54 protein-coding genes and 3 pseudogenes (1 of these 57 cut by a window edge) are annotated in these 55,492 nt (G+C 65.1%); 31 read left to right on the forward strand and 26 right to left on the reverse strand.

What is annotated here, in order from left to right:
* On the forward strand, positions 1-380 hold a 380-nt coding region (locus H3V53_RS21470), incomplete at its 5' end, for a phosphorylase family protein (protein WP_473766661.1).
* Between the two features lie 143 nt (positions 381-523).
* Positions 524-1,006, forward strand: coding sequence for an acyl-CoA thioesterase (locus H3V53_RS21475; RefSeq protein WP_336599672.1), 483 nt, complete (start codon positions 524-526; stop codon positions 1,004-1,006).
* 107 nt (positions 1,007-1,113) lie between these two features.
* Here H3V53_RS21475 and H3V53_RS21480 read toward each other — a convergent pair whose 3' ends face one another.
* Entirely contained in the window at positions 1,114-2,121 is a 1,008-nt protein-coding gene (locus H3V53_RS21480; protein WP_336599673.1) for an MlaA family lipoprotein, read from the reverse strand.
* A 10-nt stretch (positions 2,122-2,131) separates the two neighbouring features.
* Positions 2,132-4,747, reverse strand: a complete 2,616-nt coding sequence (gene hpnN, locus H3V53_RS21485; protein ID WP_336599674.1) for a hopanoid transporter HpnN — start codon at positions 4,745-4,747, stop codon at positions 2,132-2,134.
* Positions 4,748-4,933: 186 nt separating this feature from the next.
* Here hpnN and H3V53_RS21490 point away from each other — a divergent pair, with 186 nt between their 5' ends.
* Positions 4,934-5,539, forward strand: a complete 606-nt coding sequence (locus tag H3V53_RS21490; RefSeq protein ID WP_054923839.1) for an ABC transporter substrate-binding protein — start codon at positions 4,934-4,936, stop codon at positions 5,537-5,539.
* Positions 5,540-5,695: 156 nt separating this feature from the next.
* Here the strand turns inward: H3V53_RS21490 and hpnH are convergent, their stop codons facing one another.
* Both hpnH and ispH read right to left on the reverse strand, forming a co-directional pair.
* Entirely contained in the window at positions 5,696-6,853 is a 1,158-nt protein-coding gene (hpnH, locus tag H3V53_RS21495; protein ID WP_054923840.1) for an adenosyl-hopene transferase HpnH, read from the reverse strand.
* A 10-nt stretch (positions 6,854-6,863) separates the two neighbouring features.
* Entirely contained in the window at positions 6,864-7,808 is a 945-nt protein-coding gene (gene ispH / locus H3V53_RS21500; RefSeq protein ID WP_054923841.1) for a 4-hydroxy-3-methylbut-2-enyl diphosphate reductase, read from the reverse strand.
* Positions 7,809-8,288: 480 nt separating this feature from the next.
* Here ispH and H3V53_RS21505 point away from each other — a divergent pair, with 480 nt between their 5' ends.
* Positions 8,289-9,467, forward strand: a complete 1,179-nt coding sequence (locus H3V53_RS21505) for a glycosyltransferase (RefSeq protein WP_336599675.1) — start codon at positions 8,289-8,291, stop codon at positions 9,465-9,467.
* On the forward strand, positions 9,464-10,153 hold the full coding sequence (locus H3V53_RS21510) for a transglycosylase SLT domain-containing protein (RefSeq protein WP_054923893.1): 690 nt from the start codon (positions 9,464-9,466) through the stop codon (positions 10,151-10,153). Before H3V53_RS21505 ends, H3V53_RS21510 begins: the two co-directional genes overlap by 4 nt.
* A gap of 61 nt (positions 10,154-10,214) precedes the next feature.
* On the opposite strand, the gene H3V53_RS21515 is transcribed toward H3V53_RS21510, so the two are convergent.
* Both H3V53_RS21515 and hpnA read right to left on the reverse strand, forming a co-directional pair.
* Entirely contained in the window at positions 10,215-10,730 is a 516-nt protein-coding gene (locus H3V53_RS21515; RefSeq protein WP_336599676.1) for a hypothetical protein, read from the reverse strand.
* Between the two features lie 115 nt (positions 10,731-10,845).
* The gene (gene hpnA, locus H3V53_RS21520) at positions 10,846-11,850 is read right to left on the reverse strand and encodes a hopanoid-associated sugar epimerase (RefSeq protein ID WP_336599677.1); all 1,005 of its coding nucleotides are present in this window, start codon (positions 11,848-11,850) and stop codon (positions 10,846-10,848) included.
* A 245-nt stretch (positions 11,851-12,095) separates the two neighbouring features.
* Between hpnA and H3V53_RS21525 the strand changes: the two genes are divergently transcribed.
* Entirely contained in the window at positions 12,096-12,392 is a 297-nt protein-coding gene (locus H3V53_RS21525) for an acylphosphatase (protein ID WP_336599678.1), read from the forward strand.
* A 76-nt stretch (positions 12,393-12,468) separates the two neighbouring features.
* Here H3V53_RS21525 and egtD read toward each other — a convergent pair whose 3' ends face one another.
* Positions 12,469-13,449, reverse strand: a complete 981-nt coding sequence (gene egtD / locus H3V53_RS21530) for an L-histidine N(alpha)-methyltransferase (RefSeq protein ID WP_336599679.1) — start codon at positions 13,447-13,449, stop codon at positions 12,469-12,471.
* A 510-nt stretch (positions 13,450-13,959) separates the two neighbouring features.
* Here egtD and rarD point away from each other — a divergent pair.
* A complete protein-coding gene (rarD, locus tag H3V53_RS21535) occupies positions 13,960-14,850 on the forward strand; it encodes an EamA family transporter RarD (protein WP_336599680.1) in 891 nt (296 codons plus the stop codon).
* Positions 14,851-14,944: 94 nt separating this feature from the next.
* Here rarD and H3V53_RS21540 read toward each other — a convergent pair whose 3' ends face one another.
* Entirely contained in the window at positions 14,945-15,502 is a 558-nt protein-coding gene (locus H3V53_RS21540; protein ID WP_336599681.1) for an Mpo1 family 2-hydroxy fatty acid dioxygenase, read from the reverse strand.
* Between the two features lie 264 nt (positions 15,503-15,766).
* On the opposite strand from H3V53_RS21540, the gene H3V53_RS21545 reads away from it, so the two are divergent.
* Positions 15,767-17,485: a tetratricopeptide repeat protein gene (locus tag H3V53_RS21545; RefSeq protein WP_336599682.1), complete on the forward strand. Its 1,719-nt coding sequence runs from the start codon at positions 15,767-15,769 to the stop codon at positions 17,483-17,485.
* Positions 17,486-17,527: 42 nt separating this feature from the next.
* Here H3V53_RS21545 and H3V53_RS21550 read toward each other — a convergent pair whose 3' ends face one another.
* The 3 genes from H3V53_RS21550 to H3V53_RS21560 all read right to left on the reverse strand — a co-directional run bounded on the left by H3V53_RS21550 (position 17,528) and on the right by H3V53_RS21560 (position 19,137).
* Entirely contained in the window at positions 17,528-17,782 is a 255-nt protein-coding gene (locus H3V53_RS21550; RefSeq protein ID WP_054923849.1) for a hypothetical protein, read from the reverse strand.
* Positions 17,775-18,542 carry a DNA/RNA non-specific endonuclease gene (locus H3V53_RS21555; RefSeq protein ID WP_054923850.1) on the reverse strand — a complete coding sequence of 256 codons (768 nt, stop codon included), beginning with the start codon at positions 18,540-18,542 and terminating at the stop codon, positions 17,775-17,777. The genes H3V53_RS21550 and H3V53_RS21555 overlap by 8 nt, the downstream gene beginning before the upstream one ends.
* A 235-nt stretch (positions 18,543-18,777) precedes the next feature.
* Entirely contained in the window at positions 18,778-19,137 is a 360-nt protein-coding gene (locus tag H3V53_RS21560) for a DUF3564 family protein (RefSeq protein ID WP_054923851.1), read from the reverse strand.
* Positions 19,138-19,356: 219 nt separating this feature from the next.
* Between H3V53_RS21560 and H3V53_RS21565 the strand changes: the two genes are divergently transcribed.
* The 3 genes from H3V53_RS21565 to H3V53_RS21575 all read left to right on the forward strand — a co-directional run bounded on the left by H3V53_RS21565 (position 19,357) and on the right by H3V53_RS21575 (position 21,901).
* Positions 19,357-19,779 carry a rubrerythrin family protein gene (locus H3V53_RS21565; protein ID WP_028363840.1) on the forward strand — a complete coding sequence of 141 codons (423 nt, stop codon included), beginning with the start codon at positions 19,357-19,359 and terminating at the stop codon, positions 19,777-19,779.
* A gap of 169 nt (positions 19,780-19,948) precedes the next feature.
* A complete protein-coding gene (locus H3V53_RS21570) occupies positions 19,949-21,286 on the forward strand; it encodes a heterodisulfide reductase-related iron-sulfur binding cluster (RefSeq protein WP_336599683.1) in 1,338 nt (445 codons plus the stop codon).
* 33 nt (positions 21,287-21,319) lie between these two features.
* A complete protein-coding gene (locus H3V53_RS21575) occupies positions 21,320-21,901 on the forward strand; it encodes a DUF3501 family protein (protein ID WP_054923853.1) in 582 nt (193 codons plus the stop codon).
* Here H3V53_RS21575 and H3V53_RS21580 read toward each other — a convergent pair.
* On the reverse strand, positions 21,898-22,362 hold the full coding sequence (locus H3V53_RS21580; RefSeq protein ID WP_336599684.1) for a GNAT family N-acetyltransferase: 465 nt from the start codon (positions 22,360-22,362) through the stop codon (positions 21,898-21,900). The two genes, H3V53_RS21575 and H3V53_RS21580, sit on opposite strands and share 4 nt — an antisense overlap.
* A gap of 101 nt (positions 22,363-22,463) precedes the next feature.
* On the opposite strand from H3V53_RS21580, the gene pdxR reads away from it, so the two are divergent.
* From pdxR to H3V53_RS21600, 4 genes are all read left to right on the forward strand, one after another.
* Complete coding sequence (gene pdxR, locus H3V53_RS21585) at positions 22,464-23,936, forward strand: MocR-like pyridoxine biosynthesis transcription factor PdxR (protein WP_336599685.1); 1,473 nt, start codon at positions 22,464-22,466, stop codon at positions 23,934-23,936.
* Positions 23,937-23,969: 33 nt separating this feature from the next.
* Positions 23,970-24,506 carry an SRPBCC family protein gene (locus H3V53_RS21590; RefSeq protein WP_336599686.1) on the forward strand — a complete coding sequence of 179 codons (537 nt, stop codon included), beginning with the start codon at positions 23,970-23,972 and terminating at the stop codon, positions 24,504-24,506.
* 259 nt (positions 24,507-24,765) lie between these two features.
* Positions 24,766-25,890 carry a 3-deoxy-7-phosphoheptulonate synthase gene (locus H3V53_RS21595; RefSeq protein WP_336599687.1) on the forward strand — a complete coding sequence of 375 codons (1,125 nt, stop codon included), beginning with the start codon at positions 24,766-24,768 and terminating at the stop codon, positions 25,888-25,890.
* Positions 25,891-25,933: 43 nt separating this feature from the next.
* Positions 25,934-26,257: a thioredoxin domain-containing protein gene (locus tag H3V53_RS21600; RefSeq protein WP_054923858.1), complete on the forward strand. Its 324-nt coding sequence runs from the start codon at positions 25,934-25,936 to the stop codon at positions 26,255-26,257.
* A gap of 135 nt (positions 26,258-26,392) precedes the next feature.
* On the opposite strand, the gene H3V53_RS21605 is transcribed toward H3V53_RS21600, so the two are convergent.
* Positions 26,393-26,680 carry a hypothetical protein gene (locus tag H3V53_RS21605; RefSeq protein ID WP_054923859.1) on the reverse strand — a complete coding sequence of 96 codons (288 nt, stop codon included), beginning with the start codon at positions 26,678-26,680 and terminating at the stop codon, positions 26,393-26,395.
* Positions 26,681-26,731: 51 nt separating this feature from the next.
* Positions 26,732-27,712, reverse strand: a complete 981-nt coding sequence (locus H3V53_RS21610; RefSeq protein ID WP_054923860.1) for a glutathione S-transferase C-terminal domain-containing protein — start codon at positions 27,710-27,712, stop codon at positions 26,732-26,734.
* Positions 27,713-27,871: 159 nt separating this feature from the next.
* Here H3V53_RS21610 and H3V53_RS21615 point away from each other — a divergent pair, with 159 nt between their 5' ends.
* From H3V53_RS21615 to H3V53_RS21635, 5 genes are all read left to right on the forward strand, one after another.
* Positions 27,872-28,786 (forward strand): LysR family transcriptional regulator, encoded by a 915-nt coding sequence (locus tag H3V53_RS21615; protein WP_336599688.1) that lies wholly within the window; start codon positions 27,872-27,874, stop codon positions 28,784-28,786.
* Between the two features lie 246 nt (positions 28,787-29,032).
* Entirely contained in the window at positions 29,033-29,653 is a 621-nt protein-coding gene (locus tag H3V53_RS21620) for a cytochrome b (protein ID WP_336599689.1), read from the forward strand.
* Complete coding sequence (locus tag H3V53_RS21625) at positions 29,653-31,221, forward strand: glycosyltransferase family 2 protein (protein ID WP_336599724.1); 1,569 nt, start codon at positions 29,653-29,655, stop codon at positions 31,219-31,221. Before H3V53_RS21620 ends, H3V53_RS21625 begins: the two co-directional genes overlap by 1 nt.
* A gap of 233 nt (positions 31,222-31,454) precedes the next feature.
* Positions 31,455-32,579, forward strand: a complete 1,125-nt coding sequence (locus tag H3V53_RS21630; RefSeq protein ID WP_336599690.1) for an aromatic ring-hydroxylating dioxygenase subunit alpha — start codon at positions 31,455-31,457, stop codon at positions 32,577-32,579.
* Positions 32,580-32,771: 192 nt separating this feature from the next.
* On the forward strand, positions 32,772-33,236 hold the full coding sequence (locus H3V53_RS21635) for an SRPBCC domain-containing protein (RefSeq protein ID WP_054923895.1): 465 nt from the start codon (positions 32,772-32,774) through the stop codon (positions 33,234-33,236).
* A gap of 171 nt (positions 33,237-33,407) precedes the next feature.
* Here the strand turns inward: H3V53_RS21635 and H3V53_RS21640 are convergent, their stop codons facing one another.
* A complete protein-coding gene (locus H3V53_RS21640; RefSeq protein WP_336599691.1) occupies positions 33,408-34,526 on the reverse strand; it encodes a porin in 1,119 nt (372 codons plus the stop codon).
* Between the two features lie 935 nt (positions 34,527-35,461).
* Here H3V53_RS21640 and H3V53_RS21645 point away from each other — a divergent pair.
* From H3V53_RS21645 to H3V53_RS21655, 3 genes and pseudogenes are all read left to right on the forward strand, one after another.
* Positions 35,462-35,818: a YciI family protein gene (locus tag H3V53_RS21645; protein WP_054923896.1), complete on the forward strand. Its 357-nt coding sequence runs from the start codon at positions 35,462-35,464 to the stop codon at positions 35,816-35,818.
* Positions 35,819-35,955: 137 nt separating this feature from the next.
* Positions 35,956-36,369: a YciI family protein gene (locus H3V53_RS21650; protein ID WP_336599692.1), complete on the forward strand. Its 414-nt coding sequence runs from the start codon at positions 35,956-35,958 to the stop codon at positions 36,367-36,369.
* Positions 36,370-36,468: 99 nt separating this feature from the next.
* A pseudogene (locus tag H3V53_RS21655) lies at positions 36,469-37,776 on the forward strand (RNA polymerase sigma factor).
* A gap of 15 nt (positions 37,777-37,791) precedes the next feature.
* Here H3V53_RS21655 and H3V53_RS21660 read toward each other — a convergent pair.
* The gene (locus H3V53_RS21660) at positions 37,792-37,968 is read right to left on the reverse strand and encodes a DUF1427 family protein (protein ID WP_336599693.1); all 177 of its coding nucleotides are present in this window, start codon (positions 37,966-37,968) and stop codon (positions 37,792-37,794) included.
* 32 nt (positions 37,969-38,000) lie between these two features.
* Positions 38,001-38,954: a zinc-binding dehydrogenase gene (locus tag H3V53_RS21665; RefSeq protein ID WP_054923868.1), complete on the reverse strand. Its 954-nt coding sequence runs from the start codon at positions 38,952-38,954 to the stop codon at positions 38,001-38,003.
* A 190-nt stretch (positions 38,955-39,144) separates the two neighbouring features.
* On the opposite strand from H3V53_RS21665, the gene H3V53_RS21670 reads away from it, so the two are divergent.
* On the forward strand, positions 39,145-39,876 hold the full coding sequence (locus H3V53_RS21670) for a DUF429 domain-containing protein (RefSeq protein ID WP_336599694.1): 732 nt from the start codon (positions 39,145-39,147) through the stop codon (positions 39,874-39,876).
* A 40-nt stretch (positions 39,877-39,916) separates the two neighbouring features.
* Here H3V53_RS21670 and H3V53_RS21675 read toward each other — a convergent pair whose 3' ends face one another.
* The 3 genes and pseudogenes from H3V53_RS21675 to H3V53_RS21685 all read right to left on the reverse strand — a co-directional run bounded on the left by H3V53_RS21675 (position 39,917) and on the right by H3V53_RS21685 (position 41,663).
* On the reverse strand, positions 39,917-40,210 hold the full coding sequence (locus tag H3V53_RS21675; RefSeq protein ID WP_054923870.1) for a DUF1330 domain-containing protein: 294 nt from the start codon (positions 40,208-40,210) through the stop codon (positions 39,917-39,919).
* 124 nt (positions 40,211-40,334) lie between these two features.
* Positions 40,335-41,237, reverse strand: coding sequence for an AraC family transcriptional regulator (locus H3V53_RS21680; protein WP_336599695.1), 903 nt, complete (start codon positions 41,235-41,237; stop codon positions 40,335-40,337).
* Positions 41,143-41,663: pseudogene (locus H3V53_RS21685) on the reverse strand (low affinity iron permease family protein). The gene H3V53_RS21680 and the pseudogene H3V53_RS21685 overlap by 95 nt, the downstream one beginning before the upstream one ends.
* A 320-nt stretch (positions 41,664-41,983) precedes the next feature.
* Between H3V53_RS21685 and H3V53_RS21690 the strand changes: the two are divergent.
* From H3V53_RS21690 to H3V53_RS21705, 4 genes and pseudogenes are all read left to right on the forward strand, one after another.
* Positions 41,984-43,554, forward strand: a pseudogene (locus H3V53_RS21690) (DUF1800 domain-containing protein).
* 2 nt (positions 43,555-43,556) lie between these two features.
* Positions 43,557-44,750, forward strand: a complete 1,194-nt coding sequence (locus H3V53_RS21695; protein WP_336599696.1) for a DUF1501 domain-containing protein — start codon at positions 43,557-43,559, stop codon at positions 44,748-44,750.
* Positions 44,751-44,925: 175 nt separating this feature from the next.
* Entirely contained in the window at positions 44,926-45,411 is a 486-nt protein-coding gene (locus H3V53_RS21700) for a VOC family protein (protein WP_054923874.1), read from the forward strand.
* Positions 45,412-45,594: 183 nt separating this feature from the next.
* Entirely contained in the window at positions 45,595-46,122 is a 528-nt protein-coding gene (locus H3V53_RS21705; RefSeq protein ID WP_336599697.1) for a GNAT family N-acetyltransferase, read from the forward strand.
* Positions 46,123-46,332: 210 nt separating this feature from the next.
* Here the strand turns inward: H3V53_RS21705 and H3V53_RS21710 are convergent, their stop codons facing one another.
* Complete coding sequence (locus H3V53_RS21710; RefSeq protein ID WP_336599698.1) at positions 46,333-47,052, reverse strand: GNAT family N-acetyltransferase; 720 nt, start codon at positions 47,050-47,052, stop codon at positions 46,333-46,335.
* 264 nt (positions 47,053-47,316) lie between these two features.
* On the opposite strand from H3V53_RS21710, the gene H3V53_RS21715 reads away from it, so the two are divergent.
* The 3 genes from H3V53_RS21715 to H3V53_RS21725 all read left to right on the forward strand — a co-directional run bounded on the left by H3V53_RS21715 (position 47,317) and on the right by H3V53_RS21725 (position 49,913).
* The gene (locus H3V53_RS21715) at positions 47,317-48,531 is read left to right on the forward strand and encodes a DUF2252 domain-containing protein (RefSeq protein ID WP_336599699.1); all 1,215 of its coding nucleotides are present in this window, start codon (positions 47,317-47,319) and stop codon (positions 48,529-48,531) included.
* A 292-nt stretch (positions 48,532-48,823) separates the two neighbouring features.
* The gene (locus H3V53_RS21720) at positions 48,824-49,150 is read left to right on the forward strand and encodes a hypothetical protein (protein WP_054923877.1); all 327 of its coding nucleotides are present in this window, start codon (positions 48,824-48,826) and stop codon (positions 49,148-49,150) included.
* Positions 49,151-49,328: 178 nt separating this feature from the next.
* A complete protein-coding gene (locus H3V53_RS21725) occupies positions 49,329-49,913 on the forward strand; it encodes a flavin reductase family protein (protein ID WP_336599700.1) in 585 nt (194 codons plus the stop codon).
* A gap of 19 nt (positions 49,914-49,932) precedes the next feature.
* On the opposite strand, the gene H3V53_RS21730 is transcribed toward H3V53_RS21725, so the two are convergent.
* From H3V53_RS21730 to H3V53_RS21750, 5 genes are all read right to left on the reverse strand, one after another.
* Positions 49,933-50,778 carry an AraC family transcriptional regulator gene (locus tag H3V53_RS21730; RefSeq protein WP_336599701.1) on the reverse strand — a complete coding sequence of 282 codons (846 nt, stop codon included), beginning with the start codon at positions 50,776-50,778 and terminating at the stop codon, positions 49,933-49,935.
* Between the two features lie 81 nt (positions 50,779-50,859).
* Positions 50,860-51,219 (reverse strand): nuclear transport factor 2 family protein, encoded by a 360-nt coding sequence (locus H3V53_RS21735; RefSeq protein WP_336599702.1) that lies wholly within the window; start codon positions 51,217-51,219, stop codon positions 50,860-50,862.
* The gene (locus tag H3V53_RS21740) at positions 51,216-52,685 is read right to left on the reverse strand and encodes a DHA2 family efflux MFS transporter permease subunit (protein ID WP_336599703.1); all 1,470 of its coding nucleotides are present in this window, start codon (positions 52,683-52,685) and stop codon (positions 51,216-51,218) included. Before H3V53_RS21740 ends, H3V53_RS21735 begins: the two co-directional genes overlap by 4 nt.
* A 344-nt stretch (positions 52,686-53,029) precedes the next feature.
* Positions 53,030-54,253: a dienelactone hydrolase family protein gene (locus tag H3V53_RS21745; protein WP_336599704.1), complete on the reverse strand. Its 1,224-nt coding sequence runs from the start codon at positions 54,251-54,253 to the stop codon at positions 53,030-53,032.
* 75 nt (positions 54,254-54,328) lie between these two features.
* On the reverse strand, positions 54,329-55,492 hold the 3' portion of the coding sequence (locus tag H3V53_RS21750; RefSeq protein WP_336599725.1) for an AMP-binding protein. It continues 474 nt past the right edge of the window; 1,164 of the gene's 1,638 nt are visible here — the last part of the coding sequence; the start codon falls outside the window, past its right edge; it ends in the stop codon at positions 54,329-54,331.

The following is a 55,492-nucleotide window of genomic DNA, read 5'->3' on the forward strand; positions in this document are numbered from 1 at the left end:
TGCGGCGCGGCCCGATGGCGGGCGTCGGCGCGCCGCTCGTGGGCGCGGCCGACAAGGCGGCGCTGCACGCATCGACCGGTGCGCTCGCCGTCGACATGGAATCTCACCTCGCCGCCGCGATCGCCGAGGCGAACGGCTTGCCGTTCGCCGTCTGCCGCGCGATCGTCGATCCCGCGTGGCGCACGCTGCCGTCCGCCGCGACGGCGGGCCTGCGCGACGACGGCACGACGGCCATCGTCCCGATCCTGCGCGAACTCGCGCGCCAGCCGTCGCAACTGGGCGGCCTGCTTCAGGTTGCCGCCGATGCCCGCGCGGCGCGCGCTTCCCTCGTCGCTGGCCGCGAGGCGCTGGAACGCGCGGGGGCGCTGCGGGCGCTCTGACGCATCCAGGCAGTTGGCGCGCAAAACGAATAGTATGTTGGGCTTGCTAACCTAGGGAAAACCCTTATCTCTGATATAGTGTCAGGTGTTAACCCTAGGTCGCGTCACGAGCGCGTCCACGCTATTTCCGAAGAGGGACCGCAATGAATTTCCACACACGCAAATGGGTCAAGCCCGAAGACCTGAATCCGAACGGCACGTTGTTCGGCGGCAGTCTGCTGCGCTGGATCGATGAAGAGGCCGCGATTTACGCCATCTGCCAGCTCGACAATCAGCGCGTCGTGACCAAGTTCATGTCGGAGATCAATTTCGTCAGTTCGGCGCGTCAGGGCGACATTATCGAACTGGGCATGACGGCGACGCACTTCGGCACAACGTCCCTCACGCTGCGCTGCGAAGTGCGCAACAAGATCACGCGCAAGAGCATCCTGACTGTCGAAAAAATGGTGTTCGTGAATCTGGACGAAAACGGCAACCCGGCGCCCCACGGCCGCACGAAAATCCGTTACTCGGACGAAGCGTTCGAGCGCTACAGCGAGCAGCTCCGCGCGATGCAGCAGCATCCGGCGCTGCTGGCTTCCGACGATACGGAAGACGTGGACCAGAGCGCGGACGCGGCCCACTGACCGGCACTGGCGGCGACTGACCACAAGCGCGCTGCAAAAACCAAAGCCCCGGCGGATCGGATGATCGATCCGCCGGGGCTTTTCGTTTTTGCGCCGACGTAGAAGGCTTACTGCGAGGCCGGTTTGTCCGACGACGGTGCCGGTGTGGCGGGCGCCGGTTTGTCGGTTGTGGGCGCGGCCCCCGACGCAGGCGACGGCGCCGCGCCTTCGCCCGGATCATCGTAGTGAGGGACGCTGTTGTCGTCGGCGGGAGGACGCTTCGCGCCGCCCGCGCCCGATGCGCCTTCCGCCGGTGCGGCCTGGCCCGGGTCGCTGTAGTTCGGCAGGCTGAGGGGCGCTGCGCCCGGAACCGTGGCGGGCGCCGTGCCCGATGCGCCGCCGGGCGCTTGCGCGCCTGAATCTTCGTCGTCGCCGTAATCAGGCAACGCGGACGCGGGAGCATTGGCGCCGCGCAGCAACGACCGGCGCTGCTGCGTGTAGGCGTCGCGCACGAACGAGTATTTGTCGAGGGCGGCCTGTTCCAGCAGCGTCGTCGCGCCGAGCAGGTCGGAACGCACGCTGACGAACTGCACGAAGAACAGCGGGTACTTGTACTCCGCGCTCATATACGAGATCGGATTGGCGCGGAAGTCGACCAGATAGCCGAGACCGTCGCGGAACGAGCTCGGGCCGAACAGCGGCAGCACCAGATACGGACCGGACGGCACGCCCCAGCGGCCAAGCGTCAGGCCGAAGTCCTGCTTGTGCTTGGGCAGGCCGGCGGGCGTCGCAAAGTCGAGCAGGCCGCCAAGGCCGAACGTCGAGTTCATTGCGAAACGCATCAGGCTTTCCGTTGCGTCCTTGATGTGCAACTGCAGCAGGCTGTTCGCGAAGTTGTCGAGATCGCCCAGGTTCGAGAAGAAGTTGCTGATGGCCTGGCGCAGCGGCTGCGGCGTCACCTTCTGGTAACCCTTCGCGATCGGCACGGCGACCGTGCGGTCGAGCGCGTCGTTGAAGCTGAAAATGGCGCGGTTCATTGGCTCGAGCGGGTCGCCGGGCTTCCGGTCCGGGCCCGTCGCACACCCCGTTGCAAGACTCGCGGCGGCCAGTGCCAGCGCGGCTGTACGCATCTTCATGCGGTGTTCCTTATTGTTTCTTCGATGCGCGGCGAGCGCGCGGTTTGCCCATCAATACCGGCTGGAATACCACAGCGCCAATCAACGTGCAGACAAGGGACAGCGCCAGCAGGCGCCCCATGCTCGACGTTCCGGGGTGGTGCGACAGCCACAGGCTGCCGAAAGCCGTTGCCGTGGTGGCGGCGCTGAACAGCACGGCGTGCGTGAGACTGGATTGCAGCAGACCCGTCTGTCCCCGCCGCCACGCCATCACGAAGTAGATCTTGAACGCCACGCCGACGCCCAGCATCAACGGCAACGCGATGATATTCGCGAAATTAAGTGGCATGTTGAAGACCACACACAACTCCAGCGTGACGATCGCCGACACCAGCAGCGGCACGAGCGTGCGCAGCACATCGCCGAAGCGGCGCAGCGTGAGCCAGAGCAGCGCGCTGATCGACAGGATGGCCCACGCGCCCGCCTGGACGAACGACTTGATGATCACGTTGGCCGAATGCAGGATCGAGATCGGCCCGCCGATCGCGCCCGGTTCCGCCGCCTTCACCGACTTGGCGAAGTTGCGCAGCATCACGTCGTCGCCGGGATCGGTGCCGGGCGGTACCTTCGGCGAAATTTCGACCAGCGCCTGGCCCGTTGTTTTGGATACCCAGCCGTCGGCGATGTCTTGCGGCACGTTCTGACGCGTGATCTCCGACGGCTGCAGCAGTGTGGCCAGCTGCTTCAGCGAAATCTTCAGCGGCACCGACATCGCGCGCTCGGCGCGGTCGCGCGTCGAGACGTCCGCGGCGGCGAGCTTGGTCAGCGTGTCGGACAGATGTTTCGCTTCGGCGGCGCCCGGTCCGGGATGATCTTCGGCCGCGAGCGACAGCGAATTCGCGGTGCGCTTGAGCGCCGCGACGCGCACGGCGTCGGTGGCGGGCGGCGCGGGTGTTTGCGTGAGCGCGGGCAGCAGCTGTTCGGCAGCGGCTGAAATCAGCGCGAGCTTTTGCGGCTGGTCGGGCGGAATGTAGGTGGACAGGGTCGTCGTGCGGCCCACTTCCGGCAGCTTTGCGAGACGCGCGGCGATCCGGTCCGCATCGGCCAGCGTGGGCGCCAGCACGCGCACGTTGTTGACGGCTGCTTCGGGCGCGTCGTTCAGCGAGATCAGCGTCGCCATCGACTCCGTATTCGGGTCCTTCAGATGCAGCGGATTGAAGTCGAAGCGCAGATGCAGCAGCAGCGGCGACGCGCCGATGATCAGCACGGCCGTCGCGATCAGCACGGGCGTGCGGTTGCGATCGAGAAAGTCGTCGACGGGGGCGAGGATCGTGAAGCCTGGCGACTCCGCCTCGCCCGGCGGATTGAGAATCTTGATGAGGGCGGGCAGCAGCGTCATGTTGGTCAGATACGCGACGAACATGCCGACGCCCGCGATCTTGCCCAGCTCCGACACGCCGCGATAGGCGGTCGGCAGAAACGAGAAGAAGCTCTCGGCGACGGCGACGGCGGCGAGCGTCAACGGCACGCCGATGCTGTACGCGGTGTGGATCAGTGCGGCTGCGAGCCGGTCGTCGCGATTGCGCTCTTCGCGGTACTTGACGCCGAACTGCACGCCGAAGTCGACGCCGAGCCCGACGAACAGGACCATGAACGCGACGGAAATCATGTTCAGCGCATCGACCAGCATCAGGCCGAGCGCGGCCGTGATCACGAGGCCGACGAACAGCGTGACGAACACGGCGAAGATCAGACGTCCCGAACGCAGCGCGAGCCACAGGATGCCCAGCACGACAAAGAACGTGATGATGCCGTTGAGCTCCGCACCGTCCTGCACGGACGCGAACTCGTCGTCGGCGAGCGGCTGTTCGCCCGTCAGGCGGATGCGCGCGCCGTAGAGCGAATCCAGGTCGAGCGCCGCCGCCGTCTTGCGGATTTCCTCCGATGCGCCCGCGCCGGCCTGCAGCGCCGCGTAGTTCAGCTTCGGCTGCACGACGATGAATGCGCGCGCGGGCACTTTGGCGGCATCCTTGTCGACGAGCGCGCGCCACGAGAACACGGCGGGTTCGTTGGCGAGCACGTGATCGAGCACGGTCGCACTGCGCGAGAGCAGGTTGCTCATGTCGGCGAGCTTCACCTGGCCGATCTGCAGCGGCAGCAGCAGCGTCGTATTGAGCGTGCCCGCGAGTCCCGTCAGGCTCGGATCATGAGCGAGCGAATTGATGAGAGGCCGCGCCTTGACCAGTTGCGAAGTCGTCGATTGCACCTCGGCGACGGACGGAAACAGCAAGCCGTTCTTTTCGAAGAACGGGCCGCTGCCCGGTTGCGTGACGGAGCTGAACTCCGTGGTGTTCTTCTGCAACTCGGCGGCCAGCATGTTCGCGGCGGCATCCGCGTATTCGGGCGCCCCCGCCTCGACGACCACCAGCAGCGTCTGCCCGCGATCGGGAAAGGCCTTGTCGATCTGCTCGCCCAGTGCGGTCCATTTCGCATCGTTCTCGACGAGACGGCTGATGTCGGTGTTGATCTTGAAGTGATGAACGACATAGATGGCGCTTAGCACGGCAAGCACGAGCGACAGCACGATGACGTGCAACGGGCGGCGCACCGACCAGACGACGAGGCGGACGATTGAGGACTTCAGCATGTACGCGAGCGGGCCCTTGTCATGATTGGCATTATGGGTTGAGGGCACAAGTATACCGACGACGCCGCACGGTCGCGTAAGTGAACCCTGTGCAGCCCGTCAAAGTCTTAAGTCGGTATACTGGCCCCAATCGCGCGGGATGCCGCCTGTCCGCGCGCGTTCACTCCTAACTGTCCCGACGAGCGTATGAAACGTTATCTCTCTGCTTTTCTGGCAGCCGCCGTGGTTTCCACCGCGGCTTTCGCACAAAGCGCGCCTGACGCGATCGTGAAGAGCGCGGTCGAGGGCACGGTCAACGCGATGAAGGCCGACCCGCAGGCTCGCGGCGGCGACATGAAGAAGATCACCCAGGTGGTCGAAACGCATTTCGTGCCCGCCACGAATTTCCAGCGCACCACGCGTATCGCCGTGGGCAAGGCGTGGGCCACGGCTACGCCGGAGCAGCAGAAACAACTGTATGAGCAATTCACGAAGTTGCTTGTCGGCACCTATGCCGCCTCGCTGTCGCAACTGCGCGATCAGGACGTGAAGTTCCGCTTCGCGCCGTCGAATGCAGCCGCCGATGCGAAAGATACCGTCGTCCAGTCGCATGTGCTGAGCAACGGCGGCGACGACTCCATCGACTATCGGCTGGAAAAAACGGCGAACGGCTGGAAGATTTACGACATCAACATGATGGGCGCGTGGCTGATCCAGGTGTATCAGACGCAGTTTCAGGATCAGCTGAACAAGGGCGGCGTCGACGGCCTGATCAAGTTCCTCACCGAACACAACGCGCGCAGCGCGGGCTGACGCGACAAACCTTGCACTTGCCGCGCATCTTTGCGCGGCAAGTGCAAGGCCGCGCAAACCCGGCCACACAAAAGTCACGGCACAAACAGAAAGAGCGCAACGGTTTGACCCATTGCGCTCTTTTTTATCCGAAGCGGACGAACGTCAGTCCAACGGTCAGTTCAACGCCGCCGCCGACGTCTGCACCTTCTTCCCCGTGCCCTTGACCTTGATCTCTTCGAGCTTGATCTCGACGTGGCGCGAGAACACGTACTCCGCGGGACGCTGCTTGTCGAGCGGGATGTCCTTGACGAACGCCCCCGTCGTCTTCGCGCCGCTCAGGCTGACCTTCAGCGCCTTCAGCGGATGCGCGACCGTGTCCATCACGGCTGTCGCCTCGAAGCCGCAGTGGACCATGCAGTCCGCGCACTTCTCATATTTGCCCGTGCCGTACTTGTCCCAGTCGGTGGTTTCCATCAGTTCCTTGAAGGTCTTGACGTAACCTTCGCCGACCAGATAGCACGGCTTTTGCCAGCCGAACACCGTGCGCGCCGGGTTGCCCCACGGCGTGCATTCGTAGCTCTGGTTGCCGGCCAGGAAGTCGAGGAACAGGCTCGACTGGCTGAACGACCACTTCTTGCCGTTGTTGCCGCGCTTGAAGATTTCGCGGAACAGGGTCTTGGTCTTGTCGCGGTTCAGGAAGTGCTGTTGGTCCGGGGCACGTTCATACGCATAGCCCGGCGACACCGTGATGCCGTCCACGCCCATCTCGCCGACGGTGTCGAAGAACTTCGCCACGCGCTCGGGCACGGCGTCGTTGAACAGCGTGCAGTTGATGTTCACGCGGAAGCCGCGGCGCTTGGCTTCCTTGATGGCCGCGACGGCCTTGTCGTACACGCCTTCCTGCGAGACCGAGTGATCGTGCGCTTCGCGGTCGCCGTCGAGGTGCACCGACCAGACGAAGTACGGGTTCGGCTCGTAATCGTCCATCTTCTTTTCCATCAGCAGCGCGTTCGTGCACAGGTACACGAACTTCTTGCGCGCCATGATGCCCTTGACGATCTCGGGCATTTCCTTGTGCAGCAGCGGCTCGCCGCCCGCGATCGAGACCACGGGTGCGTTGCACTCGTCGACGGCTTCCAGGCATTCGGCCAGCGACAGACGCTGGTTCAGGATGGGATCGGGATAGTCGATCTTGCCGCAACCGTTACATGCGAGGTTGCAGCGGAACAGCGGCTCGAGCATCAGCGCGAGCGGGTAGCGTTTGTTGCCCTTGAGGTGCTGGCTCATGATGTATGCGCCAACCCGGACTTTTTGTAGCATCGGAATAGACAAATCGTCCTCCTTAAACTTCGCGTGCAGCGAGTGGTTGCGTCAGCTTCGACGGCAACTTGAATTCAACCTTTTCTTCACGTCCCGCCATCGTGGTTACGTCGACGGGGCCCAGTGCGCGAAGCGCATCGATCACGTTCTCGACCATTTCTTCCGGTGCCGATGCGCCTGCCGTGATGCCGACCGTTTTCACGTTGGCGAACCATTCCGGCCTGACTTCGGAGCCATCGGCGACGAGGTAGCTCGGCACCCCCGATTCGCTGCCGATTTCGCGCAGGCGGTTCGAGTTCGAGCTGTTCGTTGCGCCCACTACCAGCAGCACGTCGACTTGCGAACTGAGTTCGCGCACGGCTGCCTGGCGGTTTTGCGTCGCGTAGCAGATGTCGCGCGTGTCCGGTCCGACGATGTCGGGAAAGCGGCGCTTCAGCGCGTCGATGATGCCGCGCGTATCGTCCACCGACAGCGTGGTCTGCGTGACGTAGGCAAGCGGCGTGTCGATGGGCAGTTCCAGCCGCGCGACTTCCGCTTCGCTTTGCACGAGCAGCACGGTGCCCGGAATCTGACCGATCGTGCCTTCGACTTCGGGATGGCCCGCGTGTCCGATCAGGATCAGCGTGCGCCCGCCCGCCACATACTGGCGGCCTTGCACATGAACTTTCGTCACCAGCGGGCAGGTGGCGTCGAGCACGTCGAGGCCGCGCTGCTCCGCGTCGCGTTCGACGCTTTGCGCAACACCGTGGGCACTGAAAATGGCAACTGCGCCCTGCGGCACTTCATCGAGTTCCTCGACGAAGCGCGCGCCTTTACGGCGAAGATTATCGACCACGTGCCTGTTGTGGACGATTTCGTGACGCACATAAACTGGTGCGCCATGTTGCTGCAAAGCGCGATCGACAATTTCGATCGCCCTTACAACCCCCGCACAAAAGCCGCGGGGTTGAGCAAGGATGACTCGCATAGGCTGGCGAACTCCGACTGACGCGGGGTTCCGGGCAGATCGGTAAAAACGACCTGTTCGCCGCGTCTGTATATTTAGTTGATGTCTTAAATCCGACGAAAGTCGATACTCGAGACCAAACGCGCATTCTAACGCTATCGGCTTCCGTTTGCTTTTCAGGAGCCGCGGAGTGTGGCGTTTGCGCGCCGTGGTCTGCGGCAAAAATGACTCGCTGCGCCGGCTGGCGGGAACCCTTAAACTATCGGGCTTTGTTGCGCCGACGCATGGCTTGCGCTTTCCGGCGCACAGCTTGTGAATTTTCTGCGGCGTCTACCGCGGACGACGCATTCTTGAACGGTTCGGGACGGCGGCCTATCACATAATCGGCGGCTGGGACGTACTCGATTTCCACGACTGGCGCCGCGCCCGTTTGCAGGCGCGCCGCGCCCGTCGCCGCGCCGCCATGCAGGCCGGCGGCGCGGCATTCATAGAGGGCAATGCATGATGGCGGCGGTTCTGTTTCTGTTGGCGTGTCTGTCGCTGTTGATCTGGTGTGTGCTGCTGCTCGCGCGCGGCGGCTTCTGGCGCGCACAGCCTGCCGCGCCGCTCGCGCCGCAAACGCGCGACGCGTGGCCCGGCGTCGTCGCCGTCGTGCCCGCGCGCAACGAGGCGGACGTGATTGCGCAGGCCGTCACGTCGCTGCTCACGCAGGACTATCCGGGCGAATTTCATGTGATCGTCGTCGACGACCACAGCAGCGACGGCACCGCCGACGCCGCCCGCGCGGCCGCGCTCGCGCTGCAATGCCCGGACCGTCTGACGGTGATTACCGCGAAGCCGCTGCCGACGGGCTGGTCCGGCAAGGTGTGGGCGCAGTCGCAGGGCATCGAGGCGGCGCGTTCATTGGGTTTCACGCCCGAATACCTGCTGCTGACGGACGCCGACATCGGCCATCCCGCCGACGCCCTCACGCAACTCGTCATGCGCGCCGACGCCGAACAGCGCGATCTCGTCTCGCTGATGGTGCGTCTGCGCTGCGATTCGTTCTGGGAAAAAGCGCTGATTCCCGCCTTCGTGTTCTTCTTCGCGAAGCTGTATCCGTTCGCATGGGTCAACAATCCCCGCAACCGCACGGCGGGCGCGGCGGGCGGCTGCATGCTGGTGCGCCGCACGGCGCTGGAAGAAGCGGGTGGCATCGAATCGATCCGCGCCGAACTGATCGACGATTGCAGTCTCGCCGCGCGCATCAAGCATCGCGGCGAAGGCCGTCACCCCATCCGGCTGGACGTGGCGGCGCGCAGCGTGTCGCTGCGCCCGTACGACAGCTGGCGCGAAATCTGGAACATGATCGCGCGCACCGCGTTCACGCAGTTGCGCTATTCGGCGTGGCTGCTCGCGGGCACGCTGCTCGGCATGACGATCATCTACCTCGTGCCGCCCGTCGTCGCCGTCGTGCTCGGGCCGAAGGGCTGGCCCGCATGGCTCGCGTGGGCCGCGATGTGCTGCGCGTACGCGCCGATGCTGCGCTACTACCATCGCTCGCCGCTCTGGGCGCCGTTCCTGCCCCTCGTCGCGCTGTTCTACGTCAGCGCGACGTTCGGTTCGGCCGTGCGCTACTGGCGCGGCAAGGGCGGGCAATGGAAGGCGCGCGTGCAGGCGCCTGCCGGGACGAATCAATGAAGCGGCTCGTCTGCCTGATCGCGCTGATATCCACCGTGATGTTGGGCTCGATGCAAGGCGCATTCGCCGACGACCAGACCAGCCACGACCGCACCACCGACTATCTGCGCCAGAAGTTCGGCCTCGCCAAAGAAAAGGCCGAGCAGATCTCAAACGCGGTGCGCGCCGCGTCGGACAAGTACGCGCTGCCGCCCGCGCTGATCCTCGCGATCATCTCGATCGAATCGCGCTTCAAGGAGAAGGCCAAGGGCGGCAACGGTGCGACGGGCCTGATGCAGGTCGTGCCCGGCGCGCACCGGCGCATGCTGAAAGACGTGAAGGATCTGACCGACCCTGAGACCAACATCGAAGTCGGCTCGGCGATCCTGTATGGCTACATGAAGTCGGCGGGCGGCGATCTGAATGCCGCGCTGAAGAGCTACGGCGGGTCGCAGGCGTACGCGGAAAAGGTGAATGGCCGCGCGAAGACGTTTGCCGAAGTGGTCGACGCCCAGGCCAGCGCGGCATCCGTCGCCGATCAGCCGCTGCCGTCGCGCGACGGCGGGTGTGACGCGCGCTATACGTCGCTGTGTATCGGGCCCGTGGTGTACGTGAGCCCTGCGCCCGACGCCGCGTCCAGTCCGACGGTCACGCAGCGCGCGGCAAAATTGCTGAACTCGCTATTGCCGCTGTCGTCGTCGAACTGAGCGGCGTATTGAGGGGTGCATTGAGCGGCGCACTGCGGTCGGCTCGACGAGCCGCCGCGCATCACTTCTGCGTGAGCATCATGTACATCTGGATGACCATGTCCGGCGAGAACTGGAACGGCACCCAGCCGTGCCCCGTATGACGCATGACGAGCAGGCGGTCGCCGTTGGACTGCTTCTGCACGGCCATCATCGGATTCTTCGTCGACACGAAACGCCAGCCGGCAGGCAGATTCGGCGGGACTTCGGGCTCCATCGACGCGCGCGCGTTCGACAGTTCCTCGACCAGTTGACCGACCTGCAGCGGATGCAGCGTGACGGACTGGCCGCCGATGGTCATCGTGATTTCGTTATGGCTCGGGCGCTCGATGTGCAGCGTGGGCTTCTGATCTGCAGCGGGCGCAGCGGCCATGTCGACGGGCGCGTCCGCCGACGCCTCGACAACCGGCACGTCAGCCGCTGCTTCGTCTTGCGCGGGCCGAGCGTTCGCCGTGTCGGCGCGATGCGTTGCCGTCGCGGCCTGAATGAGCTGATCGACGCCCGACTCGAGCTCGCCAAGCTGTTCCTGAAGATTCATGCGTAGTTCTCTGGTAAGACCCGCGATTTTACCTTCTGCGCGCCGACCTTAGCCTGAGAGGCGACGCCGAGTTGTAACAAACCGTATGCGAGCCGCGCAGGAACGGAACGAAAAATCACGCCTTCAGATAACCCGCGTCGCGAAACCAGTCGAGCGCGTCGCGCAAGCCTTCCCGATACGGCCGCGCGTGATAGCCGAGTTCGCGCTCCGCCTTCGCCGACGTGAAATACATCTTGTTCTTCGACATCTTCAGACCGTCCACGGTCACGAACGGCTCGCGCTTCGTGAACTTCGCGACGGCTTCCGCGCCCATTGCGAGGGGATACAGCGGCCAGCGCGGCAACGCGATGGTCGGCGCCTTGCGCCCGACCATGCCGGCGATATCCGCGAGCATCTGCTGCAGCGGCAGATTCTCGCCGCCCAGAATGTAGCGCTCGCCGATCTTGCCGCGTTCGAGCGCGAGGAAATGACCCATCGCGACATCGTTGACGTGCACGAGGTTCAGGCCCGTGTCGACGAACGCGGGAATCTTGCCCAGCGCCGCCTCGACGATGATGCGGCCCGTCGGCGTCGGCTTCACGTCGCGCGGACCGATGGGCGTCGACGGATTCACGATCACGGCGGGCAGGCCGTCGTTCGCGATCATGCGTTCGACGGCGCGTTCGGCGAGCACCTTGCTGCGCTTGTAGACGCCGATCGCCTGCTGCGGCGTCATCGGCGAGGTTTCGTCGACCGACTGGCCCGAGCCCGTCACCTTCAGCGTCGCGACGCTGCTCGTGTAGACGATGCGTTCGACGCCTTCCTTCAGCGCGGCGCGCATCGTCGCTTCCGTGCCTTCCAGGTTCGAGCGCTCGATTTCGAGCGGGTCGGGCGCCCACAACCGGTAGTCCGCCGCGACGTGCAGCAGATATCGCGCGCGCTGCAGCGCGCGCACGACTTCGTCGCGCATGTCGCCGACGGCGATTTCCGCGTCGAGCGATTCGACGTTGCGGCGCGGGCTGGTCGGCCGCACGAGCACGCGCACCGCGAAACCCTTTTGCTGCGCGATGCGCGCGACGGCCGAGCCGACGAAACCGGAGGCACCGGTGACGAGTACGAGATCGCGAGTCTGATCGGTCATTGCTTGCCGTTTTCCTGAAAGCTGCGTGAAGTGCCGCCTGACGGGCGCATGGTTGAGGTTTGCAGAGGTCGGATTGTACGTGCTGCGTGTTTGGCGTGGCGCTTGCGGCGGGCAAGCCTGCCTGGCCGGACGCAAGCAAAGCCCGCGAGGCGCGACTAGAATGCCCGCGTAAACCTGATGTCGCTGCGGCAACGTCCATGCAGGAACGTCAGTGCGGCAAGGCAAACGTACAAGGAGGTGAGAGCATGACCGGCACGGATCTCGATTCGCGGATCGAAACGTATTACGTGCGGGTGCGCGGCGTGGTGCAGGGCGTGGGCTTCCGTCACGCGACGGTGCGCCAGGCGCATGCGCTGGGTATCCGGGGATGGGTGGCGAATCTGGACGACGGTTCTGTCGAGGCGATGCTGCAAGGCCCGGCGAACCAGGTCGACCGGATGCTGTCGTGGCTGCGTCACGGGCCGCCGGCCGCGCGCGTGACGGAAGTCGCGGGCGAAGAACGCGCCACCGACAAACGCTACGAGCGCTTCGAGCAGCACTGAAGCAACGCGCGCGGGAGCGAACCGCGAGCCCGCGCGTCGCAGCCGTCACGTCATACGAACGCGTGACAACTAGCCCTCAGCGCGCCACCAGCAAGCTTTCCGCAAAGCCCCAGTCGTGTTCGATCCATTGATGACTGCACGCGAAGCCCGCGTCATCGGCGATCGCGTGCAATTCTTCCGCACGATACTTGTGGCTGCTTTCCGTCCAGATCGTCTCGCCTTCCTGCAGTTCGACCGTCAGCTTCGCCGCGCGCACCTGCGCACTCACGCGACGCTTCGCGCGCAGATGCATCTCGATGCTGCGCACATCCGCGTTGAAGCGCGCGACGTGCTCGAACGCGTCGAGGGGGAAATCGCCATCCAGCTCGCGGTTGATCCGCGCAAGCAGATTCAGATTGAACGCCGCCGTCACGCCGATCGGGTCGTCGTATGCGGCGATCAGCACGGGCACGGGCTTTTCGAGGTCGGTGCCGAGCAGCAGCGCGTCGCCGGGCGCGAGCATGTTGCGGATCTCGCGCAGAAAGCGCGTGGCCGCGAGCCGCCCGAAATTGCCGATGGTGCTGCCGAGAAACAGCACCAGCAGGGGTTCGTCTTTCGCGCGCCGCTTGCTCACTTCGGCGAGCCCCGCAAGGTAGTCTCGCTCGTAACCGACGATCGAAATCCGTTCGATATCGCCGAGCTCGCGGCGACACAATTGCAAAGCGGTGCGCGAAATTTCAATCGGGCTGTAAGTCGTGGGGCGCTTTTTACAGAGCGCTTCGAGGATACGGCGCGTCTTGCGGCCGCTGCCGCTGCCCAGCTCCGCGACGATCGCATCGTGCGGCAGATGCGCGACGATATCGTTCGCGTGGTTCGCGAGCAGGCGTTCTTCGGCGCGCGTGACGCCGTATTCGGGCAGCGCGGTGATCACCTCGAACAGCGCCGAGCCCACTTCATCGTAGAGATATTTCGACGGCAACTCCTTCTGCGGCGCTTTGCTGAGGCCAGCGCGAACAGCGGCGGCGAATTCCGGCGATACGTCGTGCGTCAGATGATGCGATACGGCTGGCTGAGTCATGTTGGCTCCGTGTTGTCTCGTTCCAGTGGAGGACTGCGGAACAGCGAAAGCGTTGGAGGTGAATGGACCGGCATGCGTTCAGGCCAATCAGCGTGAGCGCGTTCGATGACGGGCGCGTGTCTGCGTTCGTGCCTCGGGGCGCGTCGAAGCAGACTGAAAGCCGCGGCGGGCGGCCTGGACGGAACAGCGAAGCAAAAACTGCGCACGCGTTTCCGCCGATGATTCGCCCGCATCGCGCGGCGGGAAGTGGAGTTTGTTTTTATAGTGCATTGCACGCAAACGTGCACGGGAACTGCCCGGCGAAAAACACGATGCGGCTTCGCAACCCGTCTAGAATGCGCGCTTCACGTCGTCGCGATGCGGCGCGCCCGTCAGCGCCGGCGTCGCGCAACTAACACCGTAGTTAAAACAAAACCCGAGAATGGACGAATCAGCTCGCGGCAGCACGTCTGGCCGCACGCAACATCGCAAGAGAAATAGAGCAAACGGCTTCCCGCAGCGGATCGACCGATGAATGCCTACCAGCCGGGACGCGGCATCGCGCTGTCCGTGAGCGCATCGGCGCTGTTCGCGCTGCTCTCCGTCTACGCGAAGCTGCTCGCGCCGTTGACAGGACTCGACATCTTCGCGTGGCGCGTGATCTGGACCGTGCCGGGCGCTTTCACATTGCTCGCGATGCGCTCGCGCCTGCCGCAGCTCACGGCGCTGTTGCAGCGCGCCGTCAGCGAGCCGCGCACGGCGCTGCTGCTCGTCGTCAGCGCGGCGCTGCTGGGCTTGCAGTTGTGGGTGTTCCTGTGGGCGCCGCTGCACGGGCGAATGCTGGAGGTGTCGCTGGGCTATTTCCTGCTGCCGCTGACGATGGTGCTGCTCGGGCGCTTCTACTATCACGAGCGGCTCGAGCCGCTGCAGTGGCTCGCGGTCGCGTGCGCGGCGCTCGGCGTGCTGCACGAACTATGGGTGACGCGGGCGTTCTCATGGCCGACGTTGCTCGTCGCGCTTGGCTATCCGCCGTATTTCGTGCTGCGTCGCAAGATCAACGCCGATTCGCTGACGGCGTTCGCGCTGGAGATGTCGCTGCTGTTGCCGTTCGCGCTGGCGATGGCGGTGACCGGGGGCTCGCTCGCGCTGCTGTCGGGCCGCGTTGAATTATGGCTGCTGTTGCTGCCGGGGCTCGGCGCGTTGAGCACGGTGGCGCTCGCGTCGTACCTGAAGGCCAGCCGTTTGCTGCCGATGGCGCTGTTCGGCATTCTCGGCTACGTCGAGCCCGTGCTGCTGGTGATCGTATCCGTCACGCTGCTCGGCGAAACGTTGACGGCGCAGCAGTTGGGCACTTACGTGCCTATCTGGGTCGCGGTCGGGCTGACTGCGCTGCACGGCGTGCGGCTACTCGCGCCGCGCTGACGGGCGGCAAGAGCGGACCAGGCGACGTGAGCGGCATGGGCGGCATGGGCGGTGAGGGCGGTGAGGACGACACGAGCGGCGCTGCGCGACCGCCTCACGACCGGCGATGCGTCGCGGCAGGCGCGGCGCGGTCGTGAGTCGGGCCGGCCTTTGCCTCGATCGCCTCGCGCAACGCGGGGCGCCAGCCGAACGCGAACAGCGCTTCCGCTAGCACGAACAGCGGCCCGACCAGCAGGCCGATCACATCGTCGACGAAGGCGGGCTTGCGATGCTCGTAAGCAGCGTGTCCGACGAACTGAAACACCCAGCCGATCACGAACAATCCGATGCCCGATGCGAGCCACACGAAAGTGGACTGCCCGGCGAGCCACGCGCCGCACGCGATGCACAGCGCCGACACGACGGTCATCATCAGGCCGAGCGCGACGTCGAGCGCGAAGTAGTAGACCACGCTCGGGCCGAACAGCAGCCACGCGAGGGATAGCGTGAACGGCAACGCAAACGGCAGCCGCGCGAGCGTCCAGGCAGGGCGGCTCAGCAGCACGGCGATGGCGAGCACGATCATCGGAATCCCGATGAAGTGCGTCGCGATGTTGCGCCGGTCGCGATGATAGGCCGCATATTGCGCGAGCTGATCGGTGAGCGTTCTCATAGATGACGTTTCCTCGTCGAAATCGTCCTGGTCGCGGACGGCGCGATGTCGCCGCCGATCGTCCGACTCTAGCAGCCGCGCCTGGAGTGATGACTTCAAACATCCGATTGCGCGCGGCCCGCGTTCTTTAGAGATAGGCGATCAGGCGAGCCGGGTACGATTGCCGATATTTTTTTCGCCGCAATCACGTGCGCTTTTTTGCGACCCGCAGAACGATGCCGCGCGGCGCATCACTCGCATTCTTCAGAATTCCAAAGGATTGAAATGCATACGTCGGATCTCGCGCTGTCGCCCGCCGAGCGTTATCAGGAGTCGGTCTCGCTTTATTCGTCCGGGCGTTTCGCGCAGGCGCTCGCGTGGCTCGACTCGCTGCTGCAAAACGATCCCGCGCATGCACAGGCGCTGCGGCTCGCGTCCCTGTGCCTGAAAGCGCTGGTCGACGCGGAAGACGCAAAAGCCGGCAAGGCCGTCGCCGACGACATCGATCTGGCCGACGCGCACAACGACCTCGGCGGCTGGTTTTACGGCCGCAGGCAGTTGATGCAGGCCGAGCACGCCTATCGCGCGGCATTATCGATCAGGCCGGAGATGGCGAAGGCGTTGAACAATCTCGGTCTCGTGTTGCGCGAGCTCAAGCGCGAGCAGGAGGCCGAGGCCGCGTTCGTGCAAGCGCTCGCCATCGCGCCGGACTACGCGACGGCGCGCAACAACCTGGGCGTGCTGCTGTGGCAAGCGAAGCGTTTGACGGAGGCCGAGGCTGCGTATCGCGACGTCGTCGGTCGCGAGCCCGGCAACGTGAGCGCGCACAACAATCTCGGTTTGCTGCTGCTGGAACTGAATCGGCTGCCGGAAGCGGAGCAGGCGTGCCGTCAGGCGCTGGCGCTCGACCCGCGGGTGCCGGAAGCCCACAACAATCTAGGCAACGTGCTGTGGCAGCAAGGACGCGTCGCGCAAGCCATCGACGCCTACCGCAACGCGCTGGCGCTGCGGCCCGATTACGCCGGCGCGAAGGCGAATCTCGCGCTGCCGCTGCTGTGCACCGGCGACTATGCGCAGGGCTGGGCGCTCTACGAGTCGCGCTATCACGACGCGATCGCGACGCGCAGCGTGTTGCCGCCGCCCGTGCCGTATCCGCAATGGCGCGGGGAGCCGCTCGGCGGCAAATCGCTGCTGGTGTGGCCCGAGCAGGGTTTCGGCGACGCCCTGCAATTCTCCCGCTATCTGCCGATCCTGAAGCGCCGGGGCGCGGCCAAGGTGAGCGTCGCGTGCCAGCCCGCGTTGCAGCGGCTGTTCGACAGCCTGGAAGGTGTGGACGCGGTGTATCCGCTCGACGGCAAGACGACGATACCCGGCCACGACTGCTGGTGTTTGATGCTGAGCCTGCCAATGCTGTTCGGCACGACCGTCGACACGATTCCCGCGTCGACGCCATATCTGCGCGCGCCTGCCGCGCTCGCGCAGCATTGGCGAAGCCGGCTGCCCGAATGCGGCTTCAAGGTGGGCGTCGTGTGGGCAGGCGATCCGCGCCCGCATGATCCGAGTTCGAATGCGATCGACCAGCGCCGCTCGATGACGGCGCTGTCGTTTGCGCCGTTATTGCGCGTGCCGGGCGTGACGTTCGTGAGTCTGCAAAAAGGCTCGGCGACGCGCCCGCAGATCGCTAGTCTGCCCGCGGCGCTTCGTCCGTTGGACCCGATGGACGACGTCGAGGATTTCGCCGATACGGCCGCTATCGTCGAGAACCTGGACCTGGTGATGACCGTGGATACGTCGATCGCGCATCTGGCCGGCGCGCTCGGCAAGCCGGTGTGGATTCTGTCTCGCTACGACGCGTGCTGGCGGTGGTTTCGCGATCGCGACGACTCGCCGTGGTATCCGACCGCGCGTCTGTTCCGGCAGACCGCGCCGGGCGACTGGGACAGCGTCGTCGCGCGCGCGGCGCAAGCGCTGGCGAGCCTGCCGAAGGGCACCACGCCGCCGTAAGCGCGATCAGCGCGCTCATCGCGACAGGGCGCGCCGCGCGCTTCAGAACGGATTGTCGATCACGCCCGGCTTCGCGTCGGGCTCGTCCTTTACTACATCGGGCAGATGGGCTTCTGCCTGCAGCGCGGCGACGATGCCGTCAAGCGCTTCCTTCAACGCCAATGCCGCCTTCAGGCCGCGCTTGTCCTTCGTGATGTCGAGCGTGCCGTTCAGCGTCACGCGCGTGGTGCCGTTCGACACCGTCAGCGCGTCGCCCTGAATGTTGAGCACGTCGTCGTTCGAATAAGCTTTAAACACCTTTCAGCCCTCCCGGACGCTGGTCCTTCAGATTTTCCGGAATGCCCGGAAAGCGGATGCCGCTCGTCGCCTCAAGCTCATGCACGGACTTCACTTCGTAGCGGTCGGTGGCGACGTTGTCCGTGACGATCGCAAACGCGAGCTTCTTCGACGGCACGTAGACGACCTTGAACAGCTGCGTCGGCACGAATACGCGCGTCGGTCCGATGGTCTGCAACTGCGCGCCGACGAACATCGGACCCGTCACAACGTACGTGTCGTCGTATTTGATCGCGAGCTTGCGCACGGCCGTCTCGATGCGCGCCCACAAACGCTGATTGTTCTCGCGGTTTTGCGGGACGATGTTCGCAAGCGAGAACGATTGTGCCATCGCTTCTTCGTTCCAGCGATTGCCCGCCGGACTCATGTGGCCGCGATCGAAACCGCTGCGCTTGTAGTCGGCCAGCGTCGCGCCCTCGCCGTCGGGCAGGCGCGCGTCCTCGAAGAACTTGTTGGTGCGCACCATGTCTTTCGCGGCTTCGATATGGTCGCGCGTCAGATGTTCGGCGGACCACAGGGGCCCGTGCGTGATGCCCGAATGCAGGACGGCGAAATCCGAGTAGCACAACATGCGCGACTTCGGCGTCATCTTCGCGTTCGTCAGCACGGGCCATTGGGCGTTGGGCGTGAAATCCGTGCACGACGTTGCTGCCCATGCGTGAGTCGCGTGACTCGCGGCCATCGCGGACACGATGAGCAGGCTGACTAACCACTTCTTCATAGATCGGAAAGGACGAATGACGGGGCCGCAAGTATAGCCGCGCGACCTATGCGCCATGCAAGCAATTCCGTGTGTTTAACGCGCCGCGAGCGCGCGCGTCGGCAAAAGCGTCATGACGCATTGCCGCGAGCAGCGGCAATTTGTGCGCGTCAAAACGAAAAGAGGAGGAGTGGGGAAGGAATACCGCATTCGCGAGCGCATCGTCGAATGCGGCCTGGATGCAATCGATAAAAGGTCAGCGTCCAAACACGCTGTGTTCGGCATGAACGGGAAGCGTGTCGACGGCCTGCAGCCGCCAATAGCCGTTCATCGGCCTGTGCGTGCGGTCGGATGACCACGCCGCCACGCCCTGTGCCGAACTGACCCGTTGACGCCGGTCCACGTGCAGGCCATTCAGTGTGCATAGAGGCGCGTCGGCACTCGGCGCGCAGAGTTTGGTGACGCCGTCTTCGTCGTGAAGTTCGCCCCATGGGGGCAGGTCGATCCCATCGTGCGCTTCTCTCGACCAGCGACGCTCGTCGGTATCGAGCCAGAGCACGGCGTAGTCGTGATTGACGGTGGGGTCCGAACCGTTGATCAATATCGTCAGCCGCATGCAGAAGTCCCCCGGGAAAATTGCGTATGTGCGCTTCACCAGTCTACTTCGGGCCTCCCGTTATGCAAGGCAAACAGCTATCGCGCGGATTGAAAAACCCTATTGGGAACGGATCGCTCAACATCTAGATTTAATGCACGGCACAGATGTGCGCGGCTGGCCGGTGGTCCACCATCACAAATGCGCGCTCCCACATACAGGCTTTGGATGGAGGCTCAGATGTCGCAACTCAAGGGTTCGAAAACCGAGGAAAATCTGAAGGCCGCATTTGCGGGCGAATCGCAGGCCAATCGCCGCTATCTGTATTTCGCGGCAAAGGCCGACGTCGAGGGACAGAACGACGTCGCTGCGCTGTTCCGTTCGACGGCGGAAGGCGAGACAGGCCATGCACACGGTCACCTCGAGTATCTGGAAGTCGTGGGCGACCCCGCAACGGGGCTGCCGTTCGGCTCGTCGCGTCAGAATCTGCAGGCCGCCATCGCGGGCGAAACGCACGAATACACGGACATGTACCCCGGCATGGCGAAAACCGCTCGCGACGAAGGCTTCGACGAAATTGCGAACTGGTTCGAGACGCTGGCAAAAGCGGAACGCAGCCACGCGAATCGCTATACGAAGGCACTGGAAGCGCTCGTCGATTGATGTCGCGGGCGGGCGCGCGCCTTGTTGCTGGCCGTCGTTTGCACGCGATGCGAACATGGCGCGCGATATTGCGGCATAAGCGCGCGCGCCGAAGCCAGATGCTTCGCCAAAGCGCGCGCCGCACGCGCATAAAAAGCACGAACGCGGGCAACATCAGGAGACTCAGGCCATGCCTCATAAGGAAGGCAGTCTCGAAGCGCCGACACGTCATCCCCTCGACTGGAAGTCGGACGCTTTCTACGATCCCGATGCAATCGATCAGGAACTGACGCGCGTGTTCGACATCTGCGCGGGTTGCCGGCGCTGCGTGTCGCTGTGCGGCGCGTTTCCGACGCTGTTCGATCTGGTCGACGAAACCGACACGGGCGAAGCACATGAGGTCGACAAGCAGCACTTTGGCGCCGTCGTCGATCAATGCTATCTGTGCGACCTGTGCTACATGACCAAGTGCCCTTACGTGCCGCCGCACGCCTGGAACGTCGATTTTCCGCATCTGATGCTGCGCGCGAAGGCGGCTTCGTTCAAACGCGGCGAGGTCAAGCTGCGCGACAAGCTGCTGTCGAACACGGACGCGCTCGGCACGTTTGCGGGCATTCCCATCGTCACGCAGACGGTCAACGCGGTGAACCACACGGATGCCGCGCGCGGCATGATGGAAACAGCGCTCGGCGTCGACAGGAAGGCGTGGTTGCCCGATTTCGCGCCGCGCAAGTTTCGCAGCGCCGCGAAGAAGTCGCCGCAGGCGCAGGCGAGAAACGGCGAGCGCACGCCCGGCAAGGTCGCGATCTACGCGACCTGCTACGTGAACTTCAACGAGCCCGGCATCGGCCACGATCTGCTGGCCGTGCTCGCGCACAACAACATTCCGTATGAACTCGTCGCGAGCGAATCGTGTTGCGGCATGCCGTTGCTGGAACAGGGCAATCTCGACGGCGTGGCGGCGAAGAAAGAGAAGAACATGCCCGTGCTCGCGCGTTACGCGCGCGACGGCTACGCGATCATCGGCGCGATTCCGAGCTGCGTGCTGATGTACAAGCACGAACTGCCGCTGATGTTTCCCGACGACGCCGACGTGCGCGCCGTCAGCGAAGCATTCTGGGACCCGTTCGAGTACTTCGTGTCGCGCCATCGCGACGGCCTGCTGAAGACCGACTTCAACACGCCGCTCGGCAAGGTGTCGTATCACGTGCCGTGTCATGCGCGTGTGCAGAACATCGGACGCAAGACATCGGAGACGCTGGCGCTCGTGCCGGACACGCAGGTGACGGTGGTCGAGCGCTGCTCGGGACATGCGGGCACATTCGGCGTGAAGAAGGAATTCCACGCGACGGCGATGAAGATCGGCACGCCCGTGTTCAAGGCGATGGCGCAGCCGCAGCCCGACTACATCTCGTCCGATTGCCAGCTTGCGGGGCATCACATCGCGCAGGGCTTCGACGAGAACGGTTCGCCGAAGACGCCGCTCGCGCATCCGTTGACACTGCTGCGCAAGGCCTACGGCCTTTGATCGGCCTTTGATCTTCACCCAGCGAGGATACCGATGAGCATCGCGAGGAACACCCTGTTGTCGCTCGAAAACTATGCGAAGCAGCGCAAGACGATGCGCGAGCAGGTGATCGAGCACAAGAAGAACCGCATCGTGCGGCTTGGCAATCACCTGACGTTTCTGTTCGAAGACGAACTGACGATTCGCTATCAGATTCAGGAGATGCTGCACATCGAAAAGATCTTCGACGAAGACGGCATACAGGGCGAACTCGAAGCGTATCTGCCCCTCGTGCCGGACGGCAGCAACTTCAAGGCGACGATGCAGATCGAGTACGAAAACGAAGTGGAGCGGCGCGCGGCGCTCGCGCGTCTGATCGGGATCGAGGACAACGTGTTCGTCAAGGTGGACGGCGAAGCACCCGTCTATGCCGTCGCCGACGAAGACCTCGAACGCGAGAACAACGAGAAAACTTCAGCCGTGCATTTCGTGCGCTTCGAGTTGACGCCTTCGATCAAGGCACGGCTTCGCGACGGCGCGGCATTGCAGATCGGCTGCGATCATCCGAACTATCCCGTCGATACGCAAACGGTCCCCGACTCCGTGCGTCAATCGCTCGTCAAGGACCTGCGTTAAAGCGGCTTGATATAGACGACGGAGCCCGGCAGCTCGGCAACCGTGTCGTAGAGCCGCCTTGCCGTGCGATTCGATTCGTGCGTGAGCCAGTACACACGCTCCGCGCCCGCAGCCTTCGCTGCTTCATAGACGGCCTCGATCAACGCGCGGCCCACGCCTTTGCCGCGCTCCGATTCGAGCGTGAACAGATCATGCAGATAGCACCTTGAACCGGCGCTTATCGTGCTGCGGTGATACAGATAATGCACGAGTCCGACCAGCATACCGTCGTCGCGCTCGGCCACCATCGCGTGCATCGGTTCGAGGCCGTCGAAGAAGCGCGCCCACGTGAGCTGCGTGATTTCGCGCGGCACCGCCGTCGCATCGAAGCGGCCGTAAAAGCGGTTATAGCCATCCCATAGCGGCAACCAGGCTTCGTAGTCGGCGGGCGTCACGGATCGAATCTTCACGGCTTGGCTCACGGCTGGCGCTCCTTCCTGTATCGACGGGTACTGCCGAAGCATACGGTTTCTGTGGCACCATTGTTAGCTCCACATCGAAAGCAAAATCTGGAGCCACGCAATTGGATTACGGGCTGTTGATGTCGCGCTTCGCCAGCCAGGCAGAGGCGAGCCGCAAGCTGACGCAGCAGACGCTGCTGTACGAGAGCTTGCGTGACGCCATTCTCAACGGCGACATTCGCCACGGCAGCCAGCTTGTGCCGACGCGCGCGCTCGCCGAACAGCTCGGCATCGCGCGCAACTCGGTGCTGTACGCGTATGAGCGGCTCGCCGAAGAAGGCTTTATTGCCGCGAGCCGTCATGGGTCGATCGTCAGTTGCGTCGCGCGCGCCGATGCGCAGGCGGACATGGCCAATGCGCCGCCCGCCAGCTGTTTGTCGCGACGCGTCGCCGGCTTGCCGCACGATCGCGGCGCACGCGGCACGCAGTCACCGTTTCAGGCGGGCGTGCCCGCGCTGGACGAATTTCCCGTCGCGCAATGGCGGGTGTCGATGGAACGCGCGTGGCGATCCGTCGATACCCGCGATCTCGGCTACGGCAATCACGCCGGTCATCCGTCGCTCAGGCGCGCGGTGGCGGAATACGTGCGCGTGTCGCGCGGCGTGCGCTGCACGGCGGACCAGGTCTTCATCACGTCGGGCACGCATGCGAGCCTCGACTTGTGCGCGCGCATGCTCGCCGACGCCGGCGACACCGCGTGGCTCGAAAACCCCGGCTATCAGGGCGCGCGAATCGCGTTCCAGTCGGCGGGCCTGAACATCGTGCCGATTCCCGTCGACGCAGCGGGCATCGCGCCCACGCAAATGCACTGGCAGCGCACGCCGCCGCGCCTCGTCTATATCACGCCGTCGCACCAATATCCGCTGGGCAGTGTGCTGAGCCTGGAGCGTCGCTGGTCGATCATCGACAGGATCGTCGAAAGTGGCGCCTGGATCATCGAAGACGACTACGACAGCGAACTGCGTCACAGCGGCCCGCCGCTGCCTTCGGTGCAAGGGCTGCGTGCCGCGACGCCCGTGGTCTATCTCGGCACCTTCAGCAAGACCATGTTTCCGGCGCTTCGCATTGGCTTCATGATCGTGCCCGCGAACCTCGCGCCCGAGATCGGCGGCGTGATCGGCGAGATGTCGCGGCAAGGTCGCGTCGCGGATCAGGTCGCGCTCGCCGATTTCATCGAAAGCGGCAAATATGCACGGCACTTGCGGCGCATGCGCCGCATCTATCAGCAGCGGCGCGAGGCGATGGTCGAGGCGATTCATGCGCATATGCGCGATCTCGTCACCGTGTCTTCCGACGGCAGCGGCATGCATCTGACGATGCGGCTCGATGTGCCGCTGCAGGATAGCGACGCGAGCGCCGCGCTGCGCTCGCGGGGCATCGCCGTGTCGCCGCTGAGCCAGTATTGCCATCAAGGCGAGGACGCCCTGCGCTACAACGGCTTCATGCTGGGCTATGCGGGCGTGCGCCCCGAGAAGGCGGATGCACTCGTCGGCGAACTGGCCTCGGCGATCCGCGCGCTCGCCGCGAACGCGTGATGTCATCGGAATGCAGATTCAAAGGGAAACGACATGAGCACAAACGAACCTCTCGGCGTTTTCGAAGGCACGCAGACCGTGCGCTTCGAGCGTCTTTTGCCCGGCCCGATCGGGCGCGTCTGGGCGTATCTGACCGAGCCCGGCAAGCGGGCGCAGTGGCTTGCGTCCGGCGCGCTGCCGCCGCAGACGGGCGGCGATTTCATGATGCGGTTCGATCACGCGCTGCTGTCCGCGACGCCTGAAGTGCCGCCAGAGCCGTACCGGCAATACGCGGGCGGGCACGATTCGCTGCATCGGCTGCTGCGCTGCGAACCGCCGCGCGCGCTCGCGTTCACGTGGGGCAGCATTCAGGACAATCTCTCCGACGTGACCTTCGAACTGTCGGAGGAGGGCGACCAGGTCAAGCTCGTGCTCACGCATCGCAATCTGTCGGGCCGCGCCGAGCAGCTCGACGTCGGCCCCGGCTGGCACAGCCACCTCGATGTATTGCGCGAGCGGCTGAACGGCACTGCGCCCGCGTCGTTCTGGAAGCTGTTCGAGCAGGTCAAGGCGCGCTACGACGCGCTTTGACGGGCGACGGGCGCGTCGTACGGAGGTGGGCGTCATCGGTGCCGCACGGGCGCTACGTCGAGATGCCGGAGACGTCACGGTCGTACGGTCACCAGACGCTCGCGCATCCGAAGTGTGGAAGCCGTACCTGATCCAGCTGATGAACGGCGCGTGATTTCACGCGGCGCACGCGGCCCGGCCGGGCGGCCGGCTGCGTGCGCCGCGCGTCGAGTGCGATAATCGACGTCGCCCCAAAAATACGCAGAAGCTGGAGAACATTGTGAGCCGCATCGACAACCCCACACGCGACCAGGAAGCCGGCGTCGCCGATTCCACCCAGGACACCACGCGCATCGACGACACGCGCATCGGCGCGGTGCGTCCGCTGATTTCGCCGGCGCTGCTGCTCGACGAACTGCCGTGCCCGCCGGGCGTGCAGACGCTGGTGGAAAAGAGCCGCGTCGAAATCGCCGATATTTTGCATGGCCGCGATGACCGTCTGGTCGTCGTCGTCGGGCCGTGCTCGATTCACGACCACGCGCAGGCGATGGAATACGCGCACAAGCTGAAGACGGCCGCCGACGCGCTGCGCGACGACCTGATGATCGTGATGCGCGTGTACTTCGAGAAGCCGCGCACGACGGTCGGCTGGAAGGGCTATATCAATGATCCGCGTCTGGACGGCAGCTTCCGCATCAACGAGGGCCTGCGCCGCGCGCGTGAACTGCTGCTGGAAATCAGCGGCCTCGGCCTGCCGACGGGCACCGAGTTTCTCGATCTGCTGAGCCCGCAGTACATCGCGGATCTGATCGCGTGGGGCGCAATCGGCGCGCGCACCACGGAAAGCCAGAGCCATCGGCAGCTGGCGTCGGGTCTGTCGTGCCCGATCGGCTTCAAGAACGGCACCGACGGCGGCGTGCAGATCGCCGCCGACGCCATCGTCGCGGCCGCCGCGAGCCACGCGTTCATGGGCATGACGAAAATGGGCATGGCCGCGATCTTCGAAACGCGCGGCAACGACGACGCGCACGTCATCTTGCGCGGCGGCAAGAAAGGACCGAACTACGACGCGGCAGGCGTGGAGGAAGCGTGCGCCGCGCTGCGCAAGGTCGGCTTGCGCGAGCAGGTGATGGTCGATTGCTCGCACGCGAATTCGAACAAGTCGCACGAGCGTCAGATCGAAGTCGCGCAGGATCTCGCGAATCAGATTTCGGGCGGCGAGCAGCGGATCATCGGCGTGATGATCGAGAGCCATCTGGAAGCAGGACGCCAGGATCTGAAGCCGGGCGCGCCGCTTGCTCGCGGCGTATCGATCACCGACGCATGCATCGGCTGGGGACAAACCGGGCCGGTGCTGCACACGCTGGCGCAAGCTGTGCAGGCGCGGCGCCGCGCTTCGAAGTAAGGGCTGAGCGCGCCGTTCTGGCTGACGCTTTGGATGGAGGCTTATGACTACCGCGAACCAATACTCGAAGACGGCGCCGTCGCGCGCTGACGTCGACGCGATGACGGGTGTGACCGTCGTTGAATTCGGCACCGACTGGTGCGGCTACTGCCAGGGCGCGCAGCCCGTGATCGGCAAGGCGTTCGGCCAGCATCCCGGCACGCGGCATCTGAAGATCGAAGATGGGCCTGGGCGGCCGCTTGGGCGCTCGTTCAAGGTCAAGCTTTGGCCGACCTTGATTTTTATGCGTGACGGTGTGGAGGTTGCGCGCGTCGTGCGGCCTACCGATGCTGCGCAAATCGAGGAAGGTTTTGCCGCTGTAGCGTAGCGGCTTGCGTTTTTGCGCGGGCATCCGCGTCGTGCCTCTGGGTTATCGGCGCGGCCCGCATACTGACGTCACCGGCTGACGGCACCTGCTTTTCCTCCCTGCGAGGAAAAGCAGGCAAAAGAAAGCCGCCCAGTCTCATTCGTGCTTCGGCGCATCGCCAAACAAGCTGTTCAAGTCCTTCGTTTCTTCAGACAGGTTGTATTCCTTCTGCACCGCCTTGAGCGCTTCGTCGACCACGCGCTCGAAGCCGATCGCGTTGCCGAAATGTTTCATCGTCCAGTTGCAGCCGCTCGCGTCCTGCTCCTGCATCTGCGGGCGCGGCACGCGAATCTTCACGCCGTCTTCCACCACTTCCGGCGCGCGATGAATGCGCCGGCTCACTTCATCCTGTAGCTGCGAAGCGGTGCGTGTCTTGCGTAGCATGGCGTCTCCTTGCCGTGATGTCCGGGTCGCGGACAGTCTAGCGCAACGCCTTCAGCCAAACCGCGCGCGATCGTGCGGCGCGCTGAAATCCTGCAACGGCCCGAGCGGCACGATGCCCGTCGGATTCACCGAACCGTGGCTCTCGTAGTAATGCCGCTTGATATGCTCGAAATTCACCGTGCCCGCGATGCCCCGGTGCTGATAGATGTCGCGCGTGTAGGCGGACAGGTTCGGATAGTCGGCGATGCGCCGCAGGTTGCATTTGAAGTGGCCGACGTAGACGGCATCGAAACGGATCAGCGTCGTGAAGAGGCGAATGTCCGCTTCCGTCAGCCGGTTGCCCGTCAGGAAGCGCTGCGTCGACAGCTTCTGTTCGAGCCAGTCGAGCGTCTCGAACAACGGCACGACGGCTTCTTCATACGCGCGCTGCGTCGTCGCGAAGCCCGATTTGTAGACGCCGTTGTTGACGGTGTCGTAGACGCGCGCGTTGATCGCGTCGATCTCGGCGCGCAGCGGCGGCGGATAGAAGTCGCCCGGCTCCGCGCCGATCTCGTCGAAGGCGGAATTCAGCATGCGGATGATCTCCGACGACTCGTTATTGACGATCGTCCGCTCGTGCTTGTCCCACAGGATCGGCACCGTGACGCGGCCGGTGTAACGGCGGTCGGCGGCAAGATAGACGTCGCGCAGATACGGCGCGTGGTTGACGGGATCGGGCACGACGCCGGGGCCGTCGTCGAAGGTCCAGCCGTCGGCGAGCATGAGCCAGTTCACCACGGACACGCTGATCATGTCCTCGAGACCTTTGAGCGCGCGCATGATCAGCGTGCGATGCGCCCACGGACACGCGAGGCTTACGTACAGGTGATAGCGGCCGGCTTCCGCCTCGAAGCCGGCGCTGCCGCTCGGACCGGCGTCGCCGTCGGGCGTCACCCAGTTGCGAAACACGGCGTCCGTACGCACGAAGCGGCCGCCCGTCGACGCCGTGTCGTACCACTTGTCCTGCCATTGACCGTTGACCAGCAAACCCATGTCCGTGCTCCTTCGATGCCGATGGTTGTCCGCCCGCGAATGCGCGCGGCTCATGCGAGGCAGGGCGGCGGCAAGCCATTCCCGCTCGACACTATGGTGTACCGTCTGTCGCGTTTTGCCGTACGATTTTCCGCATGATGTCATTCGACGGGATCGAACATGTTGACGGATGAGGAGCTTGCGCTACTCGAAGCGATACGCGAAAGCGGCAGCCTGTCGCGCGCGGCGGCGCGCCTGGGCAAGGCGCCGTCGACGGTGTCGCACGCAGCGCGCCAGCTCGAGACGCGCTTCGACGCGCTGCTGTTCGATCGCCGGCGCTACCGGCTGCAGCTTACGCCCGCTGGTCAACTGCTTGCCGAAGAGGCCGCGCGCCTGATGCAGGACGTCTCGCGGATGACCCAGCGCGTGCGGCAGATCGCGAGCGGCTGGGAAGACCGCCTGTGGATCGTCACCGACGAGCTGATGGAGTTCGAGATTTTCATGCCCGTCGTCCACGCGTTCGACGCGCTGCAATCGGGCGTCAAGCTGCGGCTGACGACGGAAGTGCTCGGCGGCACCTGGGAGGCGCTGCGCGACGGTCGCGCCGATCTGATCGTCGGCGCGACGAACGAGCCGCCCGCCATTCCCGGCTTGCGGTGGTTCGAGTTGGGCGTGGTCGACTGGGTGTTCGCCGTCGCGCCGCGTCATCCCCTCGCGAGCATCAAGGAGCCGCTGCGGCGCGAGCAGATCGCGAAGCAGCGCGGCATCGTGGTCGCCGATTCGTCGCGCGCGAGCGGCCGCGCATACGGGCTGCTCGGCGGGCAGGCGTCGCTTGCCGTGCCCAGCATGCGTGCGAAAATCCTCGCCCAGCGCGACGGTCTCGGCATCGGCTGGCTGCCGCGTCAGCGCGTCGCGTCGCTGCTCAAACGCGGCGAACTCGTCGAAAAGGAGACGGCGGACCCGCGCGAACCGAACGTGCTGTATGTCGCGTGGCGCGGCGACCAGGAAGGCCGCGCGCTGAAATGGTGGCTGGACCAGCTGCGCGAGCCGCGTCTTGCGAAGCGGCTGGTGCAAGGCATCGACCCGTTCGCGTGAGCACTGGCTTTGAACTTCGCTTTGAACCTTCCCGACGCGTGTACAACCAACGCAGTGCAACAAATGGAAATGCGACGGAAAAACAGGACGCGCGCGTTGAAGGAATAAAGCGGCGCAGCCGGGCGTTCTGTTGGTAAGACGATTGCCTGTGCGGCCCGCAGAACCCTGACCCGAACCCTGACTCGCCACACGCGCTGGCTTGCACATCGCTTTCGCCGTCCCGACCGACTTCCAACCCTACGGCTCATGAACACTTCGACTCCTTCCGGCACGGCGCCGCGCGACGGCCTCGATGCGCACGCCACGGCTGCGCACGCCTCTCACTACTCGCGCACGGCGATGATCCTGCACTGGCTGATCGCGCTGCTGATCATGGTCAACGTGGCGCTCGCCCTGTCCGCCGAGTCGCTGCCCGGCGAGTGGGTGCGGCCCGTCATCGATACGCACAAGTCGATCGGCATCACGGTGCTCGGCCTCGCGCTGCTGCGGGTGCTGTGGCGGGTGTCGCACCGTCCGCCGCCGCTGCCGCGCGAATTTCCGTCGTGGGAGCGCATGGCCGCGCATGCCGCGCATTTCCTGCTGTACTTTTTGATGTTCGCGCTGCCGCTGTCCGGCTGGATGCACGACTCCGCGTGGAAAGCGGCCGCCACGCATCCGATGCATCTGTTCGGCGTGATTCCGTTTCCGCGCATCGGTTTCATCATGAATCTCGATCCCGCCGTCAAGGAGCCGCTGCACGATCAGTTCGGCGCGCTGCACACGTATCTCGGCTACGCGCTGTACGCGTTGCTGGCCATGCATATCGGCGGGGCGCTCAAGCATGAGTTGATCGACCGTCATTCTGTGCTCAAGCGGATGGTGCCGTGATGGATATCGACGTGTTCGAAGACGTGACGTTGATCAAGATGGAAGACGCGACGCTGATCAATCACGCCGTGCGTGCCGCAAGCTCGGGCGCTGGTGCGGCGGCCCACGGCGCGAAGCCGTCGCTGCGCGAGGCGCTCGCGGCTGCGTCGCCGCGCATCAATCCGCGCACGGGCACGTGGCAAAGCGCCGTGATTCACGGCAGCGTGACGGTGCTGTGGCTGCTGCTGTTCGCGCGGGCGTTTTTCCTGCACGGCGCGCTGGCGTGGTCGACGGGAATCGCTTACGTGGTGTACGACACCTTGCTGCTCGCGTTCGTCACGTGGAAGACGCTCCCGCTGATCCGCCGCTCGTTGCCCGCGCACCGATCCTCCCGTGCCGCGAAGCTGCCGACGATGGGCGTGATCGTCGCTGCGCACAACGAGGCGGCTGTGCTGCCCGTGACGCTCGCTGCGTTGCTGCGCCAGACGCACGGCCCGTCGCAGATCGTGATCGCCGACGACGGCTCGACGGACGGCACGCGCGACCTCCTGACAAGACGCTTCGGCCTGACGGAGCCCGCGCTGGGCGAACTGAGCGCGCCGAGCGCCTGCTATCCGAACCTGCACTGGCTGCGCGTGCCGCATGGCGGCAAGGCGCTCGCGCTGAACGCGGCAATCGAAGTCATGACGACGGACACCGTGATGACCGTCGACGCCGACACGCTGCTCGCCGACGACGCGACACACGCGATGCGCGCGGCGTTCGCGCAGTCGCCGAAGCTGGTCGCGGCGACGGGCATCCTCGTGCCGGTCTGCAACCGCACGGCAAGCGGCCGCGTGTTCCAGTGGTTCCAGACGTACGAGTACATGCGCAATTTCATTGCGCGCTTCGCGTGGATGCGCGCTGACAGCCTGCTGCTCGTGTCGGGCGCGTTTGCGTCGTTCCGGCGTGAAGCGCTGGTCGCCGTCGGCGGTTTTGACGCGCAGTGCCTCGTCGAAGATTACGAACTGATTCACCGGCTGCGCCGCTATTCCGTCGAGCGCGGCCTTGGCTGGGACGTGCGCGTGGTCGGCGACGCGCACGCGCACACGGAAGCGCCCGCGACGCTCGGCGCGTTCCTGCGCCAGCGCCGCCGCTGGTTCGCGGGGTTTCTGCAAACGCAGTACTGGAACCGCGACATGACGGGCGATACGCGTTTCGGCACGCTCGGCCGGCTGATGCTGCCCGTCAAGGCGTTCGACACGATGCAGCCCATCTACGGCCTGACCGCGTTCGCGCTGCTGCTCGGCTTCGTGTTCGGCGGACACGGGCAGATCGTCGTATCGATTTTCAGCGTTATCGGCCTGAAAACGGCCATCGACCTCGCGTTCTACGTCTGGAGCATCCACCTGTACCGGCGCTGGACGGGTCTCACGCGCGGCACGAGCCTGCCGATGGCCGTGGCCGCCGCGATCGCCGAGCCGTTCACGTTCCAGCTGCTGCGCCACACGGGCGCGGCTCTCGGCTGGCTGCAATTCCTGCGCGGCGGCAAATCGTGGGGCGTCCAGCACCGTTCCGGCCTCGTCGGGGCGCCGCAGCGCACCCATTGAGCGCCGCGGCGGCACCCACGACACCCGCGGCCGCCGATCGCGCGCCCCCGCGGGACTGACTTTTGCTGATCGAATGGCGGCGCAGCCTTCGGGCCTGGCATCGCCGCCCTGCGGTCAGCCCTCATGATTCCTGGCGGCGACTTCTAGTAGACTGAGCGGCGACATCGGTTTTCTAACTATCAAACCGGCCCGGTCCATGCGACTTGCCGACCGTTGCGCCAGGAGGCTCATTCATGCATGTAGTCGCTCCGCTGGACAGCAGTACCGCCGACAACCTCGCCAAACCCGCCGTGCGCGATCTGCGCCGCGTCGATATCCATCCCGATTACTGGTATCCCCTTGCATGGTCGCGCGAAGTCAAGCGCGGTAAAACCCATGCCGTGCGCTTTGCCGGCGAGCCGATCGTGCTGGCGAGAACCGATTCGGGCAAGGTGATCGCGCTCGAGGATCGCTGCGCGCACCGACAGGTGCCGCTGAGCGGCGGCGTGGTCGACGGCGAAGCTATCCGCTGCGGCTATCACGGCTGGACCTACGACTGCACGGGCAAATGCATCGACGTGCCGTATCTGGGCCGCGAGCGTCTGCCGAACGGCGTGCGCGCCTATCCGTGCCGCGAAGCCGAAGGGCTGATTTTCGTATTCCCCGGCGATGCCGCGCTCGCCGAGACGACGCCGCTGCCGCCGCTCGGTTCGGTCGCCGACAAGGCCTACAAGACGCGCCGCTTTGGCCGCGAAGTGGCGTGCCACTACTCGTTCATGCACGAAAACCTGATGGACATGAACCATCAGTTCCTGCACCGCAAGCAGATGGGCAAGATGCGCGCTCGCTCGCTCGGGCGGCGGCGCGGCGACGACTGGGTCGAGGTGGACTACACGTTTGCGCGCGAGGCGGGCCAGCAGCCGATCGGCGAGGCGCTCGTGTTCGGGCAGAACCGCAACAGCACGAGGGAAGATCACAAGGACGTGATGACGATCCGCACGCAGTATCCGTTTCAGACGCTGCAGATCCACACGTCCGAAGGCACGCGCGTGATGGACCTGTGGATCTGCTACGTGCCGCTCGACCGCGAGCAGCGCACTAACCGCACATTTGGCCTGCTGTCCATCAAGCGGCCGAAATTCGGCGCGCTGCTGGACGTCGCGTGGCCGCTGCTGGTGTGGTTCACTGAACGCATCTTCGCCGAGGACCGCTGGATCGTCGAACGCGAGCAGGAAGCGCACGACGCGCAAGGCGCCGACTGGAACCACGAAGTCTTCCCCGTGATCAACGAGCTGCGCGATCTGCTGCGGCAGTGCGGCGCACCTGCCGCGCGGCGTGTGATTCCTATCGAGCCATCGGCGGAATCCGTTGCGGTCTGATCGTCACGGCAGTTTTTCTCAGTCATTCATCGGACTTTAGGCGCCTGAACGTTCGCCGCCTCGCATTGGCGGCCACTTTCTGCGGGCGCACGGCGTCGCGCCGACCGTCGATCCCTTCCACTATGCGTTATGCTTGAATTGTCCGCCCGGCTTCGCGGCGGACGCGGCGCATCGTTTGAAGGAGGCTGTCTCATGTCCGAGGATGGCGACGCAACTCCGCCTATCGCGGATCTGCAAATCGTGTCGTCGCGCGTGTTCGAGTTTCCGCGCGATCTCGTATTCAGGGCCTGGACGGAGCCAGCGCACCTTGCGCACTGGTGGGGACCGAAGGGCTTCACCAATTCTTTCCACGAATTCGACCTGCGTCCAGGCGGCAACTGGCGCTTCGTGATGCACGGGCCGGATGGCGTCGACTACAAGAACCACAGTGTGTTCGTCGAGATCGCCGCGCCCGAGCGGATCGTGTTCGATCACGTGTCGGGGCCGTATTTTCGCGTCACGGTTACATTCGACGCGCTCGGCGACGAGCAAACCCGCATCACGTTCAGCATGCTGTTTGAGACGCCTGCCGTCTGCGCGCAGGTGAAGACGTTTGCTGTGAAGGCGAATGAAGAGAACTTCGATCGCTTGCAGAAAGAGCTGAAGCGGATGGCCTGAGACGGTTCCTGGGCCGCGCCCGTTCTTGCGTGAATTCTGGCTTGCATATTCTGCCCAAAAAGGCAACGCCCCCACGCTTCGACAAGCATGAGGGCGTTGTGGTCTCGCTCGCGGCCCCGAGGTCGACGCCGGGCTGATCGTACGCATCGGCCCGGCGTGCCTCGTGTTCGTTTAGAAGCGGTGGCGCAGGCCAACCGATACGACCGTCTGGCGGCGCGAATCGGATGCGCCCGTCACGCTGCCGTTGTCGACGATGGCCGGGACGACGGTGCCTTCCGGCGCGCTCGTCAGCTGGTACACACCCTGCGCGTAGATGTCCGTACGCTTGGACAGCGCGTAGTTGCCCTGCAAGCCGGCCTGGTTCACGTGGAAGCGGTAGTCGCCCGCCGCGCCGTTCGAATACGTGTATGCAACGCCGAGACCCAGCGCCGGCGTCAGGTTGTACTTCGCATTGACTTCGTAGTTGTTCACGTGGAACGACTCCGTCGAACCCGTGATGTTGTCGACGCGAGCTTGCGTCCACACCAGACCGAAGACAGCAGGACCGAATGCGTAGCTTGCGCCGACGCCGAATTCGCGCTGACGGAACGACGTTGCGTCCGTGTCCACGCCGAGGCCGCTCAGGTCGAACGCCGTGGTCGAGCCGGCGGCGTTGCTGTTCGGATTGTTCTGCTGCGCATAACCCGCGCCGACGCGCAGGCCGGCGTTTTCATAGCCCGCGCCGAAGCTGTACGAGCGGTTGTTCGCGAAGTTCGAGTTGTTCGAGAAGCCGTACGTTGCGCCGAACGACATGCCCGCGTAGTTCGCGCTCTTGAACTTGATCGAGTTGTTGAACGCGTTCGCGCTGTCCTTGTTCAGGTTGTCGAGGTTGCCGAAGTGGGCGAAGTTCTGGCCGCCCCAGCTACCCGTGGCCGACAGCGGCGCGAGGAAGTCTTGCGATGCGTCGTACTGACGGCCCAGCGTGACCGTGCCCGCCTCGCTCGACAGACCGACGAACGCCTGGCGCGAGAACATCTTGCCGGCCGATGCCTGCGTGCCGTTGTTCAGGTTGAAGCCCTGCTCCAACGTGAAGACGGTCTTCAGGCCGCCGCCCAGATCTTCGGCGCCGCGCAGGCCGAAGCGGTTTTCATCGATCGAGCCGCTGCCCAGCGCCCACTGCGAGTGGCCGCCGACGTTGCTCGTGTACGTGAGGCCGGCGTCGAGCGTGCCGTACAGCGTGACGCTGCTTTGCGCGTGAGCGACCGAGGCGAACGAAGCGGCAATCGCCGTCGCAATCAGAATCTTCTTCATGTGTGCTTCCTTCTGTTCAAGGGGCAATACGAGAGGCTTGAATACAAACGGACAAGCTATGCATGCCGCGTCCTGTACGAAAGCAAGACCACTTAACTTGCCCTGTTTTGGGGAAGCGAAAGTATAGAAAGGTAACCTAACTATCGATTAATATCGAATGCGAAAATGATCTATTTCCGAAAAAGAAATAAAAAGAAGGGCGATGCGCAGGATATTGATTTGATTTGTTTTTTATTTGACTGCGCGTTGGGGGGATTTATTGAGACGAGTTCGAATGTTGTGACGTTGCAACGAAAAGTTTTAATGCCGTCTTATTTGAGATAGATCATATCCTGAAAATAAGCATTACACGGTGTTCGTGGCATGCCGGACGCGGCGTCTGCTAGTGCGAAAAGTTCATCGCAGTGTGTCACAAATCAAAAACGAAAATGAACTTTTCACAATTAAAAACATCGCCGAGACAAAATTCGCGATCTTATTTTAATAAATATCAATTAGGAAAATGCGCTTGCGGAATCAGAGATCTCAAAAAAAGAATTGTTGATGAATGACAAATTCTTCTCAGAGCGCCGCCGAATTAATCATCAATGAGACTTCTGAAAAAAACCAAAGACAGCAATTGAACCTGATCAGCCGACCGTTCAAAGCTTTTAGACAAATCCGCTGACATCATTTGCTCAGTTCGTGACCGATCACCCCGCCCGCGACGGCACCGCCTGCCGCGGTCGCGGTACTAGCGTCGTTTCGTCAGGCGTCGTGCCGCTTCTATCGGTGGAATGTCCATGCGCGTCGCGCTTTGCCCGCGCGACCGGCGCTTTGCTAGACTGCCTTCGCCGGCGGAGACATCGTTTGCCGGCATCGTCCGCCGCGCCATCCGTCTCACGAAGTACGGCATTCCGAACGCAGCGGCCCGACAACCGGACAACGGAGTCCTTATGTCTTATATGCTGCTCATCGTCGAACCCACCGAACAGCGCGAGGAACGCGGCGAGGCCGCGGGCCGCGCTGTCTACGACCGCATGCTGACGTACCGCGCGCAGTTGCAGTCGCGCGGCCAGCTGATTGCCGCCGAGTCGCTGTCCAGCGTGAACAAGGGCGTGCGGCTCGAAAAGCGCGACGGCCAGACGCGCCTGATCGACGGCCCGTTCGCCGAGGCGAAAGAAATGATCGGCGGCTTTTTTCTGCTGAACGTGGACAGCTACGAGGAAGCGCTCGAACTCGCCGCGCAATGTCCCGCCGCCGAATGGTGCACGATCGAAATCCGCAAGGTCGCGCCCTGCTACGAGTACTGACCCAGTGCGCCGCCCGCCGCCCGTCGCATGGCAAGGGTTTTCCCTGGCGCGAGGGGGTGTCGATCTGGCCGCGCGCCGCTCGTCGTGGAAACAGGAGGCCGACACACGGCTTCCCCGATCCACGAGGAGAACGGGCGATGCGATTCATCATCTTGGTGAAGGCCACCGCGGACAGCGAAGCCGGCAAGATGCCGGAAGAAGAACTGATCGCGTCGATGGCGGCGTACCACGAAGCGCTGCAGAAGGCGGGCGTGCTGCTCGACGCATCCGGCCTGCAGCCAAGCTCGAAGGGCTGGCGCGTGCGCTACGCGGATGGCCGGCGCACGCTGACGCAAGGGCCGTTCGCCGAAACGAAAGATTTGATTGCGGGCTACACCGTGATCCAGGTGCGCTCGCGCGACGAAGCGATGGAGTGGGCGCGGCGCTTTCCCGCGCCCTGCGGCGAGCACGCGGACGGCGAGATCGAAGTGCGCCCGATGCTCGATCTGGACGACTTCGAGCCGAGCCAGTCGATGGCGCGCTTTCGGAAGATCGAAGGCGCGAACCACTGAATCTCACGCGCAGGGAGCCATCATGCACAAGCAGATCGATGTGAAGCTCATGCGCCCGCACGCCGCCATGCCGGCGGCGGACGCATCCTGAGGCCGGCCGTGACGACGGCTGCGACGCATCGTGCCATCGAGGCAGTCTGGCGGATCGAATCCGCGAAGGTCATCGCGCACGCGCGCGATCGTGCGCGACGTGGGCGTGGCCGAGGAACTGGCGCAGGACGCGCTGGTCGCCGCGCTCGAAACCTGGCCTGGCGCGGGCGTGCCCGACAATCCCGGAGCGTGGCTGATGGCGACGGCGAAAAACCGCGCGCTCGACCGCTGGCGCCAGGATGCGCTGCACGCGCGCAAGCACGAGGAACTGGGTGCCGACATGGACGCGCGCGAGGCGCACATCGTGCCAGACTTCGTCGACTCGCTCGACGCCGCGCGCGCCGACGACATCGGCGACGACCTGCTGCGGCTCGTGTTCACCGCCTGTCACCCGGTTCTGTCGAAAGACGCGCGCGTCGCGCTGACCTTGCGTCTGCTCGGCGGCCTGACCACGGACGAAATCGCGCGCGCCTTTCTCGTCCCCGAGCCGACCATCGCGCAGCGCATCGTGCGGGCGAAGAAAACGCTGTCGGCGGCGAAGGTGCCGTTCGAGGTGCCGCAGGCGGGCGAGCGCGCGGTGCGGCTCGCGTCGGTGCTCGAAGTGATCTATCTGGTTTTCAACGAAGGCTATGCGGCTACGGCAGGCGAGGACTGGATGCGGCCGACGCTATGCGAGGAAGCACTGCGCCTTGGGCGCGTGCTCGCCGGCCTGACGCCTGGCGAAAGCGAGGTGCACGGGCTCGTCGCGCTGATGGAGATTCAGGCGTCGCGCATGCACGCGCGCGTCGATGCGCACGGCCGGCCCGTGCTGCTGCTCGATCAGGACCGCAGCCGCTGGGACCCGCTGCTGATCCGTCGCGGGCTCGCCGCGCTCGAACGCGCCGACACGCTCGGCGGCACGAGCGGCCCCTATGCGCTGCAGGCCGCGCTCGCCGCGTGCCACGCGCGCGCCCGCACGGCCGACGAAACCGATTGGGCGCAGATCGTCGCGCTGTACGACGCGCTGGCCGAAGTCGCGCCGTCGCCCGTCGTCGAGCTGAATCGCGCGGTGGCCGTCGGCATGGCGTACGGCGCGGCGGCTGCCCTCGAACTCGTCGATGCCCTCGCCGCGGAGCCGTCGCTTCAGCACTATCACTGGCTGCCGAGCGTGCGCGGCGATCTGCTCGCAAGCTCGGCCGTCACGACGAAGCGCTCGCGGAGTTCGAGCGCGCCGCGGCGATGACGCGCAACACGCGCGAGCGCGAACTGCTGCTGGAGCGCGCGCACGAGATGCATGACATCCGCGATGGGCGCGACGGGCGCGGGCGCAAGCAGTAAGCGCGGCACGATACGTCAGCTCGCCGCGTGCTGCAGCAGCGAGCGCACGACGGGAATGGCGTGCTCGCCCAGGACCATGCCGAGCAGACCGATCAGCGCGACGATGGGCGGCGCGGGCGAGCGGACGTCGGCGAGGTTGTACAGCAGCCCGACGACGAGACCCGCCGCCAGCGACACGAGATACGGCTTCATGTGACTCTCCTGAAAAGCGATGGCGGGCACGATCACATCGTGATCACAACGCGTCCGCGCGTGCCGCCCGCGACGGCGGCATAGGCGTCGCGCGCCCGCTCGAGCGGGAATGTCTGCGCGATCGAAGGCGGCTGCAGCGCGCCGCTGTCGAACACATCGGCGAGTTCCGTCATCAGGCGCGCGGAGTCGGCGACGCCGAGCTTGGCGCTATCCGCGCCGAACAGCTGCGTCTCGTTGTGATAGAAGTCGATCAGATCGAACTCGACGCGCCGCTTGCCCGTCGCGCTGATTTCGACCACGCGGCCGCGCCGCTTCGCGAGCTGTAGCGCCGTCTCGAACGCGACGCCGCCGACGGCGTCGTACACCACGTCCGCGCCGCCCAGCGCCTTCACGCGCTCGACGGCCTGATCGAGCGGCACGTAGTGATCGATCAGACGGCCCGCAGGCGAGTCGGCGTCCGGCTCGCGGCGATCGACGGCGATCACCTTGCAGCCGCGCGACTTGGCGATCTGCACGACCGCGCCGCCCACCCCGCCGCTCGCGCCGATCACGGCCACCGTTTCACCGCCGACGAGCTGCGCATAGTCGACGACGCCAAGCCATGCGACCACGAAGTTCACGCCGATTGCCGCGGCCTGTTCGTGCGAGAGCGCGCGCGGCTTGCGCGACAGCGCGCCGACGGGAATCCGGATGAACTGCGCATGCGTGCCGTCGCGCGTGAAGCCGATGTCGCCGCCCGTGCCCCATACTTCCGCACCCATCCACTCGGCGGGGCCTTCCACCACGACGCCGCTGAAATCGCGGCCGGGAATGCGCGGCAGCGTCGTATGGCCGAAGTGGCCGGAGAGATTTTTCACGTCGCTCGGATTCACCGAGGCCGCCTTCACCTGCACGATGACGCTGTCAGCGTCGGCTGCCGGCGTCGGCAGTTCGACGAAATCGAGCACTTCGGGACCGCCGAACGAGTTGAACTGGATCGCTTTCATTGCTGCTCCTGCGCAATCTGTTGGATTCGATGGACGTCGCGTGCCGCTTCACGAAGGGTGACGCAGCGTACGAAGGCAGTCTATGTGACCGGCGCGACGCCGTTCAGACAAGTGCATTCGAATATCGGACAGTGCTGCGGGGATCGGCGAGAGACGTGTCAGCGAGAAACGTGTCAGCGAGAAGCGCGAGATGACTGAAATCACCACCGACCTGCTCGGCGTGGACGGCTGCAAGGGCGGTTGGTACGCCGCCCGGCAGGACGCGCGAACGGGCGCGATCGAAACGCGGGTCTGTGCGACCTTCGGCGAGCTGCTCGATTGGGCGCGCGCGCCCGCGATCGTGGCCGTCGATATGCCCATTGGGCTGTCGTCAACGGGGCATCGCGCGTGCGACGCCGAGGCGAGAAAGCGTCTGAAGTGGCCGCGAAGCGCGTCGGTGTTTCAGACGCCCGTGCGCCAGGCGCTCGACGCGCGCGACTACGCGCAAGCCTGCGCGCGCAATCGCGAAGCAACCGGCAAGGCCATGTCGCAGCAGGCGTTCAACATTCTGCCGAAGATCGCCGAGATCGACGCCGCGCTGCGAGTGAGCAGGCGCGATGCGTCGCGTGTGTTCGAGGTTCACCCGGAGCTGGCGTTCATGCAGCTGCGCATCGAGCGAGGCGGAGGGCCGGCGGGACTCGAAGCCGGCAAGACGTCCGGGGCCGGACATGCGCAGAGAAAGACGTTGCTCGCGCCCGTGTTCGGCGCGGCGCTGGAGGCCGCGCTCGATGGGCGGGTTGTGCGTCACGTGCAGAAAGACGACGTGCTCGATGCATTCGCGGTGCTGTGGAGCGCCCGCCGCATCGCGACGGGCCGCGCGCTCACGCTGCCCGCCGAGCCGCCACGCGACAGCGAAAATCTGCCGATGGCGATCCGCTACTGACCGCATGTCGCGGCAGCGCGGTCATTCCAGACGACGCTGCTTACTCGGCGCCGCGCACGATCCGCAGGTCGCGCTCGGCGGCGTTGCCCAGCGTAGCCAGCGCTTTCTTGTACGCGTCGCTGTCGTAGGCTGCGAGCGCCGCTTCGTAGCTCGGAAATTCGATCACGACGGTGCGCTCGTTCAGGCCCTGCTCGCGCACTTCCTCGGCGAGGCCGCGCACGAGGAACTTGCCGCCGGCAGCCGTGACGGCGGGCAACGCCAGTTGCGCGTAGGCGGCGAGCGCCGTCGGGTCGTTGGTCTTGCGGTAGTGGGTAACCCAGTATCCCTTGCTCATTTTCATTTCCTCAAGTTGAAGGTGTGTGCCTCCGGCGACAGCCCCTTGGCTCGCTCCGCGCCGGCAACGCCCCCGATTCTCGCTCAACAGCGGCGAGCGCGCTGGCGCATGCGCCGCCGGTGCTTCAGGCTTCGTCGGCGGACGCCCGTGCGGCCAGTGTGGTATGCGGGTCGAAGTCGGTCGGCGGCGCGCCGAGTTCGCGCCGGAACATGTCGCTGAAACTACTGGGCAGATAGCCGAGCTCGCGCGCGATGCTGCCGACGGCGCGCCCTTCGGCGAGCCCTGACACGGCGACGGCCAGCTGCACCTGCCTGCGCCACTCCGCGAAGCCGATGCCCAGCTCGCGCGTGAATAGCCGCGCGAGCGTGCGCACGCTCGCGCCCGCCTGCGCCGCGTGCTGCTCGAGCTGATGGCATTCGACGGGTTCGCGATCACCGCACGGCACAGCGCGTCGAGCCGGCGGTCGGAGGCGTCGGGCAGCGGTATGCGCAGCGACGAGCGCGGCGCATGCTGCAGTTCGAGCATCGCGAGCCGGTAGGCGGCGGCCAGGTAGTCTTCGTCGCGGCTGTGCGCTGCTCGTGCTCGCGATCGACGCGATCAGCTCGCGCAGCAGCCCGTTGATCTCGAATACGTCGCTGCGCTCGCTCAGATGACCGACGTTGCGCTCGTGCAGATAGAGGTTGCGCATTTCGACGTCGCTCATCATGTGGATCGAGTGCTCGGTGCCGGCAGGCAGCCACACGGCGCGCTGCGGCGGAACGACGAGCGCCTCGCGCCCCGCTTCGACCCACATCACGCCCGACACCGCGTACAGCACCTGCGCCCAGGTATGCGAATGCGGGTCGATGCGCAAGCCGCGCGGATAGCGCCGCGCGAGCGAATGCCCTTTGTCGGCGTCGCGCAGTTCGGGCGGCGTGGCTTTTGTCATGGGTTCAGTGCTCGCCGCGGCCGGGCGCGCGCGACTTGCCGTCGCGGTGGCCGTGATTGCCACGTTCATCGTTGTTGCCGTCGCTTTCATCGCTTTCATCGCTTTCGTCGCTCTCGTCGATGAACGGCGAGTCGGTATCGTGCCGCCCGAGCGCAGCGCGCCGCGCGCTTCCTCGGCCAGTTGCTCGTAACGCCGGCGAAAGCGCGCGAGCTCTTTTTCGTTCAGCTCCTCCAGATCAAGCAGCGCGTTGTGCGCGCCGTCCAGCGCGCGGATCAGCTCGTCGAGCTTGATCTGCATGGCGGCCGTGTCGCGGTTTTGCGTGTTCTGGATCAGGAAGACCATCAGGAAGGTGACGATCGTCGTCGACGTGTTGATCACCAGTTGCCATGTATCGCTGAAATGGAACATCGGCCCGCTGACGGCCCACGCGGCGACGACCATCACCGCGATCACGAACGTTGCCGGCTTGCCCGCCATCGTCGAAAGACCTGTCGAGAACTTCGAGAACCAGTCGTTGTGTGTCACTCGCCGCTCCTGTCGCGTGGAAGATCAACCCCGACGATACCGATTCCCCTGCGCCCGTGCCAGCGTGACCCGGACGGCGCAAAATGCAACAGCAGAACGCGCAGCAGAACCTGCAGCAGCTTCAGCAGGAACCGGCCGACCAATCCGCGAGCGAATGAATCTTCGCGGTCAAGGTGGCGAGCAGCCGCGCACCGCGACGCAAAAGCGTCCCGCTGCGCCGTTTTTAACGGATATCGGATGACACACGAACGGGATCGATACACGGCGCGCCAGCGTGTGCGCCGCCCGGCAGGCAGACGGGGAGCGAGACGGGAGCGAGCATGGCCAACACACCCGCAGCAATGACGGCGCCGCCGTTGAGCGCGGCGGCGATAGCGCTGAACCGGTTCGGTCTCGGCGCGCGCGCCGACGAGGCGCCGCCCGCCAACCCGAAGAACTGGCTGCTCTCGCAGTTCGACGCCTATCAGCCGATGCCCGCCGCATGGGCCGCGCAGCCGACGTCGCTGGCCATTGCCGCCGAACTCGCCGAAGCGCGCCAGCAGGCAATCGCCAATGCGTCGAACGCGCCGGGTGCGTCGACTTCGGCGGCCAACGCAATCGCGAATCAGGCCAGCGCGGCACCTGGCGCAGCGGCGAGCAGGGCGCCTGCCAGCGGCGCGCCGAATGCAGCCGCAAACGGGGCCGCCAGTGCGAGCGACGCGCGCAAGGCCACTATGCAGGCCGCAAACCAGGCCGCGCGGATGGAAGCGCGCGACACCTACCGCTCGGCCGTGAACGCGCGCGTCGCGAGCGCGCTATCGACGCCCGCGCCTTTCATCGAGCGGCTTGTGCATTTCTGGTCGAATCACTTCGCCGTGTCCGTCGATAAAGGCCGCGTCGCGCCGTTCGCCGGCGCGTTCGAAATGGAAGCGATCCGTCCGCACGTGCTCGGCCGTTTCGAGGACATGCTGGTGGCCGTCGAGCGTCATCCCGCGATGCAGCTCTTTCTCGACCAGACGCGTTCCGTCGGGCCCGACAGCGTCGCGGCGATGCGCGCCGCGCAGCGCAACCCGGATCGCAAGCCCGGTCTCAACGAAAACCTCGCGCGCGAAATCATGGAACTGCACACGCTCGGCGTGCGCAGCGGCTACACGCAAGACGACGTGACGGAATTCGCGCGCGCGATGACTGGCTGGAGCATCGCCGCCGCACAGGGCCCGCAGCCGGATCACGCGCCGCCTGGCGCGTTCGTGTTCCGCGCGCAACTGCACGAGCCGGGCACGCGGACCATCATGGGGCGCCGCTACGATCAGCCGGGCGAGGCACAGACGCTCGCCGTGCTGCACGATCTGTCGAGTTCGCCCGCGACCGCCACGCATATCGCGACCCGGCTCGCGCGCCACTTCGTCGCGGACAATCCGCCGCCCGACGTCGTCGAGCGGCTGGCGACGGCGTTCATGCGCAGCCGCGGCGATCTGCCCGCCCTCTATCGCGAACTGATCGACAGCGAGGCCGCGTGGTCACCCCTCGCCGTCAAGTTCAAGTCGCCGTGGGAATGGACCATTTCGTCGCTGCGTGGGCTCGGCGTGCGCGAGATCGGCAGCGTGCAGCCCAACGCGCAGATGGCACCCGTTCTGACGCAGCTCGGTCAGCCGGTCTGGCGGCCGGGTTCGCCCGCCGGTTACGACGACATCGCCGCGAGCTGGGCGGCGCCCGATGCGCTCGTGCGGCGCGTCGAGATCGCGCAGCGCTTCGCGGCGCGCGTCGGCGACCGGCTCATGCGCGCTCGCTCGGTCAGACGCTGATGGCGGGCTCGCTGAGCGAGCCGACGCTGCTCGCCGTGTCGCGCGCGGAAAGCGCGTCGACGGCGCTTGCCCTGTTGCTCGTGTCGCCCGATTTCCAACGGAGATAGCCATGTTCACTCGCCGCCGTTTCCTGCGTGTCGCCGCCGCCGGCGCGGGCGCGATGCTCGTCGCGCCGCAGATGGTGCTCGCGCGCGTGCCGACCGACAGGCGCTTCGTGTTCGTGATCCAGCGCGGCGCCGCCGACGGCCTGAACATCGTCGTGCCGTATGCCGACCCGGCCTATGCGACGCTGCGCGGCGCGCTCGCCGTCGACACGTCCGCGGCGGCGAAGCTCGACGGCACGTTCGCGCTGCATCCTTCCCTCGTCAACGTCGCGCAGATGTACGGCCAGCGCGAGGCGCTGTTCGTGCACGCCGTCGCGACGCCGTATCGGGACCGCTCGCATTTCGACGGGCAGAACGTGCTGGAGACGGGCGGCACGGCCGCCTACCAGCTGAAGGACGGCTGGCTCAACCGGCTGGTCGGTATGATGCCGGGCGCGGAGCCGGCGCATCCGGCGCATCTGGCGACCCGCGCGGCCACGCACGAAAACGCGATCGCGTTCGCGCCGACCGTGCCGATGGCGTTGCGCGGCGGCGCGAGCGTGGCGTCGTATGCGCCTTCCGCGCTGCCGCAAGCGCCCGACGATCTGCTCGCGCGTGTCTCGCAGCTCTACGAGCAGGACGCGCAGCTGGGTCCGCTGTGGGCGTCGGCGATGGCGGCGCGCGGCCTCGCGGGCGACGCAAGCGCCCGTCAGGACCCGGCGAGTCTCGGCAAGCTCGCGGCCGGTTTCCTGTCGCGCGACGACGGGCCGCGCATCGCGATGATCGAAACGGGCGGCTGGGACACGCACAGCGCGCAGATGCCGCGTCTTGCGGCGCAGCTGAAGGCGCTCGACACGATGCTGGCCGCGTTGCGCGACGGCCTCGCCGCGGCGTGGAGCAACACGACGGTGCTGGTCGCAACGGAGTTCGGCCGCACGGCGGCGGGCAACGGCACGGGCGGCACGGATCACGGCACGGCGTCCGTCGCGATGCTGATGGGCGGCGCGGTGGCGGGCGGGCGCGTGGTTGCCGACTGGCCGGGCTTGCGCCAGGGCGACCTGTACCAGGCGCGCGACCTCAAGCCGACGGCTTCCCTCGACGGATTGATTACGGGTGTCGCGAGCGAAAGTCTCGGGCTCGATCCCCAGCGGACGGCGCGTACGCTGTTCGCGCAGAGCCGCAGCACGGAGGCGATCACGGGGCTGATTCGTGCCGCATAGCTCCGCCGCAGGTTTTTGACGATCAGTGAGTGCCGGGCACGGGCGCTCCGTTCGATCGCACGAAAAAAATTCATGCATGTGTCGATCCGGGCGGGTCTGATTCGTCGTCATCTTGAAGACTCGCAATCCGGCGAAACTTCTTCACTCGTGAACCTCTTCATCTGGAGACACCATCATGTCCACGCCAGCCGTCAAGCGCATTCCCGAAGGGATGCACACGCTGACTCCGCATATCATCGTCGCGGGCGCGGCCGACGCCATCGAGTTCTACAAGAAAGCGTTCAATGCAATCGAGCAGGTTCGGCTGCCCGGCCCCGGCGGCAAGCTGATGCACGCGTCGCTGAAGATCGGCGATTCGACGCTGATGCTCGTCGATGAAATGCCCGATTGCGGCGCCGGCGCGTCGATGGGTCCGAAGGCGCTGAAGGGCACGCCCGTCGTGCTGCATCTGTACGTCGACGATGCCGACGCCACCATCGCGCAAGCGGCGGCGGCGGGCGCGAAAGTAACCATGCCCGCCACCGACATGTTCTGGGGCGACCGCTACGGTCAGGTCGAAGATCCGTTCGGCCACCGCTGGTCGGTCGCGACGCACCAGCGCGATGTGACGCCCGACGAAATGAAAGCTGCGATGGAGCAGATGGCGCAGGGGCGTCAGTAACGGTTTTGCGGGTTTCGGGGTTTTTCAGGCCGCTATCGGAACGCTATCGGGGCGCTATCGGGGCGCTATTGCGGCGTTATCGTGGCGTTACATCGGCATCGGACGCGCGGCGCTTTTCGTTCGCCGCGCGTATCTGCGATGATCTGCGCTTTCCTCGCTGCTCACGCTTCCTGATACGCACCGATGACGCCTTCTCTCCATGCGCTTGAAACCGGCCGCCTGCTCCTTCGCCCGCACGTTCGCGACGACTTCGACGACAGTCTCGCCCTTTGGTCCGACGCGACCGTCACGCGGTTTATCGGCGGCAAGCCGCTCAGCCGCGAGGAAGTCTGGTCGCGGCTTCTGCGCTACGTCGGACACTGGGCGCTGCTCGGCTACGGCTATTGGGTGATTCGCGAGAAGGACAGCGGCCAGTTTGTCGGCGAGATCGGCTTCGCGGATTACCAGCGGGAAATCGATCCGCCGCTCGGCGATGCGCCGGAGATTGGCTGGGTGCTGATGCCGTCGATGCATGGACGCGGCTACGCGACGGAAGCCGTGCGCGGCGTGCTGTCGTGGGCCGACGCGACGTGGCCGGGCCGCGACACCGTCTGCATCATCGCGCCCGACAACGTGGCGTCGCGCCGGGTCGCGGCGAAATGCGGCTATGTCGAAACGCGCCAGACCACCTATAAGGGACATCCGACGGGCGTCTTCCGGCGCGCGGGCTAAGCCGCACTGAGATTCTTCCTCCCAGCAAGCCCACGAAGGGCGGAAACGCGCGCCATGGGGAATACAGCGAAGAGCGGGTCGCGCAAGGGGAACTCGATGCGATCCGCCGCAGCTTGAAAGCGGTTCCTGATGATGTGACGGCGCTGTCGCCGGTCTGTTCACCGGATAAAGACGGCAGGACGGCAGCCTTGCCCGATTCGACCGCAAGCGTCACCCGCGGCGTGCTTCAATGCACGACTGCAACGAACGCCGCTGCACGCCTTGCGAATCAAAGTTGGCCGCGTCGAGCCATTGCGCGAACCCCGCGCGCAGCGCCGGCCACTCGCTGTCGATGATCGAGAACCACGCCGTGTCGCGGTTGCGGCCCTTGTAGGTGACGGCCTGGCGGAAAACGCCTTCGAACGTGAAGCCGAAACGCGCCGCCGCCTTGCGCGACGGCGCGTTCAGCGAATCGCATTTCCATTCGAAGCGCCGGTAGCCGAGTTCGTCGAATACGCGCTGCATCAGCAGGAAGATCGCTTCCGTCGCCATGCGCGTTTTCTGCAGACGCTGCGAAAACACGACAAAGCCGACTTCGATCACGCCGTTCGGCTTATCGATGCGCATCAGCGAAAGCGTGCCAATGGCCTTGTTCGTCGCGAGATCGATTACCGTGTGGTGCAGCGGGTCGGGCGAAGCCGCGCACGCGGAAAGAAACTCGCGGTAAGCGGCGCGCGTGTCGAACGGGCCGACGGAAAGATACGTCCAGTCGCGGCCATCGGGCGCGGCGCTGTAGGCGTCGTACAGGTCGTCGGCGTGTTTGTCGACATCGACCCGCTCGAGGCGGCAGTAGCGGCCTGTCATCGGCTGGTCGCCGGGCGCTTTGGCCGGTTGCCATTGCGGCATCGGCTCGCCGATCCGTTGGCCGTATTCGTTGACTCGTTCCGCCACGTCGTTCTCCTGTGCATGCGCGCTGTGAAGTGTGCCAAGCGGGCACGATACGGCAAACGCCGCGCGCCCGTAAGAACCAGGCGGGCGCCAATCGATGGAGCCAGCCGCGGCGTTCGCTCAACCGCTCGTGCCGGCGCATGAGGCCGCGGGCCGCGCACTGCAACGCAGGCGGTCGCCGCCTTGGCGCGCGGATTGCGTGCGTTTGGAAGTGAAAGGCGGCCGATGCAGAATGGTCCGGATCGCCGCCAATCGTACGAGGTCAGCATGCTCAATGTCGCCGACGAAATCGCCCGCTTCAACGCAGGGCGTGATCCAGATCGCCTCGCGATGAAATACACGCGCATGCGCACGTCGCCATTCGTGTTTCTGCGCGGCACGTGCCATCTGTTCTACGCGCGTCTGGCGCGGGGCACCGTGCTGGACGGCTCGCCGCGCGCGTGGATCTGCGGCGACCTGCATCTGGAGAATTTCGGCAGCTACAAGGGCGACAACCGGCTGATCTATTTCGACATCAACGACTTCGACGAAGCCTGCCTCGCGCCGTGTCTGTACGAGATGATCAGGCTGCTGTCGAGCGTGCTGGTCGCCGCCGACGGCCTGAAGCTCAGCCGCGCCGAGGCGCTCGCGCTGTGCCATGCGGCCATCGATGCCTACTCGGCCGCGCTGCGTTTCGGCAAAGTGCGCTGGATCGAAGAGGAGACGGCTGAAGGCATGGTCGGCGAACTGTTCGCTGCCCTTCATCAGCGTTCGCGCGTCGATCATCTGAACCGGCGCACCGAGCTGAAGGCGAAAAAGCGCGCGCTGCGCGTCGACGGCAAGAAGGCGCTCCCCGTCACCGGCGAAGCGCGCGCGAAAGTCGTCGCGTTCATGAACGACTTCGCAAAGCAGGTGCCGAATCCGCAGTTCTATCAGACCATCGACGTCGCGCGGCGCATCGCGGGCACGGGCAGCCTGGGCGTCGATCGTTACGTGATCCTTGTCGAAGGCAAGGGCTCGCCAGATGGCAACTACCTGCTCGACATGAAGCTGGCCCTGCCTTCCGCCACCGCGCCGCGCGTCGGCACGCCGCAGCCGGAGTGGGGCAGCGAGGCCGAACGCGTCGTCGAGATCCAGAGGCGCGACCAGGTCGTGTCGCAGGCTTTCCTGCATGCAGTTTCTTTCGAGCAGCGTCCCTATGTGCTGCGCGGGTTGCAGCCGTCGGAAGACCGCGTGGCGCTCGACAACTGGAACGGCAAGCTGCCCCGGCTCGAATCGGTGGTGCGCAACATGGCGGAGCTGGTCGCGTGGGCGCATTTTCGCAGCAGCGGGCGGCAGACTTCCGCGATCGCCGACGATCTGATCGCGTTCGGCGAAGACAGCAAATGGCAACTGCCGTTGATCGAGCTGGCGACGCAATGCGAAGCGCAGGTCGTCAGCGACTGGAAGGAATACTGCGAAGCGTTCGATCGCGGCGCCTTCAATCTTCATCCAAAGGCATGAATCCGGCCGCGCGGCGACTAACGCGCGACGAGCGCCTCCGTTGCCGTGGGACCCTCGCCGAACGAACGCACAGAAACGTTCGTCAAAATCGCACGAGTTGGCGCACTTTACGCCGGCGGGCGAGTGTGTAAATCTGGCGATGGCGTCGCGGTGAAGGGTGCACGGTTTTCATGGTTCGCATTTTCCCTGCCGGTCGGAAACAGACGAATGCCCGACGCCGCGCACGGGCGCGCTGCCCGCAAGGCATGAAAATGCCTTCCTATGAGTCACTTCCACAACAGGAGACGGCACTATGGAAATCGAAGCGACCGCATGGTTCCCGCTGGACGACTACACGCCCATCAGGGACGGGTGGTACGAGGTTCAGCTGGTCAGCGGAGATACGGCATTTGCAAAATACGTGGACGGCGGATGGACCGAACGGCCGCTCCTCGTGTTCACGCATTGGCGCGGATTGAGCGAAGATCCCGCGCGCGTGGACGAACCGGAAACCATCGACGCCGAAGCAACGGCAGCCGAGGGCGTGCGCGCGGCGTGGAACGCGTTTTTCCCGGGTGCGAACGGCGAGGCGCACAAGCCGCTCGATGTCACGCACGGCAAGCCGCCGACGACGCACTGACTCCTCCCCATGCGGATCTGTGGGCGGCGCATCGGCGCCGCCGTTTTTTTGCGCGCTCGCGTCTCGTTGATGTCGTCTGCCGCCGCCCACGCCTGATGCCGCGTCCCGCTCACCCCCGCGCACTCGCGTCTTGCCCGCCTTGGCTAGAATGAAGCGATCGATATCGCGAAGGTCACCCATGCAAGCATTCCGCCAACCCGTCGACCTGGCGCGCGCGACGCGCCTTCTTAACCACGGCCCTGTGACGCTGGTCACGAGCGCGCACGGTGGCCGCTCGAACGTGATGGCCGCGTCGTGGGCGATGCCGCTCGATTTCGTGCCGCCCAAGGTCGTCGTCGTGATCGACGCGAGGACGTTGACGCGGCAACTCGTCGAAGCGAGCGGCGTGTTCGGCTTGCAGTTGCCCACGCGCGGGTTCGCCCGCCATACGCTCGCGGTCGGATCGAATGCGGGCGTCGAAATCGACAAGTTCGCGGCGCTCGAACTCGCCACCTTCGCCGCGCAGAAGATCGACGTGCCGATGCTGGAAGGCTGCGTCGCGTGGTTCGAATGCAAGGTGATTCCCGACGACGCCCAGCGCCACGACCTGATTCTTGCCGAGGTCGTCGCGTGCTACGCGGACAGCCGTGTCTATTCGGACAACCGCTGGCACTTCGGCGACGACCACGACATGCGCACCTGCCATTACGTGGCAGGCGGCACGTTCTTCGAAACAGGCGATACCTTCGAGGTCGACGCCGCGCCGCTCGGCGGCAAGGTCTGATTCACGCCGCGCCCGGCTCTCAGCGCTTGAGCGGCAGCCAGATTTCGACGCCGCCCATGCCCGTCACAGCATTGAACTGCTCGCTGTAGCGCTCGAAGTTCGGCGCATCGGCGGGCGCGTGGCCCGATTCGGGCAGCCACTTGTTCCAGATCGTGTTGCACGTGCGGCGTATCGTCGAGATGTGCTCGCGGTGCGTGAACACCGCGTAGCGTTGCGCGGCCATCCGTACGCGGCTGAGTTCGGCGGGCAGGCCGGAGAAGTCGGCGACTTCGACGCCGCACAGATAATCGAAGTTGCCCGCGTCGTCGGGGTTGTAGCAGACGCCGTAGGCGACCTGCCCGATCTGGCCCGGCACCTTGCCGAAGAGCGGGTTGAAACGTTGCCATTGAGCGGGAATGCCCGAGCTGCTTTCGCAGTTGTAGCGTTCGCTCAATCCCGCGACGAGCAACGCGTTGCCGTCGACGAAACGCGGCGGTTCGAGCTGTGCAAGAAGAGATTCATCCATTTTGATCGGCTCCACGAGTGCGATGTTGTCGAGATGACCTTGCGCGCGCAACGTTTCGGGCGTGAGCCCGAACTGCTCGCGAAACGCGCGCGTGAATGCCTCATGAGAGCCGTAACCCGCATCGACGGCGACGGCGAGAATATCCGGCGCGCCCTGCGCGAGACGCCGCGCCGCTTCCGTCAAACGCCGCGCGCGCACGTAGCGCATCACCGCGTATCCCGTCGCGGCTTCGAACGCGCGCGACAGATGAAAGCGCGACACGCAGCCGCAAGCGGCGATATCGTCGAGCGACAACTCGCCGTGAAAGTGGCTTTCGATAAACCACAGCGCTTTTCCGGCGGGGTTTCCGACTGGGTTCATAGGGACTCTCGTTTCGGCATGAACCCAGCTTATCGGCCGGGCGCCCGGTTCATTTGATCGCGCTTGCGGTTCTGCGCGCGATCATGGCGCCGTGACGTCGTTGGCGGGCGAGCCGAAATACACCTGCACCTCGACGATCTTGCCGTTCTCGACACGAAAGAACTCGGTATTGCGAAACGCCGCGCGATGCAGAGGCTTGCATGCGTAGCGCACGAATGCTTCGTTGCCTTCGCAAAAGAGCTTCTCGATGCGGAAGGATTCGAGCTGCTCGCTGAACGGCCAGCAGCGCTCGAAATACGTGCGCCGGTCGATATGATCGTCTTGCGGACTCGTGAAATGGAAATCGTCGGCGAGCAGCGCCTCGATGGCGGCGCGGTCCTTGTGCTGATACGCCGCGAAGCAGCGGCGCACCAGGCTCGCGACATCCGTGTTCGTGTTCATGGCGACTGCTCCATCGACTGCTTCAACGTCCCGTCGCTGCGCTGCTGCGCAGAAGCCGCTTGCCACGCGGGCCGCAACCACGCGCCGCCGATCGTCGCGGCCAACGCGGCAAAGATCGCGCCGACGAGAAACGCCACGTGATAGCCGCTCGTGAGCGCGGCGGGCGTGTCGGCACGCGGCGCGCCCGTGCTCGCCGATTGCGCGGCCGCGAGACTCGCCAGCACCGCGAGCCCAAGAGCGCCGCCCATCATGAACGACGTGTTGACGATGCCCGAGGCGAGACCCGAATCCGACGGATCGACATCGCTCATCGCGGCGAGCAGCAGCGGATTGAACGCGACGCCCGCACCGATGCCGAGCAGGACCATGCCGGGCAGCACATCGGTGACGAAGTGGCCGTCAACAGGCGCGCGCGCGAACAGCAGCAGGCCGAGCGAAGCGAGAAACAGGCCTGCGGCGAGCGGTCGTCGGATGCCGAAGCGCATCACCACGCGCGCCGACAGCCCAAGCGAGAAAAAGCCCATGATCAGATTGGCCGGCAGGAACGCGAGGCCGACGTGCAGCGGCGCGTAGCCGAGCACGCGTTGCAGATAGAGCGCGGAGATGAAGAACCACGCGAACATCGCGGCGGCCCACAGCACGCCGACCGCGTTGGCTGTCGCGACGTTGCGCAGCGCGAGGAGCTTGAGCGGCATCAGCGGATGAACGACGCGCGCTTCGATCGCGAGAAACGCGCCGAGCAGCGCCAGCGCGACGACGATCAAGCCGAGCGTTTGCGCCGACAGCCAGCCGGCCTCGTTGCCGTTGACGATGGCGTAGACGGCCAGCATCAGCGACGCCGTGACGCTCGCCGCGCCTGCCACGTCGAGCCGCTCGCCGTGCGCGTGCCCGCGGCCCGCCGGCAGCAGCGCGATGCACATCGCGTACACGGCGATGCCGATGGGGAGGTTGACGAGAAAGATCCAGTGCCAGCTCAGCAGGTTGGTCAGCAGCCCGCCCAGCAACACGCCGATGCTGCCGCCGCCCGCGCACACGAAGCCGTAGACGCCCATTGCCTTCGCGCGCTCGCCTTCTTCGGTGAACAGATTCATGATCAGCGACAGCGATACAGCCGATACGACCGCGCCGCCCAGTCCCTGAATGGCGCGCGCGCAGACCAGCATGATCTGCGAGTTGGCGAGTCCGCACGCCAGCGACGCGAGCGTGAACAGCGTAATGCCCGCGAGAAAGAGCTTGCGATGACCGTACAGATCGCCGAGCCGCCCGCCGAGCAGCAGGAAGCCGCCGAACGTCAGCATGTACGCATTGACGACCCACACCAGCGCGGTTTCGGAAAAGCCCAGATCGGCTGCAATCGACGGCAGCGCGACGTTGACGATCGTCGTGTCCAGAACGATCATCAGCACGCCCATGCACAGCACGATGAGTGCAAGCCAGCGTGTGCGTCCTTCGATGTTATGCGTCATGCGTGCGTTCCCTCCATGGCTGTCGGCGACCTTTCAGTCTAGTCACAGCGCGTCCCGCTCGACAACTGGAAATTCCCGCGCGGACGGCGCCGTTCTATGTACGACGATCGAACGCGCGGAAAATCGACATCTGTCGGCGCGCCAGTGCGCGCTCGTGCGCGGGACGCGTGTGGGTCGCGTCGAGAAAGCGCCCGATGGACGGATATGCCGTATTGCGATTGCCGCGCGGGGCGGTGCCTTCGAGCGGGGGAAGCATCGGAAGGTCGGCGGCTGTGAATACGTTGCCTCGAACCAGTGTGTCGCGCAAGAGCGCGGCGTCTATGCTTTGCTTCGCACGTGCGCCGTCACACCGACCACTTCCCGCCCATCAACCCATTCGAAGGCAACGCTTCATCCAGCAACTTCTTCGCGCTCTCGATTCCCGCGACAGGCAAACCCTTCGGATCGAGCAGACCGACCTGCACGAGCACGCAAGCCTGATCCCAATAGATGTGCTCGTTGTACAGCTTGTCGCCGCGAAAGCACACGACAGCCAGCATCGGCACTTCGAAGTACTTGCCCGTCGGCGCGACGCCCGGCAGCAGCCAGTCGATCTCGCAGCTATGCGTGCACGCAAAGATGAATTCGTCGACGATGCGGTCCGAGCCGATGGTCCGCGAAATGGGGATCAGCTTCGTATCGGGCGGATTCGAGTTGACGAAGTGGTTCGTATAGAAGCGCTTGAGGTTGTCGTAACCGACGCCGCCCGTCATTGTCGGCACATGGTTGACATACGGTTGCGCGACCATCGTCGGCATGACGGCTTCGACGTCGCGCGTGGCGAACTCGAAGTAGCAATGCTGTTCCCACAACATATTCAGATCGTAGAGCGGACCGAGCACCTTGCGCAGCAGCGCGAGCGTGCGCGAGTACGCCATCATTGCGGCGGGCTTGTCGTACTGCGGGCGCGAGGGCGAAGCAAACGCGTGATCGCAGCCCGCATACACGTACTGCCCGATGTCGGGATGCGCGCGCAGCGCGGCGCCGATCTGCTCGCGCACAGGCGGCGGACAATACGAATCGTTTTCGGCGAAATGAAACACCATCGGGCAGCGAATGTTCTTCGCTTCGTCCAGATACGCTTCGAGCCCCACGCCGTAGTAGCTGACGGCGCAATCGACGTCCGTGCGCGCCGCCGCAAGCATCGACAGCTTGCCGCCGAGACAATAGCCGACGGTGCCCACCTTGCCTTGCTGTTCGGGCAGCGCGCGCAACGCGTCGATGGTCGCGGCGATATCCTGCACGCCGAGATCGACGTCGAACTTCGCGTGAAAGTCGAGCGCGCGCTTCATGTCGTCGCCGTCATAGCCGAGCACGACGTTCGGCTGGATGCGCCAGAACAGATCGGGCACGAGCACGACGTAGCCTTCTTCGGCGTAGCGGTCGGCCGTTTGCTTCAGATAATCGTTGATGCCGAAGATTTCCTGCAGCAGCACGAGGCCGGGGCCCGATCCTTGCGCCGGACGCGCGACGTATGCATTGAAACGGCCGCCATCGCGGGCGGCGACTTCGATAAAGGAACCGGACATCAGATGTGCCTCGATGATGGGACGAAGGGGGCTGCGCGTGCCGGCGTTCATCGTCATCGAGTGGAGCGGGGCACGCTACATCGCACGCAATGCGAACCGCTTGAGCTTGCCGGTTTCGGTGCGAGGCAGCGCGTCGATGAAGGCGACGACGCGCGGGTACTTATACGGCGCAACGGTATTCTTCACGAATTCCTGCAACTCCGCGACGAGTTTCTCATCCGCGCTGTACCCCGCGTTGAGCACGACGAAGGCCTTCACGACCTGTCCACGGGTCTCGTCCGGCACGCCGATCACGCCGCATTCGGCGACGGCCTTGTGCTGCATCAGCACGCTTTCGACTTCCGGGCCGGAGATGTTGTAGCCCGCGGAGACGATCATGTCGTCGGCGCGCGCCTGATAGAACACGTAGCCGTCGGCATCGATATAGACGGAATCGCCGGGCAGATTCCAGCCGTCGCGCACGAACTTGCGCTGGCGGTCGTCGGCGAGATAGCGGCAGCCCGTCGGGCCGCGCACGGCGAGCTTGCCGATCGTGCCTGCAGGCACGGGCTGCATGTCGTCATCGACGGCCCGGATCTCGTAGCCGGGCACGGCCTTGCCGATCGCGTGCGGCCGCACGTCATGACCCGCCGACGAAATGAAGATATGGATCATCTCGGTGCCGCCGATGCCGTCGATCATCTCGATGCCGCTCTCGTCGCGCCACAGTGCGCGCGTCGAGTCGGGCAGCGCCTCGCCCGCCGACACGGTCTTCTTCAACGACGCGATGTCGAAGCGCGGAATCAACGGCGCCATCTGCCGATAGAAAGTCGGCGCGGTGAACATCACGGTCGCGCGAAACCGCTCGACGTTTTGCAGCAGCGTTTCAGGCGACTGCTTTTCGATCAGCACCGTCGATGCGCCCGCGCGCAACGGAAAGCACAGCAGTCCGCCCAGGCCGAACGTGAAAGCGAGTGGCGGCGTGCCGCAGAAGATGTCGTCGGGGGTGGGTTCGAGTACGTGGCGCGGGAACAGATCGCACATCGCGAGCACGTCGCGATGAAAGTGCATGCAGCCCTTGGGCGCGCCCGTGGTGCCGCTCGTGAAGGCGATCAGGCAGACGTCGTCGGCGGCTGTGTCGCAGGCCTTGAAATCGGCGGATTTCGATGCAGCCAGCGTTTCGAGCGAACCCGCTCCATCGTCGTGGAAGATCATGGTCTGCTTCAGGCCTTCGCAGAAGAACTCGTCGCCTGCCCGGGT

The organism is Paraburkholderia bengalensis, assembly GCF_037126505.1.
Lineage (GTDB): Bacteria > Pseudomonadota > Gammaproteobacteria > Burkholderiales > Burkholderiaceae > Paraburkholderia > Paraburkholderia bengalensis.

Coding starts and splice junctions, on each gene's coding strand:
- H3V53_RS21615 (WP_336599688.1), top strand. CDS start 27,872: ATGTTGACGGATGAGGAGCTTGCGCTACTCGAAGCGATACGCGAAAGC.
- H3V53_RS21645 (WP_054923896.1), top strand. CDS start 35,462: ATGTCTTATATGCTGCTCATCGTCGAACCCACCGAACAGCGCGAGGAA.
- H3V53_RS21745 (WP_336599704.1), bottom strand. CDS start 54,253: ATGTCCGGTTCCTTTATCGAAGTCGCCGCCCGCGATGGCGGCCGTTTC.
- H3V53_RS21705 (WP_336599697.1), top strand. CDS start 45,595: ATGACGCCTTCTCTCCATGCGCTTGAAACCGGCCGCCTGCTCCTTCGC.
- H3V53_RS21695 (WP_336599696.1), top strand. CDS start 43,557: ATGTTCACTCGCCGCCGTTTCCTGCGTGTCGCCGCCGCCGGCGCGGGC.
- H3V53_RS21675 (WP_054923870.1), bottom strand. CDS start 40,210: ATGAGCAAGGGATACTGGGTTACCCACTACCGCAAGACCAACGACCCG.
- H3V53_RS21680 (WP_336599695.1), bottom strand. CDS start 41,237: ATGAAAGCGATGAAAGCGACGGCAACAACGATGAACGTGGCAATCACG.
- H3V53_RS21510 (WP_054923893.1), top strand. CDS start 9,464: ATGAAGCGGCTCGTCTGCCTGATCGCGCTGATATCCACCGTGATGTTG.
- H3V53_RS21600 (WP_054923858.1), top strand. CDS start 25,934: ATGACTACCGCGAACCAATACTCGAAGACGGCGCCGTCGCGCGCTGAC.
- H3V53_RS21725 (WP_336599700.1), top strand. CDS start 49,329: ATGCAAGCATTCCGCCAACCCGTCGACCTGGCGCGCGCGACGCGCCTT.
- H3V53_RS21630 (WP_336599690.1), top strand. CDS start 31,455: ATGCATGTAGTCGCTCCGCTGGACAGCAGTACCGCCGACAACCTCGCC.
- H3V53_RS21620 (WP_336599689.1), top strand. CDS start 29,033: ATGAACACTTCGACTCCTTCCGGCACGGCGCCGCGCGACGGCCTCGAT.
- ispH (WP_054923841.1), bottom strand. CDS start 7,808: ATGCGAGTCATCCTTGCTCAACCCCGCGGCTTTTGTGCGGGGGTTGTA.
- H3V53_RS21700 (WP_054923874.1), top strand. CDS start 44,926: ATGTCCACGCCAGCCGTCAAGCGCATTCCCGAAGGGATGCACACGCTG.
- H3V53_RS21565 (WP_028363840.1), top strand. CDS start 19,357: ATGTCGCAACTCAAGGGTTCGAAAACCGAGGAAAATCTGAAGGCCGCA.
- H3V53_RS21665 (WP_054923868.1), bottom strand. CDS start 38,954: ATGAAAGCGATCCAGTTCAACTCGTTCGGCGGTCCCGAAGTGCTCGAT.
- H3V53_RS21610 (WP_054923860.1), bottom strand. CDS start 27,712: ATGGGTTTGCTGGTCAACGGTCAATGGCAGGACAAGTGGTACGACACG.
- H3V53_RS21560 (WP_054923851.1), bottom strand. CDS start 19,137: ATGCGGCTGACGATATTGATCAACGGTTCGGACCCCACCGTCAATCAC.
- H3V53_RS21735 (WP_336599702.1), bottom strand. CDS start 51,219: ATGAACACGAACACGGATGTCGCGAGCCTGGTGCGCCGCTGCTTCGCG.
- H3V53_RS21590 (WP_336599686.1), top strand. CDS start 23,970: ATGAGCACAAACGAACCTCTCGGCGTTTTCGAAGGCACGCAGACCGTG.
- H3V53_RS21525 (WP_336599678.1), top strand. CDS start 12,096: ATGACCGGCACGGATCTCGATTCGCGGATCGAAACGTATTACGTGCGG.
- hpnN (WP_336599674.1), bottom strand. CDS start 4,747: ATGCTGAAGTCCTCAATCGTCCGCCTCGTCGTCTGGTCGGTGCGCCGC.
- H3V53_RS21730 (WP_336599701.1), bottom strand. CDS start 50,778: ATGAACCCAGTCGGAAACCCCGCCGGAAAAGCGCTGTGGTTTATCGAA.
- H3V53_RS21625 (WP_336599724.1), top strand. CDS start 29,653: ATGGATATCGACGTGTTCGAAGACGTGACGTTGATCAAGATGGAAGAC.
- H3V53_RS21475 (WP_336599672.1), top strand. CDS start 524: ATGAATTTCCACACACGCAAATGGGTCAAGCCCGAAGACCTGAATCCG.
- H3V53_RS21515 (WP_336599676.1), bottom strand. CDS start 10,730: ATGAATCTTCAGGAACAGCTTGGCGAGCTCGAGTCGGGCGTCGATCAG.
- H3V53_RS21545 (WP_336599682.1), top strand. CDS start 15,767: ATGCATACGTCGGATCTCGCGCTGTCGCCCGCCGAGCGTTATCAGGAG.
- H3V53_RS21570 (WP_336599683.1), top strand. CDS start 19,949: ATGCCTCATAAGGAAGGCAGTCTCGAAGCGCCGACACGTCATCCCCTC.
- rarD (WP_336599680.1), top strand. CDS start 13,960: ATGAATGCCTACCAGCCGGGACGCGGCATCGCGCTGTCCGTGAGCGCA.
- H3V53_RS21555 (WP_054923850.1), bottom strand. CDS start 18,542: ATGAAGAAGTGGTTAGTCAGCCTGCTCATCGTGTCCGCGATGGCCGCG.
- H3V53_RS21715 (WP_336599699.1), top strand. CDS start 47,317: ATGCTCAATGTCGCCGACGAAATCGCCCGCTTCAACGCAGGGCGTGAT.
- H3V53_RS21505 (WP_336599675.1), top strand. CDS start 8,289: ATGATGGCGGCGGTTCTGTTTCTGTTGGCGTGTCTGTCGCTGTTGATC.
- H3V53_RS21720 (WP_054923877.1), top strand. CDS start 48,824: ATGGAAATCGAAGCGACCGCATGGTTCCCGCTGGACGACTACACGCCC.
- H3V53_RS21650 (WP_336599692.1), top strand. CDS start 35,956: ATGCGATTCATCATCTTGGTGAAGGCCACCGCGGACAGCGAAGCCGGC.
- H3V53_RS21480 (WP_336599673.1), bottom strand. CDS start 2,121: ATGAAGATGCGTACAGCCGCGCTGGCACTGGCCGCCGCGAGTCTTGCA.
- hpnA (WP_336599677.1), bottom strand. CDS start 11,850: ATGACCGATCAGACTCGCGATCTCGTACTCGTCACCGGTGCCTCCGGT.
- H3V53_RS21640 (WP_336599691.1), bottom strand. CDS start 34,526: ATGAAGAAGATTCTGATTGCGACGGCGATTGCCGCTTCGTTCGCCTCG.
- H3V53_RS21670 (WP_336599694.1), top strand. CDS start 39,145: ATGACTGAAATCACCACCGACCTGCTCGGCGTGGACGGCTGCAAGGGC.
- H3V53_RS21740 (WP_336599703.1), bottom strand. CDS start 52,685: ATGACGCATAACATCGAAGGACGCACACGCTGGCTTGCACTCATCGTG.
- H3V53_RS21635 (WP_054923895.1), top strand. CDS start 32,772: ATGTCCGAGGATGGCGACGCAACTCCGCCTATCGCGGATCTGCAAATC.
- H3V53_RS21490 (WP_054923839.1), top strand. CDS start 4,934: ATGAAACGTTATCTCTCTGCTTTTCTGGCAGCCGCCGTGGTTTCCACC.
- H3V53_RS21605 (WP_054923859.1), bottom strand. CDS start 26,680: ATGCTACGCAAGACACGCACCGCTTCGCAGCTACAGGATGAAGTGAGC.
- H3V53_RS21575 (WP_054923853.1), top strand. CDS start 21,320: ATGAGCATCGCGAGGAACACCCTGTTGTCGCTCGAAAACTATGCGAAG.
- H3V53_RS21540 (WP_336599681.1), bottom strand. CDS start 15,502: ATGAGAACGCTCACCGATCAGCTCGCGCAATATGCGGCCTATCATCGC.
- egtD (WP_336599679.1), bottom strand. CDS start 13,449: ATGACTCAGCCAGCCGTATCGCATCATCTGACGCACGACGTATCGCCG.
- H3V53_RS21660 (WP_336599693.1), bottom strand. CDS start 37,968: ATGAAGCCGTATCTCGTGTCGCTGGCGGCGGGTCTCGTCGTCGGGCTG.